Annotated in this window: 47 protein-coding genes (2 of these 47 cut by a window edge); 10 read left to right on the top strand and 37 right to left on the bottom strand. The window is 33.0% G+C overall.

The genetic code is table 11. The annotated features are described in order from the left end of the window. From dnaJ to N5B56_RS05750, 9 genes are all read right to left on the bottom strand, one after another. A protein-coding gene (gene dnaJ / locus N5B56_RS05790; RefSeq protein ID WP_117909895.1) for a molecular chaperone DnaJ crosses the window boundary here: on the bottom strand, nt 1-198 show its 5' portion. 954 nt of this gene lie to the left of the window's left edge; only the first 198 of its 1,152 coding nucleotides appear in the window; it begins with the start codon at nt 196-198; the stop codon falls past the left edge of the window. 182 nt (nt 199-380) lie between these two features. Further along, nucleotides 381-2,264 carry a molecular chaperone DnaK gene (gene dnaK / locus N5B56_RS05785; protein WP_022089238.1) on the bottom strand — a complete coding sequence of 628 codons (1,884 nt, stop codon included), beginning with the start codon at nt 2,262-2,264 and terminating at the stop codon, nt 381-383. A gap of 86 nt (nt 2,265-2,350) precedes the next feature. Further along, the gene (gene grpE, locus N5B56_RS05780; RefSeq protein WP_022089239.1) at nt 2,351-2,992 is read right to left on the bottom strand and encodes a nucleotide exchange factor GrpE; all 642 of its coding nucleotides are present in this window, start codon (nt 2,990-2,992) and stop codon (nt 2,351-2,353) included. A gap of 13 nt (nt 2,993-3,005) precedes the next feature. Continuing rightward, on the bottom strand, nt 3,006-4,046 hold the full coding sequence (hrcA, locus tag N5B56_RS05775) for a heat-inducible transcriptional repressor HrcA (protein WP_022089240.1): 1,041 nt from the start codon (nt 4,044-4,046) through the stop codon (nt 3,006-3,008). Nucleotides 4,047-4,635: 589 nt separating this feature from the next. Further along, nucleotides 4,636-5,994 (bottom strand): radical SAM family heme chaperone HemW, encoded by a 1,359-nt coding sequence (gene hemW / locus N5B56_RS05770; RefSeq protein WP_178515909.1) that lies wholly within the window; start codon nt 5,992-5,994, stop codon nt 4,636-4,638. A 59-nt stretch (nt 5,995-6,053) separates the two neighbouring features. Further along, entirely contained in the window at nt 6,054-7,868 is a 1,815-nt protein-coding gene (gene lepA, locus N5B56_RS05765) for a translation elongation factor 4 (protein ID WP_022089242.1), read from the bottom strand. A gap of 412 nt (nt 7,869-8,280) precedes the next feature. Next, entirely contained in the window at nt 8,281-9,252 is a 972-nt protein-coding gene (locus N5B56_RS05760) for a Gfo/Idh/MocA family protein (RefSeq protein WP_117909893.1), read from the bottom strand. A 62-nt stretch (nt 9,253-9,314) separates the two neighbouring features. Then, nucleotides 9,315-9,971 (bottom strand): ribose 5-phosphate isomerase A, encoded by a 657-nt coding sequence (gene rpiA / locus N5B56_RS05755; protein ID WP_260978551.1) that lies wholly within the window; start codon nt 9,969-9,971, stop codon nt 9,315-9,317. Between the two features lie 105 nt (nt 9,972-10,076). Then, on the bottom strand, nt 10,077-10,928 hold the full coding sequence (locus N5B56_RS05750) for a MurR/RpiR family transcriptional regulator (protein ID WP_117909891.1): 852 nt from the start codon (nt 10,926-10,928) through the stop codon (nt 10,077-10,079). 365 nt (nt 10,929-11,293) lie between these two features. On the opposite strand from N5B56_RS05750, the gene N5B56_RS05745 reads away from it, so the two are divergent. Then, nucleotides 11,294-11,974, top strand: a complete 681-nt coding sequence (locus N5B56_RS05745) for an HAD family hydrolase (protein ID WP_022089246.1) — start codon at nt 11,294-11,296, stop codon at nt 11,972-11,974. Nucleotides 11,975-12,197: 223 nt separating this feature from the next. Here N5B56_RS05745 and trpS read toward each other — a convergent pair whose 3' ends face one another. The 8 genes from trpS to N5B56_RS05705 all read right to left on the bottom strand — a co-directional run bounded on the left by trpS (nt 12,198) and on the right by N5B56_RS05705 (nt 19,129). Then, the gene (gene trpS, locus N5B56_RS05740) at nt 12,198-13,280 is read right to left on the bottom strand and encodes a tryptophan--tRNA ligase (RefSeq protein ID WP_260978550.1); all 1,083 of its coding nucleotides are present in this window, start codon (nt 13,278-13,280) and stop codon (nt 12,198-12,200) included. A 132-nt stretch (nt 13,281-13,412) separates the two neighbouring features. Further along, entirely contained in the window at nt 13,413-14,321 is a 909-nt protein-coding gene (locus N5B56_RS05735; RefSeq protein WP_158562659.1) for a DMT family transporter, read from the bottom strand. Nucleotides 14,322-14,395: 74 nt separating this feature from the next. Then, nucleotides 14,396-15,655: a hypothetical protein gene (locus N5B56_RS05730; RefSeq protein WP_117909888.1), complete on the bottom strand. Its 1,260-nt coding sequence runs from the start codon at nt 15,653-15,655 to the stop codon at nt 14,396-14,398. A 20-nt stretch (nt 15,656-15,675) separates the two neighbouring features. Beyond that, nucleotides 15,676-16,086, bottom strand: coding sequence for a PTS sugar transporter subunit IIA (locus N5B56_RS05725; RefSeq protein WP_117909887.1), 411 nt, complete (start codon nt 16,084-16,086; stop codon nt 15,676-15,678). 100 nt (nt 16,087-16,186) lie between these two features. After that, entirely contained in the window at nt 16,187-16,993 is an 807-nt protein-coding gene (locus N5B56_RS05720; protein ID WP_243003034.1) for a PTS system mannose/fructose/sorbose family transporter subunit IID, read from the bottom strand. After that, the gene (locus N5B56_RS05715; protein ID WP_117909886.1) at nt 16,980-17,753 is read right to left on the bottom strand and encodes a PTS mannose/fructose/sorbose/N-acetylgalactosamine transporter subunit IIC; all 774 of its coding nucleotides are present in this window, start codon (nt 17,751-17,753) and stop codon (nt 16,980-16,982) included. The genes N5B56_RS05720 and N5B56_RS05715 overlap by 14 nt, the downstream gene beginning before the upstream one ends. Nucleotides 17,754-17,774: 21 nt before the next feature. Continuing rightward, nucleotides 17,775-18,254 (bottom strand): PTS sugar transporter subunit IIB, encoded by a 480-nt coding sequence (locus N5B56_RS05710; RefSeq protein ID WP_117909885.1) that lies wholly within the window; start codon nt 18,252-18,254, stop codon nt 17,775-17,777. Between the two features lie 50 nt (nt 18,255-18,304). Further along, nucleotides 18,305-19,129, bottom strand: coding sequence for a Cof-type HAD-IIB family hydrolase (locus N5B56_RS05705; RefSeq protein ID WP_117909884.1), 825 nt, complete (start codon nt 19,127-19,129; stop codon nt 18,305-18,307). 367 nt (nt 19,130-19,496) lie between these two features. On the opposite strand from N5B56_RS05705, the gene N5B56_RS05700 reads away from it, so the two are divergent. From N5B56_RS05700 to dut, 5 genes are all read left to right on the top strand, one after another. Next, nucleotides 19,497-20,507: a PucR family transcriptional regulator gene (locus N5B56_RS05700; RefSeq protein ID WP_117909883.1), complete on the top strand. Its 1,011-nt coding sequence runs from the start codon at nt 19,497-19,499 to the stop codon at nt 20,505-20,507. 190 nt (nt 20,508-20,697) lie between these two features. Beyond that, nucleotides 20,698-21,183, top strand: a complete 486-nt coding sequence (locus N5B56_RS05695) for an acyl-CoA thioesterase (RefSeq protein ID WP_022089248.1) — start codon at nt 20,698-20,700, stop codon at nt 21,181-21,183. A gap of 398 nt (nt 21,184-21,581) precedes the next feature. Then, nucleotides 21,582-23,708, top strand: coding sequence for an anaerobic ribonucleoside-triphosphate reductase (nrdD, locus tag N5B56_RS05690; RefSeq protein ID WP_117909944.1), 2,127 nt, complete (start codon nt 21,582-21,584; stop codon nt 23,706-23,708). Nucleotides 23,709-23,794: 86 nt separating this feature from the next. Beyond that, nucleotides 23,795-24,337, top strand: a complete 543-nt coding sequence (gene nrdG / locus N5B56_RS05685; protein ID WP_022089061.1) for an anaerobic ribonucleoside-triphosphate reductase activating protein — start codon at nt 23,795-23,797, stop codon at nt 24,335-24,337. 24 nt (nt 24,338-24,361) lie between these two features. After that, a complete protein-coding gene (dut, locus tag N5B56_RS05680) occupies nt 24,362-24,805 on the top strand; it encodes a dUTP diphosphatase (protein ID WP_022089060.1) in 444 nt (147 codons plus the stop codon). Nucleotides 24,806-24,868: 63 nt separating this feature from the next. Here dut and spoIIP read toward each other — a convergent pair whose 3' ends face one another. After that, on the bottom strand, nt 24,869-26,146 hold the full coding sequence (gene spoIIP / locus N5B56_RS05675; RefSeq protein ID WP_022089059.1) for a stage II sporulation protein P: 1,278 nt from the start codon (nt 26,144-26,146) through the stop codon (nt 24,869-24,871). A gap of 80 nt (nt 26,147-26,226) precedes the next feature. Next, nucleotides 26,227-27,156, bottom strand: coding sequence for a GPR endopeptidase (gene gpr / locus N5B56_RS05670; RefSeq protein ID WP_117909881.1), 930 nt, complete (start codon nt 27,154-27,156; stop codon nt 26,227-26,229). Nucleotides 27,157-27,369: 213 nt separating this feature from the next. On the opposite strand from gpr, the gene rpsT reads away from it, so the two are divergent. Further along, nucleotides 27,370-27,633 (top strand): 30S ribosomal protein S20, encoded by a 264-nt coding sequence (gene rpsT, locus N5B56_RS05665; RefSeq protein ID WP_022089057.1) that lies wholly within the window; start codon nt 27,370-27,372, stop codon nt 27,631-27,633. Between the two features lie 166 nt (nt 27,634-27,799). On the opposite strand, the gene N5B56_RS05660 is transcribed toward rpsT, so the two are convergent. The 10 genes from N5B56_RS05660 to N5B56_RS05615 all read right to left on the bottom strand — a co-directional run bounded on the left by N5B56_RS05660 (nt 27,800) and on the right by N5B56_RS05615 (nt 44,222). Beyond that, nucleotides 27,800-33,187 (bottom strand): DUF7402 domain-containing protein, encoded by a 5,388-nt coding sequence (locus tag N5B56_RS05660; RefSeq protein WP_260978549.1) that lies wholly within the window; start codon nt 33,185-33,187, stop codon nt 27,800-27,802. Nucleotides 33,188-33,283: 96 nt separating this feature from the next. Further along, nucleotides 33,284-34,009 (bottom strand): glucosamine-6-phosphate deaminase, encoded by a 726-nt coding sequence (gene nagB, locus N5B56_RS05655; RefSeq protein WP_117909879.1) that lies wholly within the window; start codon nt 34,007-34,009, stop codon nt 33,284-33,286. 7 nt (nt 34,010-34,016) lie between these two features. Then, complete coding sequence (locus tag N5B56_RS05650; RefSeq protein WP_118565239.1) at nt 34,017-34,886, bottom strand: HAD family hydrolase; 870 nt, start codon at nt 34,884-34,886, stop codon at nt 34,017-34,019. Then, nucleotides 34,870-37,194: a glycoside hydrolase family 65 protein gene (locus N5B56_RS05645; RefSeq protein WP_118565238.1), complete on the bottom strand. Its 2,325-nt coding sequence runs from the start codon at nt 37,192-37,194 to the stop codon at nt 34,870-34,872. Before N5B56_RS05645 ends, N5B56_RS05650 begins: the two co-directional genes overlap by 17 nt. Before the next feature lie 18 nt (nt 37,195-37,212). Further along, nucleotides 37,213-38,085, bottom strand: a complete 873-nt coding sequence (locus N5B56_RS05640) for a carbohydrate ABC transporter permease (RefSeq protein WP_117909876.1) — start codon at nt 38,083-38,085, stop codon at nt 37,213-37,215. Between the two features lies 1 nt (nt 38,086). Further along, entirely contained in the window at nt 38,087-38,971 is an 885-nt protein-coding gene (locus tag N5B56_RS05635) for a carbohydrate ABC transporter permease (protein WP_117909875.1), read from the bottom strand. Nucleotides 38,972-39,041: 70 nt separating this feature from the next. Next, nucleotides 39,042-40,367, bottom strand: a complete 1,326-nt coding sequence (locus N5B56_RS05630; protein ID WP_117909874.1) for an ABC transporter substrate-binding protein — start codon at nt 40,365-40,367, stop codon at nt 39,042-39,044. A 308-nt stretch (nt 40,368-40,675) separates the two neighbouring features. After that, nucleotides 40,676-41,872 carry an MFS transporter gene (locus N5B56_RS05625; RefSeq protein ID WP_022088516.1) on the bottom strand — a complete coding sequence of 399 codons (1,197 nt, stop codon included), beginning with the start codon at nt 41,870-41,872 and terminating at the stop codon, nt 40,676-40,678. A gap of 432 nt (nt 41,873-42,304) precedes the next feature. Next, on the bottom strand, nt 42,305-42,463 hold the full coding sequence (locus N5B56_RS05620; RefSeq protein WP_022088517.1) for a hypothetical protein: 159 nt from the start codon (nt 42,461-42,463) through the stop codon (nt 42,305-42,307). 10 nt (nt 42,464-42,473) lie between these two features. Continuing rightward, nucleotides 42,474-44,222: a discoidin domain-containing protein gene (locus N5B56_RS05615; protein WP_118565237.1), complete on the bottom strand. Its 1,749-nt coding sequence runs from the start codon at nt 44,220-44,222 to the stop codon at nt 42,474-42,476. A gap of 234 nt (nt 44,223-44,456) precedes the next feature. Between N5B56_RS05615 and N5B56_RS05610 the strand changes: the two genes are divergently transcribed. The 3 genes from N5B56_RS05610 (at nt 44,457) to fucO (ending at nt 49,057) form a co-directional block, all read left to right on the top strand. Further along, nucleotides 44,457-46,211 (top strand): sensor histidine kinase, encoded by a 1,755-nt coding sequence (locus tag N5B56_RS05610; protein ID WP_260978548.1) that lies wholly within the window; start codon nt 44,457-44,459, stop codon nt 46,209-46,211. Between the two features lie 15 nt (nt 46,212-46,226). Then, entirely contained in the window at nt 46,227-47,735 is a 1,509-nt protein-coding gene (locus N5B56_RS05605) for a response regulator (RefSeq protein WP_260978547.1), read from the top strand. Nucleotides 47,736-47,911: 176 nt separating this feature from the next. After that, nucleotides 47,912-49,057 carry a lactaldehyde reductase gene (gene fucO, locus N5B56_RS05600; protein WP_260978546.1) on the top strand — a complete coding sequence of 382 codons (1,146 nt, stop codon included), beginning with the start codon at nt 47,912-47,914 and terminating at the stop codon, nt 49,055-49,057. A 176-nt stretch (nt 49,058-49,233) separates the two neighbouring features. Here fucO and holA read toward each other — a convergent pair whose 3' ends face one another. The 8 genes from holA to N5B56_RS05560 all read right to left on the bottom strand — a co-directional run. Beyond that, nucleotides 49,234-50,232 (bottom strand): DNA polymerase III subunit delta, encoded by a 999-nt coding sequence (gene holA / locus N5B56_RS05595; RefSeq protein WP_117909868.1) that lies wholly within the window; start codon nt 50,230-50,232, stop codon nt 49,234-49,236. Nucleotides 50,233-50,494: 262 nt separating this feature from the next. Beyond that, nucleotides 50,495-52,867: a DNA internalization-related competence protein ComEC/Rec2 gene (locus N5B56_RS05590; protein ID WP_260978545.1), complete on the bottom strand. Its 2,373-nt coding sequence runs from the start codon at nt 52,865-52,867 to the stop codon at nt 50,495-50,497. 50 nt (nt 52,868-52,917) lie between these two features. Next, the gene (locus N5B56_RS05585) at nt 52,918-53,841 is read right to left on the bottom strand and encodes a GerMN domain-containing protein (RefSeq protein WP_260978544.1); all 924 of its coding nucleotides are present in this window, start codon (nt 53,839-53,841) and stop codon (nt 52,918-52,920) included. Nucleotides 53,842-53,866: 25 nt separating this feature from the next. Further along, nucleotides 53,867-55,324, bottom strand: a complete 1,458-nt coding sequence (locus N5B56_RS05580) for a sensor histidine kinase (RefSeq protein ID WP_260978543.1) — start codon at nt 55,322-55,324, stop codon at nt 53,867-53,869. Between the two features lie 4 nt (nt 55,325-55,328). Continuing rightward, nucleotides 55,329-56,015, bottom strand: coding sequence for a response regulator transcription factor (locus N5B56_RS05575; protein ID WP_117909865.1), 687 nt, complete (start codon nt 56,013-56,015; stop codon nt 55,329-55,331). Between the two features lie 14 nt (nt 56,016-56,029). After that, nucleotides 56,030-56,632 (bottom strand): helix-hairpin-helix domain-containing protein, encoded by a 603-nt coding sequence (locus tag N5B56_RS05570; protein ID WP_260978542.1) that lies wholly within the window; start codon nt 56,630-56,632, stop codon nt 56,030-56,032. Between the two features lie 130 nt (nt 56,633-56,762). Next, entirely contained in the window at nt 56,763-57,191 is a 429-nt protein-coding gene (locus N5B56_RS05565) for a DMT family transporter (RefSeq protein ID WP_022089372.1), read from the bottom strand. Between the two features lie 45 nt (nt 57,192-57,236). Continuing rightward, on the bottom strand, nt 57,237-57,671 hold the 3' portion of the coding sequence (locus N5B56_RS05560; RefSeq protein WP_178515927.1) for an aspartate aminotransferase family protein. The gene runs 750 nt beyond the window's last position; 435 of the gene's 1,185 nt are visible here — the last part of the coding sequence; its start codon lies off the right edge, out of view; the stop codon is at nt 57,237-57,239.

Below are 57,671 nucleotides of genomic sequence, written 5' to 3'. Positions count from 1 at the left end.
ATACTGACGTCTCTTATCAGCATCACTAAGTACAGCATATGCCTCTGATGCTTCTTTAAACTTCGCCGCAGCTTCTTCCCCAGGATTTACGTCCGGGTGATATTTCTTAGCCAATTTTCTATATGCGCTTTTTATTGTGGCTTCGTCAGCATTTTTATCAACGCCTAATACCTCATAATAATCTCTTTTTTCCGCCATTTTTATCACCTTTCATATTAGTATGAATAAATAATCTGCAAATAAAACACGGATGTCATACCCTAGTCCTATTTTCATTATTTTTATATTAGTATAAATAACTTGTAAAACCCGTCCGGGCTAAACCCGGACGGGATACATTCTATCATATTCTATAACCCAGTGCTATATGTGTATTCAGATTATACTTCCTTATAGTCACCATCAACTACATCATCTGCTCCAGCTCCTGCATTAGGATCCTGGTAAGCTCCCTGTGCTCCCATATCAGGACCTGCTCCCTGTGCTCCAGCCTGTGCCTGAGCCTGTTCATACATCTTTGAGAATACTTTCTGTGAGCTTTCCATTAATTTTTCTTTTCCATTCTTTAAGCTTTCAATCTGAGCATCTGTGATGTTCTGGTCATCTGTAATTTCAGCAATTACAGCCTTTAATGCATCGATGTCAGCCTGAACTGCTGCCTTATCATTTGCATCAATCTTATCACCAACTTCATTCAAAGCATTTTCTGTCTGGAATACCATTGAATCAGCTTCATTCTTAGCATCAATGCCTTCCTTACGTTTCTTATCCTGTGCTTCAAATTCAGCAGCTTCTTTTACAGCCTTATCGATATCTTCATCAGACATATTTGAACCTGCTGTAATTGTAATGTGCTGTTCTTTTCCTGTTCCTAAATCCTTAGCTGAAACATTTACGATACCATTTGCATCAATATCAAATGTAACTTCAATCTGTGGAACACCTCTCTTTGCTGGTGGGATTCCATCAAGTCTGAACTGTCCAAGGCTCTTGTTATCTCTTGCGAACTGTCTTTCACCCTGTACTACGTTGATATCAACGGCTGTCTGGTTATCTGTTGCTGTTGAGAATGTCTGGCTCTTCTTTGTAGGAATTGTTGTATTTCTTTCAATTAATCTTGTTGCGATACCACCCATTGTTTCAATTGATAATGAAAGTGGAGTAACATCAAGAAGTAAGATTTCGCCTGCGCCTGCATCACCTGCAAGTTTACCACCCTGAATTGATGCACCGATTGCTACACATTCATCAGGATTCAAACTCTTAGATGGTTCATGACCTGTAAGTTGTTTAACCTTATCCTGTACTGCAGGGATTCTTGTTGAACCACCAACTAATAATACCTTTCCAAGTTCAGCTGCTGTAATTCCGGCATCTCTTAATGCATTCTGTACAGGAACTGCTGTTCTTTCAACTAATGCTCTTGTTAATTCATCAAATTTAGCTCTTGTAAGAGTTAAATCAAAATGCTGTGGTCCTTCAGCTGTTACTGTAATGTAAGGGATGTTAATGTTTGTCTGTGTTGCTGAAGAAAGTTCCTTCTTAGCTTTTTCTGCTGCTTCTTTAATTCTCTGAAGTGCCATCTTATCTGTTGTAAGGTCTACACCTGTCTTTGTCTTGAAGTCAGAAATCATATAATTTGTAATTGCTTCATCAAAGTCATCACCACCAAGTCTGTTATCACCTGAAGTTGATAATACTTCGATTACACCATCACCAATTTCGATAATAGATACATCAAATGTACCACCACCTAAATCGTATACCATAATCTTCTGTTCTTTTTCATTATCAAGACCATAAGCTAATGCTGCAGCTGTTGGCTCGTTGATAATTCTCTTTACATCAAGTCCTGCAATCTTACCTGCATCTTTTGTTGCCTGTCTCTGTGCATCATTGAAGTAAGCAGGTACTGTAATAACAGCTTCTGATACCTTTTCACCTAAGTAAGCTTCAGCATCACCTTTTAACTTCTGAAGAATCATTGCTGAAATTTCCTGTGGTGTATATTTCTTATCATCAATTGCTACTTTGTAATCTGTTCCCATATGTCTCTTAATTGAAGAGATTGTCTTGTCAGCGTTTGTAACTGCCTGACGTTTAGCTGTTTCACCAACTAATCTTTCACCTGATTTTGCAAATGCTACTACTGATGGAGTTGTTCTAACACCTTCTGCATTTGTAATAACTGTAGGTTTTCCACCTTCCATAACTGCTACACATGAATTTGTAGTTCCTAAGTCAATACCAATAATCTTTCCCATGATATATTTCCTCCTAAATTGATAATTTTCTTATTTCTCGGTTTTCCGAGTTCAAATATATGTTAAATAATTTCTTATTTGTAAAATTAATTAGCTACCTTAACCATGCTATGTCTTATAACACTGTCTCTATATTTATAGCCTTTCTGGAATTCCTCAACAACAACATTTTCTTCTAATTCGTCATTGTCTTCATGCATTACTGCATTGTGTAATTCCGGATCAAACTGTTGGCCTTTAGCTTCAATGACTGTAACTCCCATTTCTTCAAATGCTGTCATCAACTGCTTATATATTAAATTCATTCCCTGACCTGTTGGTGATTTCTGTTCTTCTTCTGATAATGCTGCGATACCTCTTTCAAAGTTATCTACAATCGGAAGAAGTTTTTCAATAATTGATCTTGCACCAACTTCAAACATTGCTGATTTTTCTTTTTCGCTACGGTTTCTATAGTTTTGGAATTCAGCCATAAGTCTTTGATGTTTATCAGTTAACTCTTCTATCTGCTGGTCTTTCTTATCTTTCTTTCCAAATATTTTTTTCTTTTCTTTTTTGTCTGAAGAATTTTTATCTTCTGCTTCTTTTTTGTCTTTATCTTCTTTAGTATCTTCTGTTGTTTCTTTTTCAGTTTCTACTGTTTCATTTGTATCTTCTACTGTTTCTTCTTCAGTTTCAGATTTTTCTACCTTTTCTTCTTCAGGCATATCGTTAATATTCTTTTCCATTGGACCTTCCTTTCTATTCGTCTTCCTTCTTGAAAGCATCGCTTAACTGGCCCTTAACTGTTCTTAATGTCTCTACAACTTTCTCATAATCCATTCGCTTCGGACCTATAACTCCGATGGTACCTTTAATGCCATCTTCTAATTCATAAGTTGCTGTTACAACACTACAATCCTTCATTCCTTCTACCGGAGTTTCTTCACCGATATAAACCTGAATTCCTGTTTCATTATCATTTACCAAATTGGTTAATGGCTTCTTTTCTTCAAATGTTGAAAGCAACAAACTTGCATTCTCGTTACTGCTTAATTCAGGATACTTCAAAATATTCGTTGCACCTGATGTATAAATCTTCATCTGTGCTTCTGATGCAATGGCTTCTGTAATTGCCTGTAACACATCTGTTACTAATTCTTTATGTTCACCTGCATTAGATGTAAGTGTTGAAATAACAGCTATGTTAATCTGCTCAACTGCTAATCCTGCAAGACTTGTATTGAGTGCCACATTAAGTCTCAAAACCATTTCTTCATTAATCTGGTCTTTAACTTTTATAATCTTGTTTACTACTCTGTTTCTTCCCGAAACAACAATACATAAAATCTGATTGTCATCCATAAGTGACAACTGAATGAATTTTATCTTATCTTCGTTATCCCTTGATGTTGAAATCATTGTTGCATAATTAGTATTGGTTGCAAGCATCTTCGCCATATTCTGAAGAAGGGTTTCAACCTTATCAACCTTTTCAAATAAAAGGTTTTCTCTTTCAGTTACTTTCTTTTCTCTGTTGTCTAATTCCTGAACTTTTTCTTTCATTAAATCGTCAACATAAAGTCTGTAACCTTTATCTGTAGGAATTCGTCCTGCTGATGTATGAGGCTGAACTATATATCCCATCTCTTCTAAGTCAGCCATCTCATTACGAATGGTTGCTGAACTTAAGTTAAGATCTGTATACTTAGAAATGGTTCTTGAACCAACGGGCTCGCCTGTTTCCAAATAGTTACGAATGACTGCCTGTAATATTTTTACTTTTCTCTCTGTCAGTTCCATATTCCATCTCCTTTCTACTTATTAGCACTCGTTAGTTTTGAGTGCTAACATCTTTCATAAATTAAAATAGCACCCACCATATTATTTGTCAACATTTTTGCAAAAAAAATTATAGAAACTTTTGTAAATAATTTGTGAACATAGAAAAATAGCACAAACCTTAAGGATGTATATAATATCGAAAGAACGCTTTCGCTGCTTGCAATTAAAAATGTATATAATATCGAAAGAACGCTTTCGCTGCTTGCCACTCGTAGCAGTTCTAATGTTCCATCATATGGTCTGACATTAGAACCTTCGGTTCTAGTCATTCCATATGATGGAACATTGAACCGACGGTGGCAAATGCTCTTTCGTTATTATATACATTTATCCGGTTTGTGCTATGATGTTTAATTTTAGATATTTTTATTTTGGATATTATTAAATATATATTTTTTGAATGCAATTAGTTTTGTTTTTTTATTTTCCCCAATACTAGTATTAATGTTCAATTAATTACCTACTATAATTCCTATTATAATTATTATAGTTTATTAGTTTCTCTATATTTATTAGTATTAAATAGAGTATTCTACATATTATATTATTATAATAAAAACTCTGATAATACTACATTGCTTACATCAATTCCTCTTTCGGTAAGTTTTATATTGTCGTTTTCGGTTTTCAATAATTTCTCCTGTGTAAGTTTTTCTAAGACATTACCGTATACGTTTTCTATCTTCTTATTAAATAATGTTTCAAATTTAGTTTTGTTTACTCCTTCCATCATTCTAAGGCCTAAAAACATAAATTCTTCCATCTGATCATTTTTAGAGAGTCTTTCAATGTTTTTATGAATTGAACCTAATCTGTTATAATCAGTATCAAAGTCTGTATCATTATCACTTTTCTTTCGATAAATTTTTTCTTCGAATACAGATTCATCTTCTCTTGATTGTTGATTATTATTTTCAAATTCATAATCATCTTCATCTTCAAATAAATAATCCATCATTTCTTCACTACCATATTGAAAAGCTGTCATTTCATCCATATTATCTTCGCAATTGTATATTTCATTTATGAAAGCAATGTACTTATTTAAATCTGAAATATTATTATATCTTTCATTTTCTAATAAAGAAGCTGCTCCTATTCCAAAGCCAATATAATTTTTTCTCTGCCAATATCCTACGTTGTGTCTACATTCCATGCCTTCTTTACTATAATTTGATATTTCATATCTGTGATATCCATTTTCTTCTAAGATATTCTTTGTCATGTAATACATTTCACGCTCAGTATCTTCATCAGGAAGTATATCCTTTCCCTGCAATGCTGCTTCATTTACCCTGTCATACATTATCGTGCCCTCTTCTACTATAAGGCTATACGCCGATATGTGCTCTGGATTCAAGGCAACTACCTTTTCTAGAGTTTCTTTATATGATGAAATCGTTTGTCCCGGAAGTGCACTCATTAAGTCAATGTTAATATTGTCAAATCCACATTCCCTTGCTATTCGATAATTATCCAAAAACTCCTGCCATGTGTGTATTCTTCCAATGCTTTTTAATTCATCATCATTTGCTGACTGAAGTCCTATGCTTAATCTGTTCACTCCGGTTTTCTTGTAAACTTCTAATTTTTCTCTTGTCAAAGTGCCCGGATTACATTCTATCGTTATTTCTGTATTTTCATTTATATTTGCATATTTTTTTACTGCATTCATTATGCATTCAAATAAATGTGATTCCAATATAGAAGGGGTTCCTCCTCCAAAAAAGATTGAATCTACTTCATATCCATTCAAAATATTTTTTGACAATTCAATTTCTTTTATTAACGCATCCACATACTCCTCTTTAGTTTTGCAATCTGCCCTGTCGGAGAGAAAATCACAATAATCACATTTTTTTACGCAAAACGGAATATGGATATATATTTCTAAATGTTTGCTCATTTTTACCTCTCTTTTCAACTAATAAGGTCCCTCTGCCTGCTGCAAAGAGACCTTTTATATTAATCTTCGTCCAATTTGAGTACTGCCATAAATGCTTCCTGTGGTATTTCAACGTTACCAACCTGACGCATTCTCTTCTTTCCTTCTTTCTGTTTTTCAAGAAGTTTTTTCTTACGTGAAATATCGCCACCATAACATTTAGCCAAAACATCTTTTCGCATTGCCTTAACTGTTTCTCTTGCAATTACTTTACTTCCGACTGCTGCCTGAATTGGAATTTCAAATAACTGACGTGGTATTTCATTTTTAAGTTTCTCGCACATTTTTCTGCCTCGTTCATATGCTGTAACATCCGGAACGATAAATGAAAGTGCATCCACTTCTTCCTTATTAATAAGAATATCAAGTTTAACTAACTTAGCTGCTTCATATCCTTTCAATTCATAATCAAATGACGCATATCCTCTTGAGCGGGATTTAAGTGCATCAAAGAAATCATATATTATTTCATTTAACGGAATATCGTATTCGAGTAATGCTCTTGAACCTTCTACATATTCCATTCCTATATATGTTCCTCTTCTTTGCTGACATAATTCCATAATAGCACCGATAAACTCAGTTGTTACCATTATTTCCGCATGAACAATAGGTTCTTCCATATGCTCAATTTCACTTGGGTCAGGCAAATTAGAAGGATTTGTAAGTTCTATAACACTTCCATCGTTTTTATATATTTTGTAAATAACACTAGGTGCAGTTGTAACTAAATCAAGATTGTACTCACGCTCAAGTCTTTCCTGTACAATTTCCAAATGAAGCAATCCTAAAAATCCGCATCTGAAGCCAAATCCTAATGCAAGTGATGTTTCAGGTTCATACTGCAAAGCTGCATCATTTAACTGTAATTTTTCAAGAGCATCTCTTAAATCAGGATATTTTGCTCCATCTGCCGGATAAAGTCCACAGTAAACCATAGGATTAACTTTTTTGTATCCGGGAAGTGGTTCTGCACAAGGATTATCTGCATTAGTAATAGTGTCACCTACTCGCGTATCTTTTACGTTTTTGATGCTGGCTGTAATATATCCAACCATGCCTGCACTAAGTTCATCACATGGAATAAACTGTCCTGCTCCAAAATATCCTACTTCAACTACATTTGCTGTTGCTCCCGTAGCCATCATTTTTATATTCATACCTGCTTTTACAACACCATGTTTTAAACGGCAAAAAACAATAACTCCCTTATACGCATCATATAAGCTGTCAAATATTAATGCCTGAAGTGGTGCGTCAACATCTCCCTGTGGTGCCGGTATTTTTTCCACTATCTGTTCTAATACTTCTTCTATATTTAATCCTGTTTTTGCTGAAATAAGTGGTGCATCATGAGCTTCAAGTCCGATTACATCTTCTATTTCATTTATAACTCTTTCAGGATCTGCACTAGGCAAATCTATCTTGTTGATAACAGGGAATACTTCCAAGTCATGATCAAGTGCCATATAAACATTTGCCAAAGTCTGTGCTTCTACACCCTGTGCTGCATCGACAACAAGGATTGCACCATCACATGCTGCAAGGCTTCGTGATACTTCATAGTTAAAATCGACATGTCCCGGTGTATCGATAAGGTTAAAAATGTATTCTTCTCCATCTTTTGCCTTATATACCGTTCTTACTGCCTGTGACTTAATCGTTATTCCACGTTCTCTCTCTAGTTCCATATTATCAAGAACCTGTGCCTGCATTTCTCTGCTTGTTAACAATCCTGTTTTTTCAATAATTCTATCTGCCAAAGTTGACTTTCCATGGTCAATATGGGCAATAATGCAAAAGTTTCTTATTTTACTCTGATCAATGTGAGCCACTGTTGTTCCTCCATGTTGTTTTATATTGGTTTCTTGTTTAATTATGTTCTATTTTAAATATAATGCATACTTTTCCACACTAACGCTCATTATAGCATATTATAAAACTATTTTCCATCGTGTTCTTTCAGATAAACTATGTAATGAGGTTGGTAATTTTGAGTCAAGATATATATACGAAACACATGACGAATATGTTGTTCTTCATTTAGTTTCCCAGAACAACGGGATTACTTTTATTCCTGATAAATTTTATATGTCGAGACCTTACAATAATTTAAAAGCCACCTCATGCAACAATAGTATTCTTTAACGTAGAAAAGGTAAATAATCAAATATCTACTAAAAAAATATACTATCATAAGCATATAGTGGCTTTTAATCTATAACTTGTGGCATTACATAATTTTACTTATTCAAAATCGTAAACCATTCCCCACTGATTTCTAACTGAAGTAAGAGTTTCCATTACATCTCTTACAATCTGAAGATTTTCCTGTCCTGAATTATTATTAATATATTCTTCCATATCCATAACTTCATATTGAAGTGCTTTTTTCGTATCACCTTCGTCTATAACCTCAGTATGTCCGTCAGCAGTATATGTAATTGTTGCTTTTTGAGCTCTTGGATATTCATCTATCTGTATATATCCCTTTTCTCCTGAAATAACACCTCTTTTTGGTTGTTTTGCTCTCATTGTAAGTGCAATAACAGACATTTGCCCATCATTATTTTTTAAAATAATTCCACTTGTTTCATCAACTCCTGTTTCAAAATAATTTGCAGTGGTAAGAACAACATTTGGCTTACTTTCCATAAAATATCTGGCAAATGATACTGCATATACTCCTATATCAAGCAATGCCCCACCTGCTAATGATTTTGAGAAAAATCTGTTATTCACATCATATTCCTTGCAACTTCCAAAATTAACCTGCACCATTTTTACCTTTCCAATTTCACCATCTTCTATCATTTTCTTTATCTTCTTATATAAAGGCATGTGAAGAAGTGTCACGCCATCACATATAACTAAATTATTTTTCTTTGCCACCTTGACGCATTCTTCTAACTGTCTGCTGTTTACCGTAATTGCCTTTTCACAAAATACATGCTTTCCTGCCTTTAATGATTTAAGCATCATTTCATAATGCATATTGTGTGGAGTCGCAATGTATACTATATGAATATTCTTATCTGATAGCATTTCATCTAAATCATTATATGCATGTTCTATTTTATATTCTTTGGCAAAATTTTCAGCCTTCTCAAGCGAGCTTCCACACACTCCATAAACAGTTCCATGTACTGCCCACAATGCCTCTGCCATTTCACTGCCAATCCATCCTGTACCAACTATTCCCCAGTTTAAATTACTCATGATTATCCTCCTAACTTAATATCCACATTTTTCAAATTGCTTTTGTATAACACCACAATCTTTTAATCTATTACACGAATGCCACTTTCTCCTGCAATTAATGCTTTTGACACTATATTATAAAATAATGATGTTTCTACTATGCCTGTTATGTGCTTTAATTTTTCATCTAATGCTTTTACATCCTGCCCTTTTTCAAAGTACGCATTCATAAGATAGTTTCCGTCATCACTTAATAAAGTTCCCATTTTCATTTCTGTTGAACGTTCTTCTACTTTTGCTCCCATTTCTTCTAATTTAGATTTAACATATTCTTTTGCACTTTTTATTACTTCCACTGCAACTGCATGTTCAAATGTTAACTCATCTGAATATTTTTCTTCATCCGCTAATATCACATAATCTTTTGCCATAACAGCTACTATTTTTTCTCTTGTAAAAATTCCGCCATCAGTCTTTAACGCATTAAGATTTTTGTCAATCTCATTGCATCCGTCAAACGCAATATCAATTTGTTTAACAAATTCTAATGGTAATACTTCTATTCCTGCTTTGACACATAAATTCATTGTATCTTCGCTAGGTGTAACTGCTTTAACTTTCTTATTTCCATTTTTTAGTTCTTCAATAAGAAAAGCTATTGTTCTTCCTCCACCAAGTCCTATAATCATTCCATCTTTAATCATTTCATAAGCTGCTTTTGCACATTTTTGTTTCATTTTATAATTCCTCCTGTTTATATGTATTGCCCCCTCCCTTCGGTCGGCGGCTATTCGTCGGAAACATTTATAGAAAATGAACTTCGTTCATTTTGTTTCCTCCTCTTATAATTTTTCATCTGCCATAAGATTTTCACATTTGCTTAATCTTTCATAACTTTTCTGCTGTCCTACTGTTAAAAACAAATATAGAATTTCTATAATTGTTGTTGCTGATACTCTTGAGAAATAAAACTCATTTAAGAATAATTTTTCTCTGGTAGCCGTCTGTATATGATAGTCTACCGTCTTTGCAATAGTCGAATCGGGATTATTTGTAATGCCAATGGTTGTTGCTCCATTTTCCTTTGCGGCCTCAACCATTTTCTGAACCTGCTTCGACTCTCCTGTGTTAGAAATTGCAATTAACACATCTTGTTCTTTTAAAGTCATAGAAAATGATAATTGAGTTTCCCATATGCTTCCTGCCATGGAGCGGATTCCAATTTCATTAAACTTATATGCGCCGTCTAAAGCTACAGGAATCGTATTTCCTACTGCAACAAACTGTACAATTCCCGCATTCTGTATGCTTTCAAGAATCTTATCAAATTCTTTTGTATCTATTAATGAAATGGTCTGCTTCATTTCTTCTATTTTATTTGCCAAAATATTTTGTAATGACTGTCCGATATCTTCTCTTGTAATATCATTAGAAACCGGTATGTTGTCATCACCTTCAACAATTTCTCTTGCCAGTGCAATCTTCAAATGGTGAAATCCGTCCACGTCACACTTTTTGCAAAATCGTGAAACACTTGCTACACTTGTTCCACTATTCTTAGCTAATTCTGAAATTGTCATATTTACAACTTCTTTATAATTGCTAAGTATGTAATTTCCTATCTTTTTTTCCTGTTCAAAAAACGAGTCATATAATCTGTTTATATTTTCAATTACCGAAATATTTTTTTTCATCTTATTCCCTTTCGTGAAAATCATTTTCATATCTTTATAATACATAATAATTATTTTCACGTCAATGTCTTTTATGAAAATTATTTTCTTGATTTCTTTTCTTATGAAAGATTTATTTTCCTACCACGTTTATTAATTTTTGTAAGACTAAAATCCACTTTGCCCACTTTAAAATGGGAATAATTTTTTCACTTCACATTTATTAATTTTTTAATAAATATTTTGACCTAATTAAATTTTTATTTTATGATTTATTTTAGATGTGATGAAAGTATCATAATATGCCTCAGAACTTGTAACATCTATGCCTTTATCACTATCATTTAAGTATTCGATTATTTTTATTATGAATTGGAGCATTATATATGATTATTTGTAAAAATAGAGAACTAAAGACCAAAACTAAACTTGTTATTTTTGATATGGACGGGCTGCTTTTTGATACGGAAAAGTTGTTTATGGAAACTCAGGCTCCTATATTAGAAAAATACGGTTATAAACAAAGAAAAGAAAATTATGTAAAAACATTAGGTATTGCCGGAGAGAATCTCAAACGTACTCTTTATGATATTTACGGTTCTGATTATCCTGATGAGATAATCTCTAGCGAGACCCGAAAACAGGTGAATTATATAATTGAAAAAAACGGAGTTCAGATTAAGCCCGGAATAAAAGAGCTTTTGCAGGCTCTATTTGCTGCAAACATTCCATGTGTAGTTGCTTCATCCACTAAAACTGAAATTGTATTAAAATATTTAAAGCGTGCAGGAATTGATAAATATTTTAGTTTCGTTATTGGTGGTGACAAAGTTAACGAATCTAAACCAAACCCTGAAATTTTTCTTAAAGCATGGAAATCAGTAGATGTTTCCTTAGAAGCTGCTCTTATATTGGAGGATTCTGAAAATGGTTTATTAGCTTCAAAGAATGCAAATATTCCTTCTATTTGCATACCTGACTTAAAATATCCTGAACCTGAGTACGAATCCATTCCCGCATATATTGTAGAAACTGGATTAGATGTTATTGATATTTTGGGAATTTAAATGAGTTTTATTTTTGAGATTTAAATAACTTTACTTGAAGAATTTGACCAACTTTATTATTAAACTTTAAATAACTTTTATTTCGGAGAATTTAAACAGCTTTATAACTCAGATATGAAATTTTTGTTCACTTTAATTTAAAACAAAAACCACATCTTTACCTATTTTCTTTTAGTTAACTTTAAAAATAGTATATCTGATGTGGTTTTTATATTTCTAAATCTTATTTATATTTTTTAATCTGTTCACTTAAAAATTCAGGATCTTCAAAATAATCAATCTTCATTGCATGTTTAACTTCGCTTAAAGTCTGTGCTGCTCTTTCCTGTGCAACTTCTGTTCCTTTTTTAAGGATTTCGTATACACCTTCGATGTCTTTTTCGTATTCTTTTCTACGTGCTCTGATTGGAGAAAGCTCTTCCTGGATAACATTGTTAAGGAACTTCTTAACCTTAACATCCCCAAGTCCACCTCTCTGATAATGAGCTTTTAATTCATCAAGGTTTGCATATTCAGGAAGATATTCTGCAAAATGTCCTTCATTTGAAAATGCATCCAAATATGTGAATACTGTATTTCCTTCAATCTTACCCGGATCTTCGATACGGATATGATCAGGGTCTGTAAACATAGACATTACTTTCTTCTTAACTTCCTTCTCATCTTCTGAAATATAGATACAATTTCCAAGAGACTTACTCATCTTAGCCTTTCCATCAATTCCCGGAAGTCTTAAGCATGCCTTATTGTCAGGAAGGAGAATCTGTGGTTCTACAAGTGTCTCACCGTATACTGAGTTAAACTTGTGAACAATCTCTCTTGTCTGTTCAAGCATCGGCATCTGGTCTTCACCAACAGGAACTGTTGTTGCCTTAAATGCTGTAATATCTGAAGCCTGACTGATTGGATATGTGAAAAATCCAGTAGGAATACTTGTTTCGAAATTACGCATCTGAATTTCTGATTTTACAGTAGGATTTCTCTGCAATCTAGATACTGTAACCAAATTCATATAATAAAATGTTAATTCTGTTAATTCTGTAACTGCTGACTGTACAAATATATTAGACTTAGCAGGATCAATTCCTACTGACAAATAATCAAGTGCAACTTCCATGATATTGTCTCTAATCTTTGCCGGATTATCTGCATTATCAGTTAATGCCTGTGCATCTGCAATCATAATAAAAATATCATCAAATTCACCTGAGTTCTGTAACTCTACTCGTCTTTTTAATGAACCTACATAATGTCCTACATGAAGTTTTCCTGTTGGACGGTCACCTGTTAAAATAATTTTTCCCATAACTACTATTTCCTATCTTCTATATCATTTTAATTTTATAAATTACTGTTTTTCCTCAAACACTAACATTTTCACATTATACCACAAATACTCTTTATGGGAAAGTTTCTAAAATATATTTCATACTGTGTTTCAAAAATACCTATTTTTTCTTTCAATATTTATTTTTTTCTTTTCTTTGACAGGCAAAACAACTAGGATTGTTGAAAAAAGAATTAAAAATATTCCCATTCCAAGTTTCCATGTCATTTCCTCTTTAAAAACAATCAATCCAATTATTACTCCTGTCAATGGTTCAAATGTACTCAGCAATGATGCAGTTAACGCACCACATAAAAAAGCACCTTTTTGAAATAATACCAATGCTATAACTGTTGCAAAAAATGCCAAACATATTTCTGCTAAAAATTCCTGCATGCTTCCTATAAATCTGAGTTTTCCAATAAATGCAGAAAATATTCCTGTCTCTATAGCAGCAAAAAAGCATAACCAAAAAGATATTAACATTACAGATTCACCCTTTAATTTAGATTTTTCCAATAATATAACATATAGTGAATATACTATTCCTGAAATTACAGCTAAAGCCATTCCTTTTACTCCAGCCTGCTTTTCCGGAGAATATAACATTATTATTCCCACTACGCACACTATAGCACACAAAACCTGTTTTTTTTCCATATTTGTTTTAAAAACTATAGCCATAATAATCATAACAGAAATAGGATAAGTAAAATGCAATGACGTTGCCAATCCTGAGTCTATGTAATTGTATGAAATATATAATAAAATTGGGGTAACTCCATATAAAATAGATAATCCCAATATTTTAATTAATTTGTCTTTACTTAACAGTATTTTTTTATTATAGAATCCTTTTATGATTATTGCCATAAATATACTCGCCCATAAAAATCTCCAAAATACAACCGAATAAGCATTACTACCACTTTTATACGCCATTTTTGTTAAAAAAGGCATTGTTCCAAAAAGAATTGCCGACGCAATTATATAGAGTTGTCCTTTCCAACTTTTTAACATTTTTTCCCTCTCTAACATAAAATATTAGACTCCGAAGTTTTCTATTTCTCCGGAGTCCATACACACAAAACTACTTACTTATATCTTTTCTTAATTAATTCAACCAAATCCTCCGTTATTTTTTCTGGTTCTCCCTGTCTAAATTTAGTGCTTCTTCCTTCATAGCATGTTTCGTATTCCTCTGACCTAACCATATATCCAACCATTCCATTTGTATATCCCCATATTATACAATATTTGGCTTTACTGGCTGCTTTTATTTGCAATCCGAAACATGAAAACAATTCAGCAGGTATCTGACATATCTCCAAATCTCCCAATCTTATTATCGATGCATCAAATTCATTTTTTACGTGTTTTTCATTATACTGTTGTTTTAAAAAAGTTAAACCACTTATTAATAGCTTTCTCTGATCAAAGTCTTTTTCAATTTTTAACTTTGCCACATCCTCACTTATTTCTTTTTTCAAATTTTCCATAGTGTCATTACTTTTGTCGAATTCGTCTAAATAATGATACTTATCTATTTTGATATCAGAAAATAATACCGGTTTATAGTCTCCTGCCATTCTCAATTGTGCAATTATTGCATCCCCTAATCTTTTAATCTCATCAAATCCAGCTTTTTTTCTATATTGTCTGTTTCCCATATCGCCACTTGCTCCTTGCATCATAAGTGGCGAAACACCCCATTCTTTCTCTATTGTCCTACTTAAATATCCAATAATGTCTGTTGTCAATTCAACACTCATTGGATCATTTACAGTTGCGTGACACGCTATGTTAAAACACCCTGCCACAATATTACCATTTTTATCAACAAACTTAATTTCTAATATATTTTTATCTTCAATACCTCCCTTGCCGTTTCGATTTCCATATAAACCATCGATAACTGTATTTCTAACGTAAGGTGTAACCTGTGTAAATCCTTTATTAAAGCACTCACTAACTGCTTCTTCAAACTTTTTGACTAAAAATTCCCTATATCCCGGAACAACTTTTACTTCATCCATTCCAAATGCATTTTCTTCTAATGTTTCAGGACCTGTATGGGTGTGAATTGTACCTATTATTATATTCTCATATGGTACATTGTACATCTTCTGTACAGATTTTCTCATAGTATCCGCTAATCTAAAATCTATTTCTATTATATCTATTTCTCCCCATACCATTAACTTGTTATTAATTTTGAATACTATTACAGTACACTCAAAACAATCATGAACTTTATTTGTTTTTTCGCTTCTCAAAGGATTTCCACTTACGAAGCATGGTAAGTAAGGTCCTGTGGGTGTGATTTTAACTGTACTTGTTGATACTAAAATCATAATAATTTCCTTTCTTAATTTTATTCATCTTCTTCATTCGCATCCGAACTTATTTCATTCACAAATTGTATTGTTTCTCTTGCTAATTTAACAGAGTTTGATAACTGCTCTTTGTTTATACATTCTTCAGGTAGTAACACAAGTTCCATTGCAAGAGGTGCATTTATACCTGTAATCAAAAATATATTTTCATTAACGTATGGGATAAATTTTTGATTTACACTTCCTGCTAAGACATCTGTCATTACAACGACCTTATCTTCTTTTGAAAATTTATCAAAGACTTTTTTAATTTCCTCTTCAATATTATAATTTTCCGTTACATAAGCCGAAATAGCATATACGTTTTCATTTACGGATGTTAAAAATTCTACTGTTTCCTTTAACCCATCTGCCATTCTATAATGTGATGCAAAAATATATCTAACCATAATTCCTCTCTCAACCTAAAAAATATTATCTTTTTCTAAAGGAAATTTCCCACAAAGAAATATACCTATTTCAATGTGTAGAAATTTCCCATTAGATATGTTATGCCAACAGTCCAGTTGCAGCACCTATACACCCAATAACTAATAAGCCTAAAATTATATATGTCAATTTAACGCCTTTTTTCAGCAATTTATAAACCACTACTGTTAAAGCCAACGGTAACATACAAGGTAATATTGCATCTAAAATATCTGTTTGTATATTCATAGACACATCTCCGTACTTAAACTTTAGCCCTGTTGTCATTGTTACTACACTTGGAATCATTGCTCCTACTACAAACAATCCTAAAATCGAAGCACATTCAGTAAAAGCATTTAACTTATTACCTATTGCTGAAATAAAGCTTGCTCCTAACTTATATCCATAATTCCACCACGATAGTCTCCAAATATAGAACACAACATATAATGTACACCATATAATTAATCCTATAGGGTTACCTTTAGTTCCCATATAACCGGCTATAGAACCAAATATTGTAGGTAATAATATCCATCCTAAAGAATCACCTACTCCAGCTAAAGGTCCCATTAGTCCTACTTTAAGTGACTGAACTGCATCCAAAGCCTCAAGTCCGTCTTTATCTTCCATTGCTAATCCAGCACCTAAAAGCAATCCATGAAAATATGGCATTGTATTATAATACTTAAACTGATTCATCATTGCCTTCTGATAATCATCATCATCAGGATAAATTTTTCTTAGTGCCTTTGCCTCTGCAAATGCTACTGCACCTCCAAGCTGTGTTTCATAATTAAACAGATTTACATTAATCCATGATCTTAATGCACAACGTCTTAAATCTTTTTTAGTCAATACTGGTGTTCTATCACTCATCTTCATCGAACCCTCCTTCCACAGAAACTGTTTCAGTTGTCGAAACAGCCTGTCTCTTGTAATACTCGTATGCTACTGCTGCACCTACAATAGCCACAGGCAATACACTCAAATTCATATATGCAACCAGCACAAAGCCAATTGCTACAAAGCCTATGTATTTCTTCGTAGGCATATATGTAAGTAACATTCCAATACCAATAACAGGTAACATTCCACATGCTATTGTTAATCCCCCTGTAAACCATTTTGGCATTGAATTAACTATAAAATCTGTTACATTTTCACCAAACGCTAAAATAATAAGTGTTGGTAAAGCTGCACTTAAGAAAAATAAAACAGGTCCTAAGTAAAGAATCCTCTCCATTTTTTTAAATTTATTTTCCATACAATATTTCTGTGCTTTTCTCACAACAAATCCATTAAGAATTTTTGCAATTACATCCATTTGCACTCCTAATGCTCCAGCTGCTATACCTACTGCAATTCCCACTGACATATCCTGCCCCGTGTGAATTGTAAGTGCAGTTGCAACTACCGCTGCCATTCCATAATTAGGAACACTTGAGCCACCAATTGCTGCCACACCAAGTGACATCAACTGTATACTTGCGCCAACTATCAAAGCAGTCTTCGGATCACCCATAACAGCACCTACCAGCACTGCATAAAACATATAATTGTCTGTTATAATCTGAGGACCATAGTTGTCTAAATACTGTAATCCTGCTATTACTGCCGCTGCGATTACAAATCCTATTGCCATTGTTTTTTCCTCCTACTTTCTTTATATTAATTTTTCCAACGGTTCAGGTTTATCATTTGGAACATACTGAACTAAAACTCTCGTGCCTTTTTCCATGATTTTTTTAAAGACAGATTCATCCTTTTTTTTCACATAAGCCCTTTTACTTACTTTTATACTTTCTGTATTTTCAGGCACTTCTGTTCCACCTAAAATTAGCGTTCCAATCTCATTTCCGTCCTCAATCAAATCTAAAATTATCTGCGGATCATTACATACAACAAAGACTTTCTGCCCATTGTATTTACCATTTTTAAAATTGGTATATGCAGTTTCTCTATTGATAATTGATAAAGAAACCCCCGACGGTTTTCCTATTCGCATTGCCTCCTTTAGCATTGGCGTATTAGCCGTTTTGTCATCAATTACCATAACTCTGTTTGCACCGGACTTTGGTGTCCACTGAGAAGCTACTATTCCATGTAACAATCTGTTGTCTAATCTTGCTAATGAAATTCCCATAATTTTCTCCTTTCCTGCTTTTAGTTTTTTTATTTTTAAATACATTCGTATCAACGAATTTCTCTATAAATATCCATAAGAAACTTTCCTACACCATCATTATTATTTTCTGTAATAACATACTTTGCACACTTTTTAACCTCATCTAAAGCATTTCCCATTGCCACTGGAATTCCTGCATAATTAAGCATTGATATGTCACTTTCGCTATCTCCAATTGCAACTACGCTTTTCCTATTAATTCCCAACTGTTCACATAACCACCCTAAAGCTATACCCTTACTAGTTTTTTTTGAACATGCTTCAACAGCCAATATGTTAGACTGCATAATTATTATTTTCTTATACTTATTCTTCAACCTCTTAATTTTTTTCACATCGCCAGGGCTGTTAAGTAATGTTCCTATTTTTTCAGGAATAATATTTTTCTCCATTATAATATCTATCAAACTTTCTTCATTCACACCTGATACTTCAAAAAATTCAGCAAACGTATTCAGTAAAAAATTTGTTATATTTTTTGTTGAATAATAAATTTTTTCGTTACTTACAAAATATGTAAATATTTGATATCTTTCCAATTCTTTTATTAAATCAATTGATTCAAATAAATCCATTGAAACTACTCTTAGATTTTTCTGTTTAACGCAATCTTTTATAATTCCACCATTCTCTCCAATAAAATATCTGATTCCAATTGGTTCAAGTTTCTTCTGAACAATATCATCATTTGACATCCTTCCGGATGTTGGCACAATGTATATACCTTTACTTATAATTTTCTCCATAACACGCATACTTTCAGGGGAAATCTTTTTGTTGTCATTTAATAGCGTGCCATCTAAATCTAATGCTATTAATTCTATTTTCTGCATGCAACCTCCTTATAATATGTTTTCACCTTCTTTTTAGTATATTCAAATATTAACACACAATTTCTGCATTTTATAGCATATAAAGCATAATATCATACTTTATTTTTGTGCTTACAGCACAATTTTATTGTGTTATAATGTATAATTATGAATACATTTTCGTGTATTAATCTGGCAAATCCGATTTTCTTCCCTAATGATTTAAAGGCAAAAAAGTCATAAAGTCTTTATCATAAAAAGAAATATATCTGATAATTAGGTTCTTTTATAACAATACCAAACTTAAAGACATATCATAAACTGCTATTTTATGCAGATTATGATATGTCACAAGCGCCTAATAAATACTTAAAAAGGAGATATTATCATGTCACTGACACTTGAATATTTTTATCAAAAAACAAGCACCAAATATAATTTAAAATTATTGACTACTTCTGTGAATCTTAATAAAGAAATAACTTGGGTATACCTTTTAGACGATATAAATAACAGTTCTTTTGTAAGAGGTGGAGAACTAATTATCACAACCGGTCTAACTACTAAATGCACTCAGAAACTAGACCATCTAATAAACGCGGCTTACATCAAAGGTTCCTGTGGTTTACTAATCAATACTGGTATGTATATTAAAGATGTTCCCTCTCGAATAATCGAATTTGGGGAAAAAAATAATTTTCCTATTTTTTCAATGCCATGGGACACTCATATAGCTGATATAATGCAGGAATATTGTAACGAAATTATTTCCGAGCAAAAAGTTGTTTTGCAAAAAAACAGTGTATTTCTAAGAAGTATTTTACGTTCTTCTTTAAAAGAAGATATACAGATTCTTAATCAATTCATAGGCTTTAGAGTTGTTGCCAGTAAAATACCTTTAACCATTCTACATTTTGCACAAATTGAACTTGATAATATTCATTATTATATTTGTTCCACTAATAGCATTATTTCTACCGATTGTAATATAGGCTTAAGTAATCATATTGAATCAATTGATTCAATGTACCAATACTATATGCAAGCCTATAAGGCTTTAAAAGTTTCATTTATAAAAGGACAAAATCTAATGCATTTTTCTGACATTGGACTTTACGACATATCTCTTTCTATTGATGACAAGTATGTTTGTGAATATGCCCATAAACTGCTTTCACCATTAAATGATAGTGAACTCTTAAATACTTTTCGTGTATATCTAGAATGTAATGGAAGCGTTAATTTAGTTGCTAATAAACTTTTTGTTCACAGAAATACAATTAATTATCGCATTCATCAGATAAAGGAGCAGTTATGCTTAGATTTAGACATACCTGAAAACAGATTAAAATATCTTCTTGCACTCTACATATGCGATTGTGATAATATTAACTTTTAATAATTATCTGCATAATTTAAATTTAACCTGAATTATTCGCAGAACAGACAGTATCTGAACTGACAATTGAACCATGAATATGAAAATTAATCCTTGCAGCCACTTTTACGGCATAGTCACGAATAATTCAGTATTAACAGTATTAACAATATTAATGATTAATTAACTATACAAAGGAGCGTGTTTATATATGAATAGAAAAAATATTAATGGAAAAACAGTTTCTTTTTCAAGGACTGAGCAGGTACATGTAATAAAGCCATGTGATTTAAATGGTGGCGGTCGTTTATTTGGTGGAGCATTACTTTCCATGCTTGATGAAATTGCCGGAATTGTTGCAAAGCGCCATTCCGGTTGCAATAATGTAACAACTGCTGCAATCGACCATTTAGACTTTAAAGATGGAGCCTATGTAAATGATTTGCTGGTAATTATCGGTTATGTAACATATACCGGAAACACTTCAATGGAAGTTCGCATAGATACTTATGTTGAAAATAATGAAGGAATGCGTCACCCTATTAACAGAGCTTTCTTTGTAATGGTTGCAATGGGCGCTAATAACAGACCAACAAAAGTTCCACCGCTTATCATTGAAAATGAATTTCAGCAGGCCGAGTGGGACTGTGCCCTTAAACGAAAAGAAAACCGAATCAAGATGAAGAATGATTTTTAATTTCATTCACATATGCAATATATTTTTCTCTTTAAATTTATAATTGCATTCAAATAAAATATATTTCACTTAATTAAATTAATTTATTTTTCACTTGACAATTTTTTATTTTCTGTTCCATCCCATTATTAAAGGCTCTCTTTTCTCAAACACTATATATTGTGTTTTTGTTTTTTAATTTTCGCAATATTTTGTAGACATTCGTTTAGCTTAGTGCTATAATCTAATGCATGCGAAAGAGTTAAACACCTTACTTGATTATCATAGTTTAACACATCGCTTTTTTATTGCCTAAAAACACAATGTATTTAATTGTGTTTAATATAGAACAGCATTATTATCGTATTTTTAATGCTGTATACATGATATATGAAAAGAAAGAAGGAACGAAAAAAATGATAAGTGTTATTAAACGTGACGGTCATAGAGCTACTTATGATCGTAACAAAATTGTATCAGCTATTCAGAAGGCGAACACAGAAGTCGACCAGGAAGAAAGAATTAGTGAGGAACAGATTTATAATATATTAGCTTCTATTGAAAACCGTGGTTTTGATGAGATGGCAGTTGAAGATATTCAGGATATTATTGAACAGAAGCTTATGGCCGAGAAGAAATTTGTTCTTGCAAAAACATACATCATTTATCGTTATACAAGAGAACTTGTTAGAAAAGCCAATACTACTGATGATTCTATTCTTGCATTAATTGGTAATACTAATAAGGATGTTATGGAAGAGAATTCAAATAAGAACGCTGTAGTTGCATCAACTCAGCGTGACTTAATTGCCGGTGAAGTTTCAAGGGATTTAACAAGAAGAGTTTTACTTCCTGAAAAGATTTCTAAAGCTCACGATGAAGGAATTCTTCATTTCCATGATTCAGACTATTATTTGCAACCTATTTTTAACTGCTGCTTAATCAATATAGGAGATATGCTTGATAACGGAACTGTTATCAACGGAAAATTAATTGAAAGTCCTAAGAGTTTTCAGGTTGCATGTACTGTAATGACTCAGATTATTGCAAGCGTTGCAAGCAGTCAGTACGGTGGACAGTCTGTAGACATTAAGCATTTAGGAAAATACCTTCGTAAAAGCCGTGAAAAATATACAAGAAATTATCTTTCAAAATATGGTGATAAGGTTGACCCTGAGACATTAGAATCATTTGTAAATGACAGACTTTATGATGAATTAAAGTCAGGTGTTCAGACAATCCAGTATCAGATTAATACTTTAATGACAACTAACGGTCAGTCACCATTTGTTACTCTTTTCTTAAACATCGATGAAAATGATGAATATGTAGATGAAGTAGCAATGATTGTTGAAGAGATTTTAAGACAGCGTTATGAGGGAATTAAAAATGAACAGGGTGTTTACGTTACTCCTGCTTTCCCTAAACTTATATATGTTTTAGATGAACATAACTGCTTAAAGGGTGGCAAATACGACTACATTACTAAGATGGCTGTTAAATGTTCTTCTAAGAGAATGTATCCTGACTATATTTCAGCTAAGAAAATGCGTGAAAATTACGAAGGACAGGTATTCTCATGTATGGGTTGCCGTTCTTTCCTTTCTCCTTGGAAAGATGAAAATGGTAATTACAAATGGGAAGGTCGTTTCAACCAGGGTGTTGTAAGTATTAATCTTCCACAGATTGGTATTATTTCAGGACAGGATGAAGAAAAATTCTGGCCACTTCTTGAAGAGAGATTATCTCTTTGCTTTGAAGCACTTATGTGCAGACATCATGCATTAGAAGGTACACTTTCTAACGTCAGCCCAATTCATTGGCAGTATGGTGCTATTGCAAGACTTGGTAAAAATGAACCTATTGATAAATTATTACACGATGGTTATTCAACTATTTCTCTTGGTTACATTGGTTTATATGAAGTAACTAAATTAGTTAAAGGAGTTAGCCATACAGACCCTAAGGGACTTGATTTTGCATTGCGTGTTATGAAACGTTTAAGAGCTGCTTGTGATTCATGGAAAGAAAACACAGGTATTGCATTTGGTTTATACGGAACACCTGCTGAATCATTATGTTATAGATTTGCAAGAATTGATAAAGAAAAATTTGGCGATATCAAGGATGTTACAGATAAGGGTTATTATACTAATTCTTACCATGTTGATGTTCGTGAAAAGATTGATGCTTTCAGCAAATTTACTTTTGAAAGTCAGTTCCAGTCTATTTCTTCAGGTGGTGCTATTTCATATGTTGAAATACCTAACATGCGTAACAACCTTGAAGCTCTTGAAGAATTAGTTAAATTTATATACGATAACATACAGTACGCTGAATTTAACACTAAATCAGATTATTGTCATGTATGCGGATATGACGGAGAAATTATTATTAATGATGATGGCGAATGGGAATGCCCACAGTGTCACAACAAAGATCATTCTAAAATGAATGTAACAAGAAGAACTTGCGGTTATTTAGGTGAGAACTTCTGGAATGTTGGTAAGACAAAAGAAATTAAAGCACGAGTTTTACATTTATAGTAACATATATTTCCTACAGGGCCTTTGCAATTAATTTGGCGAAGGCCCATTTTAATGTATTATTTCAATAAATTTGGAGGTTGCTTATGAATTACGCAGATATTAAGCGTTATGATGTTGCTAACGGTCCCGGAGTAAGAGTTTCCGTGTTTGTTAGTGGCTGTACTCACAGATGTCCCGGTTGTTTTAACGAAGAAGCTTGGGACTTTAACTTTGGAAAACCTTTTACACAGGAAACAATTGATTATATAATAGATTTGCTTAAACCTGATTTCTACAAAGGTATTACGTTTCTTGGTGGTGAACCTTTAGAACACGTAAATCAGCAGGGGCTTCTTCCTCTTGCAAGAAAGATTCGTGAAGTATATCCTGAAAAATCAATTTGGTGTTTTACAGGATATGATTTTGAAAAAGATGTACTCGGTCGAATGATTAATGAATGGCCTGAAACTAAAGAACTTCTTTCTTACATAGATGTTTTAGTTGATGGTGAATTTATCGAAGCTCAAAAAGACTTATCTTTAGTATTTAAAGGTTCAGCTAATCAAAGACATATATTAGTTCAGGAATCAATGAAATCCGGCTCTCTTGTATTATGGGAAAAACCGGAATATATTACTAACTTTTAATATTCATTATGAAAGGATTTAACTATGACAGCAAATATTAATATTAAGAAACTTAAAGATTCAGCAGTCATTCCAACATACGGCTCTGAATGGGCTGCCGGAGCTGATTTGTATGCATGCCTTGATACACCGGCAACAATTCTTCCAGGAAATACTGTTTTCATTCCAACAGGTATCGCTCTTGAAATTCCTGTAGGTTATGCAGGACTTATTTATGCCCGCAGTGGTCTTTCCTGCAAACAAGGTTTGGCTCCTGCAAACAAAGTAGGTGTTATTGACGCTGACTATCGTGGTGAAATTATTGTTGCTCTTCATAATCATGGTGATTCTGCAAAAACTGTAGAACCCGGCGATAGAATTGCTCAAATGGTCATCACTCCATTTTTAACAGCTAACTTTATCGAAACAGATGAATTAAATGATACTGTTCGTGGTGAAGGTGGTTTTGGTTCCAGCGGAAAAAACTAAATAAAATAACGCTAAGTTATATGGCATCTTCAATTTTTATACAAAAATCGAAGATGCCATTCTTTATTCTCCCCGCATTACTTTATCTATCAGTACAGCAAGAGGTTCTGCTGCATTTACGGCCTCCTGATATGTATTTGTCTGAGCGCCAATTTCAATAAGCATACACTGTCTGCACACTCCAAGGTTATATTCATATGCATTAATGTAATTTCGTCGTGTAAAATCAGGATAATAAGCTTCCGCAGCTAATTTCATCTGGAGCGTAAGTGCTAGATTTTCAAATAAATAATCATTATGCAAATAGCTTATATCTCCACTTTCCTTAAATCTTGACATTCCATTTAAAAACATTATTTTAGCTGTTGGTTTTCCATTTATTTCTGTCACAAGATGGGTATTGTCATTTACGCCATCCCTATGTATATCCAACACCAAAGATATTGAAGGATTGTCTTTTAATATCTTTTTTACACCTTTTTCAGACTGGGTATAGGCTTCATTTCTATCAAGTACGCCATTTACAATATCATATGTTGTTTTATCGTGGATTACATTGTATCCAAATTGTTTTGATAATACTTTTTCCAATCTGTTTCCCACACCTATGATGGTTGTATTTTTATCCTCTGAATTACTATTTGAAAATGTCTCCATGGAATGTGTATGATAAATTAATATCTGAGGCTTTTTATTATTTCCTTTTATTTTAAATTTTTCGCTTAACGCCTTATCAAGTGGCATATCACTTTCTCTTATTGTAGTAGCTGCTGTAACAGTGTAAAATCTTTCAATGACTTTTTTAAACGAGCCTAAATTATCCTTTGTATATTTTGTGCCTGTCATTTTAGGTATTGGAACTAATTCTTTCTTCGCTTCTTCTACTTTTGTCTGTGGTTGTGTAGTTGTCTCTTCCACGGTTTCTAGTTGCGTCGTTTCCGGTTGTTCAGTTGCATTAACTTTATCATAAATTAACTGCACAACCTGTTTATATCCCGGATCATTTGTATCATAAGAATATTCACTTCCATTTATATACTCTGTTACTACCGATTCTAAAATTTGTTTCTTCATTTCTTCTGACAAATCGCCATGATTCTCCATATATATCATATACTGCGTTAATATGCTTGTATTTTCAATAATTTCTCCCACAAGAAAATTGGCTGTCTGCACGGCAGCCTCATTAATATTTCCTTTTGCTTTGTCTTTAACAATTGTATTAATGCATTTACTTGCTATATATATACTCAATACTATAATCAGTACTGACACAATTACCTGAAATGTCTTTTCTTTTACATTTAATCGCCATCCGTTTACATGTATTCCCTGCTGCACGCTATCACCTCAACATTTTGTATTGATTAGCAGTATAATGGTAAAAACCTTTATCCACACAATCATTATATGCAGCATGTTTATAATCTATTTATTGAATTTGCAATTATGGTACTTAGATTGTCTACAATTTCATCGACGTCTTTCGGCGTAACAAACATCTGTCCTATATCCTCTGTCATAATTTCTGCAAATAACTGATATTTTTCTTCAACAGTAAAATCCTCAAACACTTTTTGAAGACAGTTATTTTCCATATTCTGCGACAATAGATATATCAACTTATCCATCGTATCATTAACAATCGTAACACTATGCACAACCATAGGAACACCTATTGCTATTACTGTGCATCCAAGATTTTCCCTATTTAACCCCTCTCTATTATTTCCTATTCCTGAACCCGGTATAATTCCTGTGTCAGTAAGCTGAATTGTAGTTGTAACACGTGAAATATTTCTTGCAGCAAGTGAATCAATCGCTATTATCAAATCAGGCTTCATTTCATCTACTATACCCTTTACTATTGAGAATGTTTCCATTCCTGTCTGTGCAAGGACTCCCGGTGAAATACAATATATGTTTTTTCTTATTTGAACTAATGAGGCAGTTCTTGGTCCTATTGCATCAGGTGTAGCCTGAGCATTTCCTAATCCTACTATTAAAATAGCTTCAGGTCTTTTGTCTTTTCCGATATTTGCGTTAATTAAATGTCCTATATTTTTCAATAATTCGTCTGAAATTTTTTTCTGGTTATATTTATCATCTTCTTTGGCATACTTTGTTTCTATAGTAATATAATGCCCTTTTGGCTTTCCCATGACTTTAGCACCTTTTTCAGTTTTAATATTTACAAGAGTTGTTGTCATTTTAAGTTCATCATTATACTTTTTCTTTAACTCAACTCCATCTATCTCAACATTATCTTTAAATTTTTCACGTTCTTCTAAAGCTAAATCTGTATATATATCCACTCTATCTTCTCTATTTTTAAATCCTTTAAACTTCATATTATTCACCTTCACATTTTTTATTTATTTTGTGCAAATAATTGTAATTTATTATTCAAAAATATATTGACATTACATGCTCAATATCATAGAATACTAGTTGATGTCTGTGTCATACGTCCGCAAATCCAATGGCACAGATGGTGAAACTATTTAATTCCTAATCTCTCTCAAGGGAATTAAGAAACTTATTATTTCACGGAGGTGGACACAATGGCTAACATTAAGTCAGCAAAGAAAAGAATTCTTGTTAATCAGACAAGATATGAAAGAAACAAATCAGTTAAATCTGCAATCAAGACAGCTACTAAGAAAGTAGAAGCTGCTGTAGCTAACAAAGACAAAGAAACAGCTCAGGCAGAATTAATTAAGGCAATCAAGCTTATTGAAACAGCTGGTTCAAAGGGAGTATTCCACAAGAACAACGTTGCTAGAAAAGTTTCAAGATTAACAAAAGCAGTTAACTCAATTGCTTAATTATTAATAAAAAGAAGCTGTGGCTCTATTTATTAGAGTTACAGCTTCTTTTTTAATTCATACTTTTTTTACTTTCTTATACAACAAAGCTGCCTCTTTAATGAGACAGCTCTGTATTTATTAATATTTTTTAATTAACTATTATTAGGTTTTGTAATTATTAGTTCTATTTACTTCTAATTTTTATAACCTTACTGTATTTTCCGTATACTTTCTTTCCGTTTACAATTACATATGCACGTACTTTTATATAGTATACTTTGTTACTCTTAATCTTTGTAAGAACTTTCTTAGTCTTGTTATTCTTATTTACGTTAACTTTTGAAGCTTTCTTAAATTTCTTATTTGTTGCGTAACTAATTTCATAACCTTTTGCTTTCTTGTTCTTCTTCCATGTTACAGTAACTTTTGTCTTCTTAGCAGAAATTTTAACTTTCTTAACTTTTGCAGGTGATTTTACAGATGAACCATCAGTTAATGTTCCTGTTGTTACTTCCTGGTTTGATGAACCTGTTGTAGTAACATCCGGTTTCTTAGTAGTTGTTTCTTCTGTCTTTTTAGTTGTAGTTTCTTCTACCTTAGTTATTGTAGATTCTTCTACGTTACCTGTAGTTGTTTCTTCTACATCACCTGTAGTTGTTTCTTCTACATCACCTGTAGTTGTTTCTTCCGGTGTTGTTGTTTCTTCTTCTTTTGCCTTTGAGCCTAAAACTTCTATTTCTGCAAGACCAACTGCTGTTGTTGAATCTGAAACTTTATCTACAACAAATTTAATATTTTTAACAACTTTTTCTTCACCTAAATTGATAATCTTAACAGAACCATCATTTGGAAGTTCTCCAACTTCAATTCTTGTTCCATCATCTAATTCTAAATGTGATGCTGTTATCTGATCATCTGTGTTTGGTCTGTCATAAAGTTTAATTGTTGAAACTTTGTACTCTTCATTGAAAGCAAGATTTAACCAAGCTCCTGCTCCTTCGTTCTTTGTTACCCATTCAGCCCATGGGAATCTTGTATGAAGATTTGCAAGTCCTGTTGCATAACCATCTGCAATACCATCAACTGCCTTAACTGCACTCTGGTCATCCCATCTGCTGTCACTACTGTTTTCACTTGATGCAGTAATGTCTGCAAATAATCCAATACTATTTGTTTCATGTTTATAGAATACTTCGTTAACCTTTGAGAATGAAGCAATCCAGTTGTAGTATTCTGTTGTATACTCACGAAGTGCCTTATCCTTTAAGTTATACTTAAATGGTCCCTGACGCATGCTGTATGGAGTTAATACGTTTTCTCTTTCGCTCCAGTTAAGCATTGTCTTTTCTTCAAGACCATCAAGGTGCTGCCAAGCTCCTAAATATGTGTTAAGTTCTTTGCCCCAACCGTAGTTACCCTGATCTTTAGGATATACTTCATCAGTCATATGGCTATGGATAATAGCTTCGTGAACTGTTGGCTGGAATTTATCGTTTTCCTTCTGGATATTCTTAATAGCTTCATTACCGAATAATCCAAAGTATGCATGGTCATAATGCATATCGTATCTTGATGTCATATAAACATCTGTTGGGTTAACACTCTTCATTACACTTTCAAGGTCTGCTAAGAAGTTAGCACGTGTGTATGAAGCATGTTCTCCTGTCATAAGATAATGATAATCATTTCTTACACTTTCATCACCATATGTTTTTGTTACACCATTTCTTGAAGATATAACTTTATTATCATCTGCAATGAAAATATTATATACAAAACTGTCTGTAAATGCTGTTGTGTACTGTCCAACACCCATACCACCGTTATCTGCATAGCCTAAGAAGTACAAGTGATCTGTTGGTACACCGATTGTATTTAATGCATTTACTGTATCTCTGATTCTTAATTTACCATGGTCTACACCACTGTAATCTCCGTTTGTTGCATATACAACGTAAACTTCGTCGCCATTTGCAACAGCTCTGTTCATAACACCACCTGCCATTAACATTTCATCATCTTCGTGAGGTGCCATTACTAAGATTCTCTTATGATGTTTAACTTTTGCGTCAACACCGTCAAAGTGTACTTCTGAAACTTTTGCAGTCATACCCTTTTCGAACTGGAACTTAATTCCTGTAATTTCGTCTTTTGATGCTGATACAACTTTTCCTGAATCTTTTGAATCACATGAACCTGCTTCAACCCATCCTTCAGATGTGTTAACCAATACTTTGTATGGTGCAGCTTCGCCTTCAAAATCAACGCTGAAGTTTTCAATATTGTATTCTCTGTCTAAACCGATTGTTAATGATGGATTTTCATCATCAGCATCAGGTGTCCATGTTGTGTTTGCATCTCTATCTGTAACATTTTCTCCATCCTTAGATGATGAAACTGTTACCGGCTGGCTGTATGCCAAGTCAATATCAATGTTCTGTCCTTTTTCAGTAAGAACAATCTTGTTTTCTTCTTCAGGATTGATTACTTCTTCACCTAAAACTTTTACTTCACCAATTGCAGGCCAAACTGCTACTCTTGACTCTTTGTGAAGTGGTAACTGTGTTAATGTTACACGAACATATTGGTATTTGTTATTTGCATATTCTGCTGCAATCTTACCATACTGTTCCTTTGAGAAATCAGTGTTAGCTGTATTATCCCATAACATATCCCAGCTACTCTTATCATTTGAACCTTCTACCTTATACTGCCATGCCTGACCGTAAGCCGGTGTTGTTGCCGCCTGAGCATCTTCAAGTGTAGGAAGTACTTCATGTTCAAATACTAAGTCAAATGCCTGAATCTGCTGAGCCTTACCAAGGTCAACCATCCACCAAGCACCTTCTTTTTCTGAATCTCCGTCGCCTACCCAAAGTGTTCCGTCGTTTCCGTCAATTGCATTTGCAGGATCTCTACTTACTGTTGAAGCTGTTGCTTCTCCATCAAGTGCAAAGTTAGTAAGTTCTTTTGGTCTGTATACGTTAAACTCTGCTACTGCAGGCCATGCATCTTCAATAGTATCTCCAAATGTAAATCTAACATATGAGTATTTCTTTTCTGTTATAGATTCATCTAAAGTTACTTTCTGTGTAGATGCAACTTCTTCATTTGCTGTCTGATCCCAGATAACATCCCAGTTAGTCTTGTCTGTTGAAGCTTCTACTTTATATTTCCATGCTGATTTAGCTTTATCACCACCGAAAGTAACATCTAATTTTTCGATATTATAACTTCCGTCTAAATCTACAACAAAGTTTGCTCTGTCTTCTGTAACTGTATCACCCTGATTTGACCAACCATTTGAAATCCACATTGTTGTTTCATCACCATCCACAATGTTTGATCCTACGCATCCAGGATCCCAATCACTCTGAGATGATGTAGTTACAGTCTTATCAAGTGAAATATTAGTTTCTGTATCTGAAATTCTTTTCTTCTTTGATAAAACAATGTTATCAAACTTAACCTGATCTACACCATTATCTGACTTAATCACGATGTATGTTGCAGGAACCTGTTTCTTAAAGTTAGTTGTAAATGTCTGCTTCTTGCCTGTTACCGTAAATGTCTCGCTTTCTTCTCCTGCTTCAACCTTTACAGTAGCTGTTCCTTTAGCACAATATGCTTCAAAACTTGTTAAAGCATACTTGTCAGGAATAGCTATTTTGTTAGCCTGTTCTTCATTAGTATATGAAGTAGCCCATAATTTACCGTCTGTTACGTTCCAACCACGGTTACCGAAGTCACAGTTAGAATATACACCTGTTAATGCTCCGTTATTGCAATCATCAAAATCTAATAAAATCTTTCCTTCACCAAGGTCTTCTTTAATACCACTGTTGTAGCTGTTATCAGCACCAATGTTTGGCTTAACAAATGATTTTACTTCGTTTCCGTAGAAATCCTGTCCGCCATTGTCGATAACTGAAATACCCTGGTCAATAACTGTTGCTCCATCTTTAAGTTTGTATCCGTCAACAGTACCATAAGTAATCTTAAATTCGCCGTTAACGTCTTCAACTGTTGCGCTTGTTCCTTCTTCTAACTTAACATAGTCGCTCTTAACTGCTACCCTGGCATTTTCATCGTCAGCTCTTCTATTGTTAAGATTTGCTCCACCGTAAGCATTGTTATTTACAACACCCATATAACGTGAATCCCAAGCCTGTGCCTTATTTACTCCGTTGTCATCTATCTTTTGAGCTTCTGTTATAATGACATTATTTCTAATTTTAAATCTATCAGTAGAAGTTACTGCTGTTGTATCATCCCAGCTACGTGTAATAGATCCATCATGGTCTGCATCCATATAAATCAAGTTGTTATATGCATCCAAGCTTCCATTACCGCCCTGACATAATGTTAATACAGCACCACCGCCATAACGGTTTGTACCATATCCATCATTAACACTGATGTTATATCTGTAGTATGTCTGATATGATGTTCCTAATGCACATTCAAAGAATGAACCTGATGGATTGTCATGTGTATAGTTGTACTGAACATAATTTAAGTCTGCATAAACGTCAGCGTCAAATGCCTGTGAATCTTCCTTATCACCGGAAGCTCCTGAACCAAACACTTCGTTGTACTGGCAGATTGTTTTCTGACCATGTTCCCACCAAATAGGAACGTTTCCGTTAGGACCACTGTTACATCCATTTGCAACATTATATTCAATAAGTGCATTTTCATAATCTGATGGACAAATAGCTGCGTTACCTACGTTTTCGCAGTAATTGCTACGAATTACAAGATTTTTACTTCTATATGTTCCACCGCCACCTTCAGTAATTCCACTTTCATCAGGGAATGTTGAGCTTCCCCATGTTGAAATAAAGTTAATACCGTAATGGTTTACATTTTTTACATAGTTTCCTTCTACAGTAATGTCTTCCCAATTAGTAGCTTTCTTGTTACCACGGATAGCATATACAATACCACCACGACCGATACCTGCCTGCTGACCGATTGGAATAGAAATTACGTCATGAACGTATGTATTCTTTACATTAATTTCATGAAGTGTTCCTGCATCCTGTCCCATAATCAAGATACCATATTTCTTAATATGATCATCTTTAGTTTTTGTATGGTTTGTTACTTCAATAGATGTGATTTCCCAGTATTCCTGATTATAGAAATATACTGCTGTGTTAAATACACGATTCTCTAAATCATCACCTTTGTCTCCACACCAGCTATCACCATTGATAACAGGTCTGCCGTCTTTAACGTCACCATATGCGTCAATTGTAATAGGGTTTCCTTTTTCACCTGAACCCTTTGGACTTAAAAGACCGCTCCATGAGCAACCTCTTTTAAATCTAAGCTTATCACCCGGCTTGAAAGTAGTTGCATTAACTTTTTCAAGTGACTTCCAGGCTTTTGTTTCACTAGTACCGTCATTATCGTCATTTCCATTTTCGGAATCAACATAATAACTTACACCTGTTGCCTTTGCACTATTTTCTGTATCTGCTGCCGCAAATGTCACATTGCCCATAACTGTTGTAACAACTAAAGCAAGTGAAAGAAAAAGTGCCAACAAACGATTTCTCTTCATATCTTTTCTCCTTTGTTTATAACATTTTCCCACAACAAAAGTTGCAGGTGTTCCACGTTGTTAAATAAAAATCCGTTCACTATATGCGCGGATAAATTATAAATACTTTGCAGCATCCTTATCTACAATTACCGTAAGATTGTTATGTAACTGTAAAATAGATGCCGGAATTTTTGGAGTTACAGGTCCAAAGAATGCATCTTTTACAATCTGTGCTTTCTTTTCGCCATTTGCAATCAGTAAAATTCGTTTAGATTGCATTATTGATTTAATACCCATAGAAAAAGCTTTTTCAGGAACTTTTTCTCCTTCATGGAATAGTCTTGAGTTTGCATCGATTGTACTTTGTGTAAGTTCAACACAATGTGTTGTCTTTTCAAATGATTCGCCCGGTTCATTAAATCCGATATGACCATTTAATCCGATTCCCAATAACTGCATATCGATTCCGCCTACACTCTTTATGACATTCTCGTATCTTTCGCATTCAGCATCATCATCTATTGCCATTCCATTTGGTAAATGAGTATTTTCTTTTTTGATATTAATTCTGTCAAACAAATATTTGTTCATAAAATATCTGTAGCTCTGTTCATGTTCTGCAGGTAATCCTTTATATTCATCAAGATTAACTGTTCTTGCTTCTGAGAAATCAATATCTCCTTTTTCATACCAGTCAACTAACTGATTATATGTTCCAATAGGTGTCTCGCCTGTTGCCAGTCCAATTACAGCATTAGACTTCATTATTATCTGTGCAGATAAATAATTTGCAGCCTTTCTGCTCATGTCATTATAATCTTTAGCTATAATAATCTTCATTGTGAAATTACCTCTTTCCCTGTTCTATTAAAAAATTAACAAATGTGCTAACTCCACCACCAAGTACTTCTACATTTTCAGGTCTGCTTCCTTCAAGTGAAGATACATCGTAGAAATCACCATTTTTTGTTTTTTCTGTCTTCATAAAGCTATCACTTCCAAATAGTCCGTCTTCAATTCCCACATACTCATCACCCCAGTATGAACATTCCTCAGCTTTAATTCCTTCTGACTCAAATTTACTTAAAATAGTATTAACATTGTCGCTCTTACATGAAATTCCTACTTCTAAATATTTTGCATCACATGTTGCTGAAACCTTTGTTCCAAATCTTTCTCCAATTTCTTCTGAAATTGAAACCATCTGCTTTAAGCCACCATTTATTCCATGCTCACTTAAGATATTCTTTACTCTTGACATTTCATCTTCCTGCATAAACAATTGGTCTCCACGTTCGTCATTAACCATTAAATCTATTTTGCAGTAATTAGGTCTTGAGAAAACAATATCTGTTTCTAAGTTATATTTTTCTAATAACTCTCTGTGAACCTGATAACAAATATCATGAATAGTAAGTAAGCCATTTTTATCCGGGATGCAGTCGGCAAACACTACCGGTTTGCCGTCAACCATTTCATAGTTATATGCACCTCGTCCAAGTCCTAAGTAAAGATTTGAAGCTTCTTCTTTTGTAAAATGTTCATGAAGTTTTCCCTTTGCAATCTTGTCATAAGTTGTTCCACTTACAATAACAAGCTTTACTCCCTGCTGTAGCAACGGTTTCATCGCTGCTACAACTTCTTCTACAGGGGCCTGTCTTGACATAACTGCTGTTCCATCCCAGTCAAAAAATATTGCTTTATATTTCTTGGACATATTTATCTCCTTCCTTACTTAGAACTATCTTTTCTCCTAAACTTTCATATGAAAGTTCGCAATCATTAAGAAGTGTATATTCTACCTCTCTTTCAGCAACCTTTATATTAAGATTACTTCCTTTGTACTGAAGGCAGAATTCATATGACTTCCACTGACTTGGTAACTTAGGATTAATCTGAAGATATCCTGCATTTGATCTTACTCCTGCAAATCCAAATACAATTCCCTGCCATGTTCCTGCCATATTTGCTGCATGAATACCTGCATAAAAATTGTTGTGAATATCATCTAAATCCATACGCGCTGACTGTGAGAAATATTTATAAGCTTCATCATCATATCCAATCTGGCTTGCTAAGATTCCAAAAATACATGTTGATAAAGATGAATGATGAAGTGTTACTGTCTGATAAAAATCATAATTTCTCTTTAATTCTTCATTTGTAAAATAATTGCTATGAAGTAACATTCCTAAAATTGCATCAGCCTGTTTTGCCATCTTCTGTCTATAAACAAACAATGGATGATAATTTTCATAAAGCAAATGTCTCTTTTCTTCAGGAATCTTTGACTCATCCCAAGGTTTTCTCATTAAAAATCCATCATCCTGAGGATAAATCTGCATTTTTTCATCATATGGGAAATACATATTTTCAATGATTCTATCCCAGTAATCAATTTCTTCTTCCTTAAAATCTATCTTTTTAACTAATGCATCATAAGCATCTTTATCAATTTCTTTCATTTTTTCAAGTGCCCATTTAGCATCTCTTATATTTTCCCTTGCCATAAGGTTTGTATAGAAATTGTTATCAACTATAGCATTATATTCATCTGGTCCTGTTACTGCACAAATGCAATACTTGTTATCCTTACATTCTGCAAAGCATCCTACATCAGCCCAAACTCTTGCTGTTTCAACAAGAACTTCTGCTGCTTCATCTACTAAGAACTCATCATCTCCTGTAATATCAAGATAAAGTTTAAAAGCGTAAGCTATGTCTGCATTAACATGATACTGTGCCGTTCCAAGTGGGAAGTAAGTAGAAGCTTCTTCTCCATTTATTGTTCTCCATGGATATAACGCACCTTTTTCATGACCAAGTATTTTTGCGCGGTCTCTTGCCTGATTCAATGTGTCATATCTGTAATTGAGCAGCTGTTTTGCTAACTCTGATTCTGTATAAATGAACACCGGAAGCACATACATTTCTGTATCCCAGAAATAATGTCCCTCATAGCCTTCACCACTAAGTCCCTTTGCTCCCATGCCTGTTCTGCCATCACGACCTGCAGACTGCATTATGTGAAACAAATTGAATCTTATTCCCTGCTGAAGTGCCTCATCACCTTCAACCTTTATATCCGCTTTACTCCAAAATTCGTCCATATGTTTCTTCTGAAGTTTCTCCATTTCATCATATCCAAGATCCATTGCCTTCTTAAGCTCATCCTTAATGAAGTCAATCATCTTGTCTTCTGCGATATCAAAATCACAAGTATATCCAATCATTTTTTCAAATACATATGTTTTACCTTCCTCCACTGATAATTCATATGTAAGTGATGCGTCCTCTTCTAAAACTTCGCTGTTTTTTATTACACCTTCACATTTTGTAAGACTACCGCATGCCATTGACAATCCACTGTGAATTACTTTTCCTTTATGAAGTAAATAATTATCTTCTGCTTTTAACTCTTTAACTGCTAAATGCTTTCCATATGGACCATAGTCAATTAATGGATTTGTTTTTCTTGTATGGTTTTCTACTCCTGCTTCTAAATATGTAGTAAGTTCTATTTTTCCACTAAAATTAACAGGAGTTAATTTTATCTGAATCGCCATAATGTTCTTCTTTTCTAAAGAAACAAGTCTTCTAAATTCAGCTACAACTTTTTTACCATTAGGTGATTTCCATGTAACATTTCTTACTACAACTCCATCTTTCATTAAAAGCTTACGATTGTAATTAATTATTTCACCCTGATTTAAATCAAACACATCTCCATCAATAACAATCTTTGTTTTCTTAAGATTTGGCAAATTCAATAATGACTGACTTTTTTCAGGAAATCCGAAATTCCATTCGCCATACATAATATGTTCGCTCTCGTAAAATCCGTTAATGAAATTTCCTTCAAGACCTTCATCTACCGTAAATGGATATCCCTCATCAAAGGTTCCTCTTGTTCCTATATATCCATTAGAAAGAGCAAATGTAGTCTCATTTCTATAGTTCCACTCTTTTAAGAATTTTTCTTCTGTAATTACCCATTCTTCGATAGGATATGTATTTGCACCCATGCTGCAATCTCCTTTCTCTTATCCTTTTACTGCTCCTGCTGTCAAACTTTCCATTACCTGTTTCTGTAATATGATAAAGAATATAATTGTTGGTAATACCGTAATTACTACTGCCGCAAAAAGTGCAGAATAGTTATTTGCAAATGTTCCTAAATAATAGTTAAGTGCTATAGGTACTGTTCTTGCCGTATCACCACTTGTAAGCATTAATGCGAAGTAGAATTCATTCCATGTATTGATAAACTGTAACATTGCGATTGTTGCAAGTCCCGGTTTAGCTAATGGTAAAACTACCTTTGTAAATGTCTGAATAAATGTAGCTCCATCAATATACGCTGATTCTTCTAATGCTAAAGGTATTGTTTTGTAATAACTTGTCATAACGAAGAATGACATTGGAATACCCATAGCTGCATAAACAATAATTAATCCAAGCTTTGTATCATACAATCCGACTGTCTTAAAGATTGAGAACAATGGCTGTGAAATTGCCTGTGCAGGAAGCATTAATGATGCTGAAATCATAAGAACCAAAATTGTTTTTAATTTAAAATTATATCTTGCTGTTACATATGCACACATTGCAACTACGCATAATGTAACTAATACGCTGACACCTACTACAATTACACTGTTTAAGAAATATTTCTGAATAGGTGCATATTTAAATGCATCTGCATAGTTTTTAAAATTAAAGCTCTTTGGCAATGACAATGCTGATGCATTGATTTCTGCATAAGTTTTAAATGAACTTAATGCTGCCCAAATAATAGGTCCAATTGAAATAGCTACTATTATTAATAAGAAAATATATTTCGCAATGCCTGCGATTACTCTAATAGCAAGAGGCTGTTTTTTTAAAGTTCTTGGTACGTTAATTGTTTCTGACATTTTATACCTCCTCTATTTCTTTCTTCTGATTAAACAATCTCTGAATTAATATAACTAATACAAGTCCTAAGATAATCTGAATTACACCTACTGCATTAGCTTTACCATAGTTATTTTCAAGTGTTATGATTTTATATAAATACATTGGAAGATTAAGAGTTGAGTTTCCAGGGCCTCCTCGTGTTGTCATGTAAATGATATCGAACTGAGAAACCATTGCTACTGATGCTAAAATTACACATGTTCCAAATGCATTTTTCATCATTGGAATTGTAATGTATCTGTCAGCCTGTCCTGCTGTAGCTCCATCAACCTGAGCTGCTTCATATATTTCAGGGCTTATAGCTCCCATTTCACCTAAGAATATAAGCATATTAAATCCTGAGTAGAAAACCCATGTAGCTGTTACTGTCCAGAAAGCATATTTTGAATTTCCGAAAAGGTTAACAACCTGCATAGTATCAATACCTAATTTTTCATATAACATTTTTACTACACCGAATGTAGGGTTTAAAAGCAATGAGTACATAACTGCTGTTGCTGCTGTTGGAATAATGTTAGGAATTACATATGCAACTCTTGCAAATTTCCATCCCTTTGGCTTTCTTCTTAAAATAAGAGCCATTATAAATCCCATAAGCACATGTAATGTTGACTGAATTACTACCCATTTTAATGTATTTATGATAGATACTCTAAAATCCGGGTCTGCAAATATTGTCTTGAAATTATCTAATCCTAAAAATGTTGGCGACTGAGTCAATGTATAATTACAAAACGAAGTTGCCATAACCATTATGAATGGAATAGCATACACTATGCAAAATAGGATTACACAAGGCAATGCAAATAAAAATATCCATCCTCTCTTGTTTTTTGTAGACATATTTTATACTTCCTTTCAAAAAAATAGTGTTGCACTAACTTTTATTAGTGCAACACTTGATTGTTAAGAATTAATCATTTTTCTGCGCTGCATCTGTAAGCTTCTTACAAAATCCTTTTGCATCTAAGCTGCCACTTGCAAGTTCAGGTAACTGATTTGAAAATTCATCGATTACATTCTGATACCAGTAAGCCTGATTCTGACCATATGTATATGTTGCTTTTGACTGAATATCTAATACTTCTGCCATTAACGGATCAGATTCCTTTAAGCTTTCAGGTACTTCAATGTTACTTGATACAGGCTGTAATCCTGCCATTTCCAATGCCTTTAACTGATTTTCAGCTGTTGTCTCAAACTTAAGGAATGCTACTGCTGCTTTAATCTTTTCAGGGTCTTTTGCACCTACCATGTCACCAGGTGTTGGAACACTTTCCATTCCGTTTCCTGGAAGAAGCATGATACCAACTTTGTCATAGAATCCTTCAGGTGCTTTGTCTTCGCTCTTGAAATCAGGAATCATCCATGGTCCGTTAGGAAGCATTGCTACTTCACCGTTAAAGAAGTGAGTTGCCATTGTGTCATATTTTCCGCCTAAAGCATCTGCTGTTGTGTAGTTCTTTAACATCTTCTGAAGTTCTGCTGTTGCTTTTTCAACTACAGGTACATTGTAATCTGTTGGATACTGAGTATTCATAAATGTGTTTCCTTCATCTCCTGCAGTTCCGATTAAAGCACTGTACCAAAGATTTGATAACCAACCTAAGTCTGCACTATCCATACTTACAGGTGTGATACCTTTTGATTTTAATGTGTCACAAGCTTCATAGAATTCATCCCATGTGCTATAAGCTACATCAGGAGCTTCGATTCCTGCTTTTTTGAATAAATCTTTGTTATAGTAGATATATGAAATTTCCTTTGATACAGGAATTCCGTATACCTTACCTTCATATGAGTTGAATTCAAGATCCTGTTCACTAAACATTGCTTTCCATTCCGGATCATCATCTAAATATGATGTTATATCCTGAACCTTTCCTGATTCAGCAGCTAAAGCCGTAATGTTGTTACCACCGTTTAATACGATGTCAGGAAGATCACCACTTGAGATTAATAATTTAATCTTCTGGTTGTAAGAATCTGTTGTAGGAATTTCTTCAAATTTAAATTCTACGTTCTTACCTTCTTCTGTCTTCTGGAATGCATCAAATAAATATTCATAATAATCTGCTGCATAATCAGTACCTACATGGTAGTTAATTACATTCAATACTACCTTTCCATCATCGCTCTTTGTGTCGTTCTTGCTTGACTTTCCGTCTGAGCCACAGCCTGTCATAAGACCAGCTACCATTGTCAAGCACATGAGTGCACATAACATTTTCTTTCTCATATCTTAACTTCCTCCTTAAAGTTGTTTTGTTTATGTTCACATTATATTGTTTTATTGCAAATATCTGAATAGAATATTTTTACATAAACTTGTGTTTTTTTTACATTATATATAGTAAAAAATCACATACTACCGTGTTGTTTATTTAATTTTTTATACATTTTAGACAATACCATTAATAAATTTACTTTTTATTTATTGTAAATATTAAATATAAGGAGAATAAGTGTAAAATTGTTAGATAATTTGGCAAATTATGTAAAAATTTACGGATGAAACCTGCTATTTTAGATTTCATCCGTAACTATTTAAATCTTACTCTTAAGTTTGTTCATCTTTTCCGACATTATAAACATAACTAAAGTAATTAACATAATATATATTGGAAATAGTGCGATTGTTATGTACTGGGATATTATTCCGAACAAAGCCGGCATAATAATAACTCCCATATATGCAAATGCCATCTGTATTCCTATAATTGCCTGCGAATTTTCTTTTCCAAAATTATCAGGCGTAGCATGTATTACTGATGGATATATTGGAGCACATCCAAATCCGACAAAGCCCAGACCTATTAGAGGGAATATTTCTTTTAACATTTTGTAACTTGAAAATAACTGATTTGCCGGAATTAGCAAAAATACAACTCCTATTAAAATTCCGCATATTCCAAGTCTGATCATTTTTTTATCGCCAAATTTGTCTGCTATAAAGCCACTCAAAAATCTGCCACCCGTAATTCCAATATAAAACAATCCAACAAAACTTGCTGCTGTATGGTTGCTTAACCCTCTGTTTATTACAAAATAACTTGATGCCCATAATCCTGTCGTCTGTTCTACCGCACAGTAGCAAAAAAACGCTATCAAAACAAAAGCTACACCTTTTATTTTAAATATTTCTTTTAATTTCTTTGGTTCTTTCTTTTCAGTTATGCTTTCTTCATTTTTTTCCTGATTTATTTTCCATAACGGTAATGCCGCAAATAAAACAATAGTTAGAACAAGCTGTATTACTGATATTGCCAAATATCCTCCACGCCATCCCTTTCCAAGTGACATTGCTACACCCATTACATACGGTCCAACAGCTGCTCCAATTCCCCAGAAACAGTGTAACCAGCTCATATGTCTTGACGCGAAATGAAGAGCAACATAATTGTTAAGCGCTGCATCTATTGCTCCTGCTCCCAATCCATAAGGAATCGCAAGGAAGCATAACATATAAAAGTTTCCGGAAACTGAAAATCCAAATAATGCAACAGCTGTTAAAAGTGTACTTACTGCCGAAATCATTCCCGTTCCAAACTTATATATTATCTTTTCAGAAAATAAACTTGAAATAACCGTTCCACAGGAAATTAACATTGAAATAATTCCCTCCATTGACAGCTGCGCCCCTAAATCCAAATGCATTTGCGGCCAAGCTGAACCTAAAAGTGAATCCGGCAATCCAAGACTAATAAATGCCAAATAAATAAGCGCTAATAATAATGTAACCATATTCTTTCCTCTCTTTTATATTCATTTAAATTAACATTTTATATAAATATTAGTATTCAAGAATTTAATTTCTTTAATTTACTTATAATAATTAATTATTTACTTTCTTTTATGCTAATACTAATTAATACTCTCATTTTCAATTTCCCATTGCTATAGTGTATCAGTTTTCCTCTATTTTATATATATTTTTTTACAAAAAAATACCTCCTTTCAGACTATGGTTTTACCCAAATTATCAAAAGGAGATATTCTTTGAATTTTCACGGTTGCCCGTTATCGTCTGTAATCTGATTTATTTTCATTATTAACAAACCTGATGACATGACATTTATTTAGTTGAAATTTGCATTTAGGTCTACAGCCATATGCCTATTTTGAAAATTATATAAAGCATATGACTTCAAGACCCGGGAAATGAGAAAGCGACTTTTAATATAAACCTGTCCAACCACTGTTTCCATTATTTATATCTATTACATGATCTAATCCATTCAAAAAATCATCATCACTAACACCGCTTGTTGTTATTACATCTTTTGTATCAAATTCTATTATTTCCATTTTAGGATATTCATATTTTCTCTTCATGTATTTCTCCTTACTGTGCCTGATTAGCATTGTACTTTGTTGCCCAACCTTCTATCATAGCTTTTATAGTCTCTCCAAGTCTATTAAGTTCAGCCTGTCCGCCCTCGCTTTGTGTCATGTTATACGCAACCTGTGCAACTGATCTTGTATCACTCATATTGTCAGAATAAACTGTTGTAGTTGTTCCATCTTTATAAGTAATTGTTACATATGCATTTGCAATAAAACCTCTTGCAAAATTTTCTTCTTTAATATTTACAACTGAGCCACAGTAAGTATTTGTTTTTGCACTTTCGTTTTCTCCATACCAACCATTATTTGCAATATCTAATTTTGTATAGTTACTTTCTTTTTCTAATACGTTACCATTTTTTTCATATAAATCTTTTGTAGTTATAAGCATTCCTTCCTTTATAGCTTTCTGCTCATTAACCGCTTTATAATTATCGCTTGTAACTGTTGTCTGGAATCTCATTCCATAAGGATCTGCCGTTCTGATTCCTGCACCATTTGCAATTGATAAGTTTAATGTATTTACAGCTTCCAAATTAATATTGTCTTTTACTGTTAATCCATCACCTTTTTTGTACATTTCTTCATTATAATAATAACCGTATGTAGCATCTCCATTAACTGTATATGTATCTCCATATGCCGCTTCTGTAGTTGAATCTCCTTCTGTTACAGTATAAACCGGTGAATAAATGTTAAATTCGTACATTGCTGCCCATACCTGTGCAGTACTAGATTGATGCAAAGGCATTCTATTTATTGTAAATCTCACATATTGATATTCATTATCTTTATCTTCACATTCACCGGACTGACTTCTACTCCAATTTTCATTGTCATCGTTCTCATTATTATTCCACAGCATAGTCCATGTGCTCTGATCATTAGAACCTTCTATAACATATTTCCATGTCTGACCATACTGACTTTCACTATCTGATGTATCAGCCTTGGCCTCTTCTAATGTTGGATACGCATCTTTTTGGAATAAAACATTGAATCCCTCTATTTTTCTAGTTTTTCCTAAATCAACTATTATGTACTGACCATTTCCATTTCCATTTCCGCCCCATCTTGATGAAGTGTTTCCATCGGTAACATTTGTAGCCGGAAATCCACCAGCCTCATTACCGCTTCCTCCGTCACTATAATATCCTTTCGCCGAGCATCCTTTTGCAACATTTGTCACTTTAGAATCACTAATTTTAACACCATAAGCACAAAATTCTCTCATTGCAGTCCAAACAAGCGTACCTGGAATATTAGTTATTTTTATTCTTAATTTATTATATACGTTTTCTCCGTATTCCGTGTTTTTTCCTGTTAAAGATTTACTGTTATCAGAATTGTTACTATTGTCCCATAACATATCCCAATTACTTTCATCATCCGTTCCTTCAACTGTATATCCCCACTCTCCATCGTCTCTTGAGGCTTCAAATACAATCTTAAAATCTGATATTTTATAATATGCTCCTAAATCAATTGTTATTGTTCCTGTAATTCTGCCACCTGCTATCCATAAATTATTTTCATTTCCATCTACAATGTCAGATAAGCTTCCACTAGATACTCCCATATCCGAAGTAACTGTTTTTCCATAAGTCACACACTCATTTCCGGAAAATGTACTTACTTCGCATGTAGTTGTATCGTCTCCCTTAACAGCTGCATAATCACCCATACCAACTGTTGACACGGTCATTATTGCTGCAAGAGACATTGCCAATAATTTCAATTTTTTCATCTTTCCATCTCCATTCTTTATATGATAATGCAATTATATCGGAGTTATTTTTCAGTTTTAATGTAATATTTTTACAAATACTTTGAATTTTTTTACCATTTTTAGACATTTTTTACAATTTCTTTGTATACTTTAATATTTTTGATATAATGTTTATAGCATTCTAAAGTAATTCTTTAAAAATAATTACTTTAAGGTACGGAACTATAAAATAACATCATTCGAGGACAAGGCATGGCAAAAGGATTTTTACATAAAAAAAGGAAACTAAGAACACAGGTTACCATATTAATTACAGTTACTATTGCATTTGCTTTAGTTATTAGTGGTGCATTATTTTGCTATAAGACTATTAATGAACTTCAAAAAAGTTTTAAAGAACAGATTTTTCAGGAAAGCCGCTCTACAATTAGTGCCATATCAACTAATATAGATACTATCGATTCAATATATCGTATATTAATTTCAAACACCAGCGTATATGATTGGTTAGAGAACAATTATGCTGACTCAACTAATTCGGTTACTACTGCAAAACAGATAACTTCTTCCCTTATCATGAATAATTTGTGGGAAAAAAGTTATCTTGAATCAGTTTATATTTATAACAAACGCGGAAAGCAGGTTCATGTTTCAAAAAATGAAACAAGTTCTTCATTAATTATGAATAGAAGGATTTACAATTCTCTTACATCTCCTTCTCCTTCACTTTCATTTAGAACCTTTAATGATTCAAACTGCATTTATTTTATAAAGACAATATACAGTTCAAATAATGGTCAGCAGATTGGCGATATTCTTATTTCAATTAACATTAATGAATGGATGTTCTCCCTTAGTCAATATGTTTCTAACGATTGGCGTATATTTATATACAATGATGATTTAGAAGTTATGTCGGGTTTTAAATATAATGCTGAATCAACTAAATTATCATCAATACATAAACAGATTAATGCAATTGATGCATTGAAAATATCCTCTGTTAAATTTGATTCTGACGATTACTTTGTTTTGTCAAATGAAATGGAGTCTATTAACATCAACGCTGCTGTACTTGCCCCTGTCAGTCAGATAGAACATCAGATTTACAATATTCTTTTGCCATATATTATTGCAATCATATCAATTATAATTATTGTTTTAATATTTGCATTTGGAATAAGCAGACTAATCACACAGCCTATTTCCTTAATGATTAATTATGTAAATCGAATTGCGCAGGGAGATTACTCAGGAAATATAAACGGGCTTGAAAAATACGAAGAATTTTATTCTCTCCAATTATCAGTTAACAATATGTTGGATGAGATTCATTCCTTCCACGAAGATATTACGGAACAAAAGTTATTGTTAAAGGATTCTGAAATACGTGCATTGCAATCTCAGATTAATCCTCACTTTCTCTTTAATGTACTTAATGCTATTGCATGGAAAGCTGAGATGTCTGATAACAATGAAATTTATGATATGACGATTGCTCTTGGAGAATTATTAAAAGCAACTGTAAAATCTAAAAATGACTTTGCAATACCTCTTTCAGAAGAATTAAAATATGTCAAATTTTACAGTTACTTACAAAGAATTAGATTTGAAGACCGAATAAGCATCAACTTTCATATTGATGCAGGTCTTGATTCATATAAAGTTCCTGTATTTTGTATACAGACACTTGTTGAAAATGCTTATGTTCATGGTCTTGAACCAAAAGAAAGTTCAGGTGAACTAAACATTTACTTATACGAAAAATATGAATATCTTCATATTTCAATTGAAGATAATGGTATTGGATTTAATGAAATCCCTGATTTTAATAACCAGGCACCTTCATCTAAAGAATCAGGTACATCTAAAGGGCATACCCACGTTGGTCTTCGTAACCTAAATCGGAGATTAATATTAATGTATGGTCCTGAATGTGCCTTACATATTGAAAGTACTCCTATGGTAAAGACAGCTATTTCATTTAAAATTCCATGTGAAAAATAAGAAAGGTGTGATAGTATGATTTTTCACTTATTAATAGTAGACGATGAATCTATATTTAGAAAAGGCCTCTCTGAATATATAAATTGGGAGACATATGATTGTGTTGTTTCGGCAACAGCAAAGAACGGAACAGAGGCTATTGAAATAATCGAAAGTACTCCTATTGACATTGTAATAACTGATGTAAGAATGCCTTCTCTTGATGGTATCGGACTTGCTAAATACATTTATGAAAATCACCCTGAAATATCTGTTATCATACTTTCAGGATATTCAGAATTTGAATATGCACGTTCTGCAATTCAGTATAATGTTGCAGAATACCTGTTAAAACCGGCTGCAAAAACAGATGTAATAAATGCAGTTCAAAATGTTGCGAAAAAACTAATTGAATCTAAATCTTCTATTAGTAAAAGTGAGCAGGCATTTCTTAAGGATCAATTTTTTCAGGAACTTACAGACCACGTTGTACCTGATGATTCCTTAAACAAGCTATCGGACTTTGATATTAATTTAAACAATTATTATGTAGCTGCATTTCAATTACCGGACGATATGTCAATGGTTGGAACGTTAAAAGATATAATAATCGACAACAAGCTTAACAGTTATTGCTTTAGATATAACAATCTTATTATAAATGTATATTTTGATTATGAAAATGAAGATACATCAGCAATAATTGATAACTGCAACACAATCGTTTCTTCATTTAAAAAGTTTACATCATTAAATGTAAATGCGGGTATAAGCGGTTATCATCACAGTGCACGTGATTTTTCAACAGCTATTTCAGAGGCAATATTAGCGTTATCATTAAATTTTTATTCCTCTGCCCATGTTGTTGAATTCTCCAGTGATTACGTTGCAGGTAAAGAAACCTTTTCTGCGGATATTAATTTACTGCTACACGATTTTGAAAACTCAGTTATACAGTTAGATTTTAAATCTGCTTCAGATATTTTAGGCTCTATATTTAATAAACTTGAAAACAATTTTTCTGATGAAAATACTGTTAGAAGCATCTGCACTCAAATTTATCTTATTTGCTATAGAGTAATGCTTAAAAGTAATACTCTTCCTACAGAAGATGAATATATAAATAAAATAAATTCAGTTTCAGATTTCTTCCAGTTAAAAGAAACTGTCAGAAATCTTATAGATGATGTAAAAAAACAATTAACCCAGTCCTCTAAAAAATATAGTTCTTTCATAGAGGAAACAATTATATACATCAAAGAACATATTGCTGACGATTTGTCACTTGAGCTTATCGCACAAAATGTTCACACTAATGAATCCTATTTAAGCAGAACTTTCAAAAAAGAATGTGGTCATTCAATTGTAAGTTACATTACAATGCTTAGAATCAGTATGGCTAAGGATTTCTTAGCAAATACAAACCTTAAAACATTTGAAATATCTGATAAAATAGGAATTCATGACCCTGCATATTTTTCTGTTATTTTTAAGAAGAATACAGGTCTTAGCCCGAAGGACTATAGGAATCAATTCGTAAGATAATTATTAATACTTTAAGAACTAACATGTTATGTTATTAACATTAGTTATATATTAAGATGTCAGCGTCAAAAGGTTCAAGCCCACATGCGTTTGCTCATAAGTAGGTAAAAGATCTTAGAGCTCACCCTGACATCATATTAATTAACTTTTACAAAATATTGAAAGGAGATTTTAACATGGCAAACAGAATTATGTTAAACGAAACATCTTATCACGGTTCAGGTGCAATTAACGAAATTGCAACAGAAGCAAAGGCTCACGGATTCAAAAAGGCTTTTGTATGTTCAGATCCTGACTTAATCAAATTCAACGTTACATCTAAGGTTACAGATATCTTAGATAAAAACGACTTGGCTTATGAAATATATTCAGATATCAAAGCTAACCCAACAATCGAAAATGTACAGCATGGTGTTCAGGCTTTTAAAGATTCTAAAGCTGATTACATTATTGCAATTGGTGGTGGTTCTTCAATGGATACAGCAAAAGCAATCGGAATAATTATTGCAAATCCGGAATTTGAAGATGTAAGAAGTCTTGAAGGCGTAGCGCCTACTAAAAAGCCTTGTGTTCCTATTATTGCAGTACCTACTACTGCAGGAACAGCTGCTGAAGTTACAATTAATTATGTTATTACAGATATTGAAAGAAAACGTAAATTTGTATGCGTTGACCCACATGATATGCCAATTATCGCTATCGTAGATCCTGATATGATGTCTTCAATGCCAAAGGGACTTACAGCTTCTACCGGTATGGACGCCCTTACTCACGCCATCGAAGGTTACACAACAAAGGCTGCATGGGAAATGACAGATATGTTCCATTTAAAGGCTATTGAAATTATTAGCAAATCTCTTAGAGGCGCAGTTGAAAATACTAAGGAGGGTCGTGAAGGAATGGCTCTAGGTCAGTACATTGCCGGAATGGGATTTTCAAATGTAGGGCTTGGAATTGCTCACTCAATGGCTCATACTTTAGGTGCTGTTTATGACACTCCTCACGGTGTTGCATGTGCCATGATGCTCCCTATTGTTATGGAATATAATCAGAAATGTACCGGTGAGAAATATCGTGAAATTGCCCGTGCAATGGGTGTTAAAGGCGTTGATGAAATGTCAACTGATGAATACAGAAAAGCAGCAATTGATGCCGTTAAGCAATTGTCAACTGATGTAGGAATTCCTTCAAAGCTTGATGCAATCAAAGAAGATGATTTACCTTTCCTTGCTGAATCTGCTGCTGCAGATGCTTGCGCACCTGGAAATCCTAAAGATGCAAGTGTTGATGACTTTATAGAATTATTTAGAAAAATTATGTAAGAATATTTGAGAGTGTGAAATACTCTCTGTAAATCCGTATTTCTATTTAGTTTTATAAAACAAAATAAAAGTCGAAGCTTATTTCAAAAAGTTTCGGCTTTTATTCATATTATATACTCAGTCACAAGAAAGAGCATTGTGTTTTGATTTTAATCACTAACTCAATGCTCTTTTTGTTAAATTCGTTTCTTTTTTTCTTCTTTTTTACTATACTTAATTAACAGCATTTCTACTCCAATATTTTCATCCATAGCCCCTCTCTTTATAAGTTGCTCTGTTTTTATACTTTCAGCTAACCCGTCCTTAAGTTCTCTCATTTGAAAGTTTCTTGCCTGTTGTATGCTTTTCCCTGCTATAAACGCCTGAACTCCCATGGCTTTTGCCACATCATTTTTACCCATGCCCTGATTTGATAAATCTTTTGCCTGTAGCATAAGATTAAATTGTCTTGTAATCATATACAAAATACGCATCGGTGGTTCCTTAGCTGCTATGAGTTCATAATATGAATCAAGCGTCTTTTTCTGATTCTTTGTAGAAATGGCATCAATCATATCAAATATTTTGACAGACATCTGAGTTACGCATACTGCATCTATTGCATCTTTATCAACTACGTCTGTTTTCATACAATAACAGATTAACTTTTCTATCTCAGTGGACAATGTTTCCATATCCGTTCCTACTTTTTGAAGCAAATACATCATATTTGCTTTTGTTATACGTTTTCCTGCATTTGCAAATAATCTGGCAGCCCATACACTCAAATCACCTTCTGTCTGGCTTGTCATTTCGCAAATATATCCACTTGCCTTTACTGCTTTGTATAATTTACTTCTCTTATCTATATTGCTTTCTACAAACAACATAATTGTGCTTTCAGGAATTGACTTAACATATTCAGCAAGTTCATCTCCACCTGACTTAAACATCTCTGTGTCTTCAAGCACTACTAATCGATATTCAGCCATAAACGGCATTGTTTCAGCCACGTCGATAATTTCCTTTACATTAAGACCCTTTCCTTCATAAAAATTAGAATTCATGGTATCTCCACCATTTATTGCCTGAATAAGCTGATTTTTATAATTTTTAACAAGATACTCTTCTTCACCGCATAGCAAATAAACTCTTTTAAACTTTCCTGTCTTTATATCTTCTGATAATGTTTTCATTTTTATTTCTTATATCCTTATTACTTAATTAAATGCACAAATAATTTTAGCACAGAAATTCATTCCATTCATCTATTTTATTCTAATGTATCATATTTTTATTTTTTTACGGAAAAGATTTTCATTTTCTATAACATATTTATGCTTCACAAACAATTCTTCTAAATAGTCGGTTCATTTTACTTTGGATTATCGTATTATTACTGATAATATTTAGCAAATCTCTTTTTAACATTCGATTTCATTTTGCACATAAAATCTATCACTCCATCCTAAAGTCAATCTCGCCAATTAAATCTGTTCGCAATATTTCTGTATTATGCATATTTAATCTATCTATGGTTTCTATATGAGGATGTCCATAGCTATTTCCCTCACCGCATGAAATCACGCTGTATTTGGGACTGACCTTGCTTAACAGCTTTTCTGAAGAAGAAAACCTTGACCCATGGTGTGGAACCTTTAATACTGTATATTTTTGTGCCAAATTTTTTTCAATATTATTTTCTACCTCACTGCTTATATCTCCTGTTAAAAGCATTGAAAAATTTTTATACTTTACATCAAGTACAGTGCTGTTATCATTTCTGTCATCCATTTGATTTTTAATATCTGGATTTATGCATTTAATTTTTAATGGCCCTGCCTCTATTGAATCACCATTTTTCAAATAAAGCACCTCTACACCCATTGCATGGGCTAATTTCTCCATCTCCACATATTCATCGTCTTTATTTAAAAGCTTTGGCAATACTATATTTCTGACCTTTATTCCTCCGTTGTCTGACTGTTCTAAAAGCTCTCTTACCCCACTTACATGGTCATTATCAAGATGGCTGATTATTGCATAATCAATCGCCCTTATTCCTTTGTATTTAATAAACGGAATTATTCTGTACTTCCCTACATTTTTAACATCACTGCTTCCTCCGTCAACAGTTATAAAAGCATCATGTGTCCGAATCGCAATTCCATCTCCCTGCCCTACATCAAGAAAATTAACTTCAAATCCCGTAAATATATGCACAAATAAACTTATCGTTATTATTATGAAACTTCCAAAAACAAATGTAATTTTTTTAATGAAAATTTTTCTCTTTTTTGCTTTCTTACTCCTTTCATTTTCGACAATTTGGCCTGTTTTTGGAATTATCTTTTTGCTCTCTTTATCTTCATTTTTCTTTAAATATATTTTCATTACTATACACATGCCTGCAATTGTAAAATAATAAACTATAACCACAATTACATTAGGCTTACCACATATCACATTATAAAATGGAATATGCTCTACTATTGTACATAACAAACCATACATCTTTATAATCAGACACGCCGGCAAAATAGTTATCTTTCCAATAATTACAAACAAATATGAAGAATATAGTCCCACAAATCCACTCGCTATAACGATTCCCATTAATGGAACAATAATTAAATTTAGTAGTACTGAATACATTGGTATCTGATAATAATTCCAGGCTATAATAGGGTTCATAACAATAGTGATGCACAAGCTAAATCCAAATGCGCTCCACATTTTTCCTTTTATATCCATAAATTTTTCTGTTATTTTCCATACAAAATTTGCTCCTATTATTGCCGCAAATGACATTTGAAATCCACTGTTTATTATTACCATCGGATTACTGCATACAATAAGTAAAAATGCTAACGCTATCGCATTTATCCTATCATTTTTTCGTCCCAAAACTTCGCCGGCAATATTCATTATAAACATAATTGTTGCCCTTACTGTCGCCACCCCGAATCCGGTCATCATTGAAAATAACAAGATAATTGAAATTGAAAAAAACGCTGCCGGTATAAATTTAAGTTTCTTTCTAATTAATGAATACACAAACAAGCCGATTAATGAAATGTGTAACCCGGAAATTGCCAAAATATGTGAAATTCCATTCATTTGATATAGTGACTTAATATCGTCATTAATATCATTCTTATTACCAAGCAAAATTCCCTGTATAATCCCTCCGTTTTCCAGGTTACATATCTTAAAAACACCTACGTTATTATCATTGCAAATCTTTTTAAGTTGCCTTGTATAACTTTTCTTCAAATCATATAATCTCTGTTTTATAAGGTTTGTCTCATTAGAAGTTATCTCTACACTGCAATTTGCTATTTCTCCATACATTCCAAGAGACTGATAGTATTTGTCTGAATCAAAATTTCCTTTGTTTCGTGCTTTGTCAAATCTATTAATTATGCCTTTGCATTTAACATTGTTGCCGATAGATACAGATAACTCTTCTTTCGTTTCAAAAATCAAATTTACATCCTTTATTTTTTTCAAATTTCTTTTATTATTTTCTGCTAAATTCTCTATCGTTGTTTTTATTTTGTATCTAAATCCATATTTTGTGTCTGTTATCTGTAAAATTTCTCCATTAACAACGATTGTTTGTCCATTCATCTCATCTATTGATTTCTTTTTAGAAAGTTCTCCCTCAGTAATCAAATATCCAACAACCATAAAGCATAAACTTAATGTCATTAACATTACCTTTTCAATCTTTTGCTCCCTGTTTTTAAATAGTAGTAAAATAAATGAAAGCAAAACAAGCAGCACTGTTACAAATAACAATGCTGCCTGTGCATATATAGCTATCACCTCTCCAAGTACAAAAGCCAATGTTATTGTTAATATTGGTCTTTTAATAGCTATTCTCCTTCTTTTGTTTCATTTTCAATATAATCTAAGTTTCTAATGAAAGCGTTGTCTAACTTCACTCCTTTAAAACTTACATTTGTATCTCCATTTACCATTATCTGAACTTTATGAACATAGTTAAGTTCTGATAATGAATTTACTATGGAATATATTGCAAGTTCAGGAGAACCAACTATCTGTTCTGTCAGAAAATTTGAATTGAAATTTACATAACAGATATTATCAGTAGTCATAACGCTGATTAACTTTATATCTTTTGAAAAAATTCTATTGTATCCCTTTTCATCCGGACCTTCTATTAGTCTCTTTACAATAAATTCTTCTTTAGATTCTTCTCCTGTATAATTTTCCATAACATCACATTCTTTTAAATTAGAACTATCTTCATTTCCGTAATAGAGAATAAATCTTGTTGAAAATACAATGTTATTATCACTACCATAATTATCCACAAAATCAGTGGCCTGCATATTTCCTATAATAGTTCCATCTCTTCTTGTCAACGCACTGTCATTAACGGTAAATGCAACATAATCTACAGACTCAATCTGAGTTAAAGTAAGAACTACTGCTGCTCTTATTAACACTTCTTCATCCTTGCTGATTTCAAGATATTCCTCACTAAAATCCAATGTTAAAATTCCATCCAAAAGATTGTAACTGTTTACAATTACTTTTTTAGGAATGGCTTTACCGGTTAACTTCTTTATCATTTCATCTACCTGTTCTAAGGTATCTGAACTCTTTGTTTTATATTGTTCATTTTCAAGTTTATCTTTGTCCCGGCTAACATAAAAAATATAATTCCCATCATATTTTTTTGTGCTGCTATTTTTTGTTTTTCCACATCCTACCGCTGTAACCATAAGTACACACACAAGAATGCTGCATATTATTTTCTTATATCTGTTCATTTTATTAAACACCACGTTTCAATCTTTATTGTTCAATATACTTTAATGGAATACGAACTGTAAATGTAGTTCCTTCTCCCTCTTTACTATGAACTTTAACTGTACCTTCATGAAGCAATATAATATTTTTAGTTATTGACAAACCAAGTCCTGTGCCACCTGTTTCTCTTGCTCTTGCCTTATCAACTCTGAAAAATCTTTCAAAAATATGCTCCTGCTGGTCATCTTCGATTCCAATTCCTGAGTCTGCAACTTTGAGATAGAAATACTGATGATCTGCATTTAGCGATACTCTTACCCATCCGTCAGTCACATTATATTTAATGGCATTTTCAACTAAATTAGTTACAACCATGTTAAATTTGACTTCATCTACATCTGCCATTACAGGTCTGAAACTTTCAAGCACAACTTCAATATTTTTTACTTCTGCTATAGGTCTTAATCTCTTTAAAGTGCTTTCAACAAGTTCATTAATATTTACTGTTGAAATATTAAGTTTATCATTTCCACTGTCCATTCTTACCAGATTAAGCAAATCTGTTATTATATCATTTTCACGGTCAATTTCTTTTGCTATATCCGTCAAAAATTCCTGATACAATTCTTCCGGCACATTTTCCTGACCTACTAAAGAATCCGCAAGAACCTTCATTGAAGTTATTGGTGTCTTTAATTCATGGGATACATTTGAAACAAATTGCTGTCTTGACTCATCCTGCTTAGCAATTATTTCAACCATCTGGTTAAATTCCCTGATTATGTTTTTAACTTCCGTCTCACCTTTTTCTTCAATATTCGCCTTCAAATTTCCGGTTGAAATACGTTCAATAGACTCTTCTATACTCTTAATAGGCTTAACTAATATTCTTGAACAAATCCATGACATTATCAATGCAAATACTCCCAAGAGTAAATCAATAACAACTATGTAGTTAAGTATTGTGTAATAAAATTCCTTAAATGCTGTTGTTGAATATCTTGTATACATTGCTCCAAGTATTTTAGTCTGACTGTTACCATTTACATCTGTAACAGTAGACATTATGGGCAGTACATATTCAACATATTCCTGCTCCTCATAATAATTATATACTTCATCACCTGTCATTGCCTTTATAACACTTGAAGAAATATTTGTTTTTCCTTCGTCTGAATTATATGTGTCCTTTATTATAATATAGTCACTATTTATAACTTCAACTCTTCCTTCAAATCCTGTAGCAAGTTGCGACATTTCTGCCTCAGCAATTTCAGAATCCTGGTTGTCCATATAATTTTCGCTTAATATACAGTTTCTAAGTATATAATTTTGTGTTTTAAATTTTTCAAATCTTTGTTTTGAATAGTTATTGACCGCCATCTTTCCAATTAAAAAATTCGAGCCAATAACCGGTATTATAATCGCAATAAATGTTATTACAAATACTTTAAATCTCATACTTGTAATAACATTTATAAATTTATCTACTATCTTCTTCATTTATTTAACCCTGGAAAAAGTATCCCATTCCCCATTTTGTATGTACGTACTGTGGCTGGGCAGGATTTTTTTCTATTTTTTCTCTTAATCTTCTAACATGAACATCTACTGTTCTTGCATCTCCCGGGAAATGAGTTCCCCATACCAATCTTAACAATTCATCTCTGCTGTAAACTTTTCCAACATTTGTCGCTAAAAGTCCTAACAAATCAAATTCTTTTGACGTTACATTTATTTCTTTTCCTTCGATAAATAATCTCTTATCTTCTAAATCAAGCTTCATATCACCACTTACAATAACCTTTGGCTTTTCCACAGCCTTAGGTGCCTTCTTCGTATTTCTTCGGTTTATTGCTTTGATTCTGGCCTTAACTTCTAAAATATTAAAAGGTTTTGTGATATAATCATCTGCACCGTATTCAAGTCCTAATATTTTGTCCATATCATCGCCTTTAGCCGTAAGCATAATTATTGGAACATCTGAAAATTCACGCACCTGTTGGCACACTTCATACCCGTCAAATATCGGAAGCATTAAATCAAGTAAAACCATATCATATATATTCTCTCTGATTTTCTCTATAGCTTCTCCACCATCATATGCACAATCAACATCCATTCCGTCCTGTTCAAGACTAAATTTGATTCCTTTAACAATTAATTTCTCATCATCTACCACTAAAACCTTCATTTATACCTCTTCTTCTATTTTACAGTTATATCATTTTGTATATTTTCAAAAGTAGAATCTCCAATTCCTGACACATTCTTTATGTCTTCTATTGTCTGAAACTTTCCATTCTTCTCCCTGTATTCTATTATAGCCTTAGCCCTTGTTTCACCTACTCCTGAAAGACTCTGTAGTTCTTCAGGTGTCGCTGTATTAATATTTATCAAAGCATTATCACTATCTGTATTCTGCACAATATCAGTGTCCTGCTCCTGACTTTTCTTATATTCTTTCTTAGACAATATATGAATCTGTTGTCCATCATATACTGTCTCTGCAAGATTTAAATATTCTTTCTGGGCATTTTTTGTCATGCCCCCTGCTAACTCTATTGCCTGATATAATCTTGCTTCATTTTCTAATTTATAAACACCCGGGCTTTCAACTTCTCCACTTAAATATACATAAATATGATTTTTATTTTCTGTATATTCATAACTCTCTTCAATTGTTTCTTCGTTAATCATTATTTCCTTAGAATCATCGCATCCCGTTAAAATAATACCTGCACATATCATCAACACTACAATGCTTACATTCTTTGTAAAATAACTTAATTTATTTAATATTTTGTACATTTTTCCTCCTTTTTACGGAGTTTCCCTTAAACGTACACAATAATAATACCTAATAAAATTTCAAATCGCAATATCCAAATACCTGATTTTATTGATTTTATTTAATATTAATCTACTTTATATGCTAACTTTATTTTTTAAATATAAATATACCCACAACGGCTAAAACAACTCCCACTAATTTACTCCACTCAAAAGGTACCTTTTCCACTCCAAATATTCCAAAAACTTCTATCAGATATGCAACAACAATCTGAGAAATAACAATTATCAGTACAGCCTGCGCCGGGCCAAGATTATCCATACTTTTAATTACTGTCCATGTAATTACTGCCCCTATAGTTCCACCAAGAAGCATGTATTTATGTTCTACATTAAATATTGCAGTCATACTTTCCCTGCCTGTTACAAACCATGCAATTATGCAGACAATTAAAGCTGTAAACTGTACCCAGCTGTTTGCGACCCACATACTTGAACTTTCCGTTACTTTCGTATTAAAAACTCCCTGAATACTCATTAGAGCTCCTGAAATTAATGCAATAATAAAACCCCACATAATACTTTCCTCCCTTTTGAAGTATTATGTGAGGTTTTGAAATTTTTATACTAATGACTTTCTTAATATTTCTATCATTTCATCAACATTTTCTTTTGTTATCGTAAGTGGTGGTACCATTCTTAATACATCGCTTCCGGCTGAAATTACTAATAAACCATTTTCAATAGCCTTATTAACTGTATCTCCTACAGGTGTTGTAAGGACAAGTCCCTGCATAAATCCTTTTCCTCTTCTTGCAGTTACATTGTCAAAATCTTTAACTATTTCATCCAATTTTTCTTCCAAATATGGAGCAACTTCATTTACATTTTCTACGATTTTTTCTTCTTTAAATAAATCAAATACCGTAGAAACTGCTGCAGTAGCTAATGGATTTCCACCATATGTAGTTCCGTGATCTCCCGGTACTAGCGAGTTACATGTTTTTTCTCCTGCAACAAATGCTCCAACAGGAACACCACAACCTAATGCTTTTGC

This window comes from Eubacterium album, assembly GCF_025336545.1.
Taxonomy (GTDB): Bacteria; Bacillota; Clostridia; order Lachnospirales; family Lachnospiraceae; genus Eubacterium_U; species Eubacterium_U album.
Note: the sequence above shows the minus strand (reverse complement) of the source record. Positions and strands in the feature narration are given on the sequence as shown.

Bases quoted from the DNA above. Each gene is read 5' to 3' on its own strand.
- dnaK (WP_022089238.1), bottom strand. From the start codon at position 2,264: ATGGGAAAGATTATTGGTATTGACTTAGGAACTACAAATTCATGTGTA.
- grpE (WP_022089239.1), bottom strand. From the start codon at position 2,992: ATGGAAAAGAATATTAACGATATGCCTGAAGAAGAAAAGGTAGAAAAA.
- hrcA (WP_022089240.1), bottom strand. From the start codon at position 4,046: ATGGAACTGACAGAGAGAAAAGTAAAAATATTACAGGCAGTCATTCGT.
- hemW (WP_178515909.1), bottom strand. From the start codon at position 5,994: ATGAGCAAACATTTAGAAATATATATCCATATTCCGTTTTGCGTAAAA.
- N5B56_RS05760 (WP_117909893.1), bottom strand. From the start codon at position 9,252: ATGAGTAATTTAAACTGGGGAATAGTTGGTACAGGATGGATTGGCAGT.
- rpiA (WP_260978551.1), bottom strand. From the start codon at position 9,971: ATGAAACAAAAATGTGCAAAAGCAGCTTATGAAATGATTAAAGATGGA.
- N5B56_RS05750 (WP_117909891.1), bottom strand. From the start codon at position 10,928: ATGAAAAAAAATATTTCGGTAATTGAAAATATAAACAGATTATATGAC.
- N5B56_RS05745 (WP_022089246.1), top strand. From the start codon at position 11,294: ATGATTATTTGTAAAAATAGAGAACTAAAGACCAAAACTAAACTTGTT.
- trpS (WP_260978550.1), bottom strand. From the start codon at position 13,280: ATGGGAAAAATTATTTTAACAGGTGACCGTCCAACAGGAAAACTTCAT.
- N5B56_RS05735 (WP_158562659.1), bottom strand. From the start codon at position 14,321: ATGTTAAAAAGTTGGAAAGGACAACTCTATATAATTGCGTCGGCAATT.
- N5B56_RS05730 (WP_117909888.1), bottom strand. From the start codon at position 15,655: ATGATTTTAGTATCAACAAGTACAGTTAAAATCACACCCACAGGACCT.
- N5B56_RS05725 (WP_117909887.1), bottom strand. From the start codon at position 16,086: ATGGTTAGATATATTTTTGCATCACATTATAGAATGGCAGATGGGTTA.
- N5B56_RS05720 (WP_243003034.1), bottom strand. From the start codon at position 16,993: ATGAAGATGAGTGATAGAACACCAGTATTGACTAAAAAAGATTTAAGA.
- N5B56_RS05715 (WP_117909886.1), bottom strand. From the start codon at position 17,753: ATGGCAATAGGATTTGTAATCGCAGCGGCAGTAATAGCAGGATTACAG.
- N5B56_RS05710 (WP_117909885.1), bottom strand. From the start codon at position 18,254: ATGGGAATTTCATTAGCAAGATTAGACAACAGATTGTTACATGGAATA.
- N5B56_RS05705 (WP_117909884.1), bottom strand. From the start codon at position 19,129: ATGCAGAAAATAGAATTAATAGCATTAGATTTAGATGGCACGCTATTA.
- N5B56_RS05700 (WP_117909883.1), top strand. From the start codon at position 19,497: ATGTCACTGACACTTGAATATTTTTATCAAAAAACAAGCACCAAATAT.
- N5B56_RS05695 (WP_022089248.1), top strand. From the start codon at position 20,698: ATGAATAGAAAAAATATTAATGGAAAAACAGTTTCTTTTTCAAGGACT.
- nrdG (WP_022089061.1), top strand. From the start codon at position 23,795: ATGAATTACGCAGATATTAAGCGTTATGATGTTGCTAACGGTCCCGGA.
- dut (WP_022089060.1), top strand. From the start codon at position 24,362: ATGACAGCAAATATTAATATTAAGAAACTTAAAGATTCAGCAGTCATT.
- gpr (WP_117909881.1), bottom strand. From the start codon at position 27,156: ATGAAGTTTAAAGGATTTAAAAATAGAGAAGATAGAGTGGATATATAT.
- rpsT (WP_022089057.1), top strand. From the start codon at position 27,370: ATGGCTAACATTAAGTCAGCAAAGAAAAGAATTCTTGTTAATCAGACA.
- N5B56_RS05660 (WP_260978549.1), bottom strand. From the start codon at position 33,187: ATGAAGAGAAATCGTTTGTTGGCACTTTTTCTTTCACTTGCTTTAGTT.
- nagB (WP_117909879.1), bottom strand. From the start codon at position 34,009: ATGAAGATTATTATAGCTAAAGATTATAATGACATGAGCAGAAAGGCT.
- N5B56_RS05650 (WP_118565239.1), bottom strand. From the start codon at position 34,886: ATGTCCAAGAAATATAAAGCAATATTTTTTGACTGGGATGGAACAGCA.
- N5B56_RS05645 (WP_118565238.1), bottom strand. From the start codon at position 37,194: ATGGGTGCAAATACATATCCTATCGAAGAATGGGTAATTACAGAAGAA.
- N5B56_RS05640 (WP_117909876.1), bottom strand. From the start codon at position 38,085: ATGTCAGAAACAATTAACGTACCAAGAACTTTAAAAAAACAGCCTCTT.
- N5B56_RS05635 (WP_117909875.1), bottom strand. From the start codon at position 38,971: ATGTCTACAAAAAACAAGAGAGGATGGATATTTTTATTTGCATTGCCT.
- N5B56_RS05630 (WP_117909874.1), bottom strand. From the start codon at position 40,367: ATGAGAAAGAAAATGTTATGTGCACTCATGTGCTTGACAATGGTAGCT.
- N5B56_RS05625 (WP_022088516.1), bottom strand. From the start codon at position 41,872: ATGGTTACATTATTATTAGCGCTTATTTATTTGGCATTTATTAGTCTT.
- N5B56_RS05620 (WP_022088517.1), bottom strand. From the start codon at position 42,463: ATGAAGAGAAAATATGAATATCCTAAAATGGAAATAATAGAATTTGAT.
- N5B56_RS05615 (WP_118565237.1), bottom strand. From the start codon at position 44,222: ATGAAAAAATTGAAATTATTGGCAATGTCTCTTGCAGCAATAATGACC.
- N5B56_RS05610 (WP_260978548.1), top strand. From the start codon at position 44,457: ATGGCAAAAGGATTTTTACATAAAAAAAGGAAACTAAGAACACAGGTT.
- N5B56_RS05605 (WP_260978547.1), top strand. From the start codon at position 46,227: ATGATTTTTCACTTATTAATAGTAGACGATGAATCTATATTTAGAAAA.
- fucO (WP_260978546.1), top strand. From the start codon at position 47,912: ATGGCAAACAGAATTATGTTAAACGAAACATCTTATCACGGTTCAGGT.
- holA (WP_117909868.1), bottom strand. From the start codon at position 50,232: ATGAAAACATTATCAGAAGATATAAAGACAGGAAAGTTTAAAAGAGTT.
- N5B56_RS05585 (WP_260978544.1), bottom strand. From the start codon at position 53,841: ATGAACAGATATAAGAAAATAATATGCAGCATTCTTGTGTGTGTACTT.
- N5B56_RS05580 (WP_260978543.1), bottom strand. From the start codon at position 55,324: ATGAAGAAGATAGTAGATAAATTTATAAATGTTATTACAAGTATGAGA.
- N5B56_RS05575 (WP_117909865.1), bottom strand. From the start codon at position 56,015: ATGAAGGTTTTAGTGGTAGATGATGAGAAATTAATTGTTAAAGGAATC.
- N5B56_RS05570 (WP_260978542.1), bottom strand. From the start codon at position 56,632: ATGTACAAAATATTAAATAAATTAAGTTATTTTACAAAGAATGTAAGC.
- N5B56_RS05565 (WP_022089372.1), bottom strand. From the start codon at position 57,191: ATGTGGGGTTTTATTATTGCATTAATTTCAGGAGCTCTAATGAGTATT.